The 56,728-nt window shown below is 41.2% G+C and carries 55 protein-coding genes and 5 tRNA genes; 49 read left to right on the plus strand and 11 right to left on the minus strand.

Annotation, left to right across the window (positions count from 1 at the left end):
- Window positions 1–174: 174 nt before the first annotated feature.
- On the minus strand, window positions 175–522 hold the full coding sequence (locus VIM89_RS22685) for a hypothetical protein (protein ID WP_488158480.1): 348 nt from the start codon (window positions 520–522) through the stop codon (window positions 175–177).
- A 38-nt stretch (window positions 523–560) separates the two neighbouring features.
- Window positions 561–1,373, minus strand: coding sequence for a cation:proton antiporter domain-containing protein (locus tag VIM89_RS22690; protein WP_488158481.1), 813 nt, complete (start codon window positions 1,371–1,373; stop codon window positions 561–563).
- A gap of 181 nt (window positions 1,374–1,554) precedes the next feature.
- Here VIM89_RS22690 and namA point away from each other — a divergent pair, with 181 nt between their 5' ends.
- The 4 genes from namA (at window position 1,555) to VIM89_RS22710 (ending at window position 6,026) form a co-directional block, all read left to right on the plus strand.
- Window positions 1,555–2,619, plus strand: a complete 1,065-nt coding sequence (gene namA / locus VIM89_RS22695; RefSeq protein ID WP_488158482.1) for an NADPH dehydrogenase NamA — start codon at window positions 1,555–1,557, stop codon at window positions 2,617–2,619.
- Window positions 2,620–2,736: 117 nt separating this feature from the next.
- Window positions 2,737–3,156 (plus strand): OsmC family protein, encoded by a 420-nt coding sequence (locus VIM89_RS22700; RefSeq protein WP_488158483.1) that lies wholly within the window; start codon window positions 2,737–2,739, stop codon window positions 3,154–3,156.
- 202 nt (window positions 3,157–3,358) lie between these two features.
- On the plus strand, window positions 3,359–4,672 hold the full coding sequence (locus tag VIM89_RS22705) for a M16 family metallopeptidase (RefSeq protein WP_488158484.1): 1,314 nt from the start codon (window positions 3,359–3,361) through the stop codon (window positions 4,670–4,672).
- 16 nt (window positions 4,673–4,688) lie between these two features.
- On the plus strand, window positions 4,689–6,026 hold the full coding sequence (locus tag VIM89_RS22710) for a M16 family metallopeptidase (protein ID WP_488158485.1): 1,338 nt from the start codon (window positions 4,689–4,691) through the stop codon (window positions 6,024–6,026).
- A gap of 188 nt (window positions 6,027–6,214) precedes the next feature.
- Here VIM89_RS22710 and VIM89_RS22715 read toward each other — a convergent pair whose 3' ends face one another.
- The 3 genes from VIM89_RS22715 to VIM89_RS22725 form a co-directional block, all read right to left on the minus strand.
- Window positions 6,215–8,488 carry a tetratricopeptide repeat-containing sensor histidine kinase gene (locus VIM89_RS22715; RefSeq protein WP_488158486.1) on the minus strand — a complete coding sequence of 758 codons (2,274 nt, stop codon included), beginning with the start codon at window positions 8,486–8,488 and terminating at the stop codon, window positions 6,215–6,217.
- 198 nt (window positions 8,489–8,686) lie between these two features.
- Window positions 8,687–10,930, minus strand: a complete 2,244-nt coding sequence (locus VIM89_RS22720) for a tetratricopeptide repeat-containing sensor histidine kinase (protein ID WP_488158487.1) — start codon at window positions 10,928–10,930, stop codon at window positions 8,687–8,689.
- 214 nt (window positions 10,931–11,144) lie between these two features.
- Window positions 11,145–12,602: a glycine--tRNA ligase gene (locus VIM89_RS22725; RefSeq protein ID WP_488158488.1), complete on the minus strand. Its 1,458-nt coding sequence runs from the start codon at window positions 12,600–12,602 to the stop codon at window positions 11,145–11,147.
- A 100-nt stretch (window positions 12,603–12,702) separates the two neighbouring features.
- Here VIM89_RS22725 and VIM89_RS22730 point away from each other — a divergent pair, with 100 nt between their 5' ends.
- The 11 genes from VIM89_RS22730 to VIM89_RS22780 all read left to right on the plus strand — a co-directional run bounded on the left by VIM89_RS22730 (window position 12,703) and on the right by VIM89_RS22780 (window position 22,606).
- The gene (locus VIM89_RS22730) at window positions 12,703–13,173 is read left to right on the plus strand and encodes a hypothetical protein (protein ID WP_488158489.1); all 471 of its coding nucleotides are present in this window, start codon (window positions 12,703–12,705) and stop codon (window positions 13,171–13,173) included.
- 348 nt (window positions 13,174–13,521) lie between these two features.
- The gene (locus VIM89_RS22735) at window positions 13,522–14,229 is read left to right on the plus strand and encodes an ATP-binding cassette domain-containing protein (RefSeq protein WP_488158490.1); all 708 of its coding nucleotides are present in this window, start codon (window positions 13,522–13,524) and stop codon (window positions 14,227–14,229) included.
- A gap of 86 nt (window positions 14,230–14,315) precedes the next feature.
- Window positions 14,316–14,675, plus strand: coding sequence for a four helix bundle protein (locus VIM89_RS22740; protein WP_488158491.1), 360 nt, complete (start codon window positions 14,316–14,318; stop codon window positions 14,673–14,675).
- A 168-nt stretch (window positions 14,676–14,843) separates the two neighbouring features.
- Window positions 14,844–15,365, plus strand: coding sequence for an outer membrane beta-barrel protein (locus tag VIM89_RS22745; RefSeq protein WP_488158492.1), 522 nt, complete (start codon window positions 14,844–14,846; stop codon window positions 15,363–15,365).
- A 142-nt stretch (window positions 15,366–15,507) separates the two neighbouring features.
- Window positions 15,508–16,008, plus strand: coding sequence for a hypothetical protein (locus VIM89_RS22750; RefSeq protein WP_488158493.1), 501 nt, complete (start codon window positions 15,508–15,510; stop codon window positions 16,006–16,008).
- Window positions 16,009–16,077: 69 nt separating this feature from the next.
- Complete coding sequence (locus tag VIM89_RS22755) at window positions 16,078–16,674, plus strand: hypothetical protein (RefSeq protein WP_488158494.1); 597 nt, start codon at window positions 16,078–16,080, stop codon at window positions 16,672–16,674.
- A 113-nt stretch (window positions 16,675–16,787) separates the two neighbouring features.
- Complete coding sequence (gene gldG, locus VIM89_RS22760; protein ID WP_488158495.1) at window positions 16,788–19,193, plus strand: gliding motility-associated ABC transporter substrate-binding protein GldG; 2,406 nt, start codon at window positions 16,788–16,790, stop codon at window positions 19,191–19,193.
- Between the two features lie 37 nt (window positions 19,194–19,230).
- Complete coding sequence (gene dnaN / locus VIM89_RS22765; RefSeq protein ID WP_488158496.1) at window positions 19,231–20,355, plus strand: DNA polymerase III subunit beta; 1,125 nt, start codon at window positions 19,231–19,233, stop codon at window positions 20,353–20,355.
- A gap of 103 nt (window positions 20,356–20,458) precedes the next feature.
- Window positions 20,459–21,166: a DUF4397 domain-containing protein gene (locus tag VIM89_RS22770; protein WP_488158497.1), complete on the plus strand. Its 708-nt coding sequence runs from the start codon at window positions 20,459–20,461 to the stop codon at window positions 21,164–21,166.
- A 9-nt stretch (window positions 21,167–21,175) separates the two neighbouring features.
- Entirely contained in the window at window positions 21,176–21,910 is a 735-nt protein-coding gene (locus VIM89_RS22775; protein ID WP_488158498.1) for a DUF4397 domain-containing protein, read from the plus strand.
- 39 nt (window positions 21,911–21,949) lie between these two features.
- Window positions 21,950–22,606: a DedA family protein gene (locus VIM89_RS22780; protein WP_488158499.1), complete on the plus strand. Its 657-nt coding sequence runs from the start codon at window positions 21,950–21,952 to the stop codon at window positions 22,604–22,606.
- Window positions 22,607–23,073: 467 nt separating this feature from the next.
- Here the strand turns inward: VIM89_RS22780 and VIM89_RS22785 are convergent, their stop codons facing one another.
- Window positions 23,074–23,919 carry a zinc dependent phospholipase C family protein gene (locus tag VIM89_RS22785; RefSeq protein WP_488158500.1) on the minus strand — a complete coding sequence of 282 codons (846 nt, stop codon included), beginning with the start codon at window positions 23,917–23,919 and terminating at the stop codon, window positions 23,074–23,076.
- 317 nt (window positions 23,920–24,236) lie between these two features.
- On the opposite strand from VIM89_RS22785, the gene rpsT reads away from it, so the two are divergent.
- From rpsT to VIM89_RS22820, 7 genes are all read left to right on the plus strand, one after another.
- Window positions 24,237–24,491, plus strand: a complete 255-nt coding sequence (gene rpsT, locus VIM89_RS22790; protein ID WP_488158501.1) for a 30S ribosomal protein S20 — start codon at window positions 24,237–24,239, stop codon at window positions 24,489–24,491.
- Between the two features lie 167 nt (window positions 24,492–24,658).
- Window positions 24,659–25,357, plus strand: coding sequence for a RadC family protein (gene radC / locus VIM89_RS22795; RefSeq protein WP_488158502.1), 699 nt, complete (start codon window positions 24,659–24,661; stop codon window positions 25,355–25,357).
- A 125-nt stretch (window positions 25,358–25,482) separates the two neighbouring features.
- Window positions 25,483–27,882: a phenylalanine--tRNA ligase subunit beta gene (gene pheT, locus VIM89_RS22800; RefSeq protein ID WP_488158503.1), complete on the plus strand. Its 2,400-nt coding sequence runs from the start codon at window positions 25,483–25,485 to the stop codon at window positions 27,880–27,882.
- A gap of 91 nt (window positions 27,883–27,973) precedes the next feature.
- A complete protein-coding gene (locus VIM89_RS22805; RefSeq protein WP_488158504.1) occupies window positions 27,974–28,261 on the plus strand; it encodes a hypothetical protein in 288 nt (95 codons plus the stop codon).
- A 21-nt stretch (window positions 28,262–28,282) separates the two neighbouring features.
- Window positions 28,283–28,573, plus strand: a complete 291-nt coding sequence (locus tag VIM89_RS22810; RefSeq protein ID WP_488158505.1) for a cell division protein ZapA — start codon at window positions 28,283–28,285, stop codon at window positions 28,571–28,573.
- A 221-nt stretch (window positions 28,574–28,794) separates the two neighbouring features.
- Window positions 28,795–30,360 (plus strand): ribonuclease Y, encoded by a 1,566-nt coding sequence (gene rny / locus VIM89_RS22815; RefSeq protein WP_488158506.1) that lies wholly within the window; start codon window positions 28,795–28,797, stop codon window positions 30,358–30,360.
- Between the two features lie 52 nt (window positions 30,361–30,412).
- The gene (locus VIM89_RS22820; RefSeq protein ID WP_488158507.1) at window positions 30,413–30,946 is read left to right on the plus strand and encodes an Mpo1 family 2-hydroxy fatty acid dioxygenase; all 534 of its coding nucleotides are present in this window, start codon (window positions 30,413–30,415) and stop codon (window positions 30,944–30,946) included.
- A 5-nt stretch (window positions 30,947–30,951) separates the two neighbouring features.
- Here the strand turns inward: VIM89_RS22820 and VIM89_RS22825 are convergent, their stop codons facing one another.
- Window positions 30,952–31,593 (minus strand): DUF47 domain-containing protein, encoded by a 642-nt coding sequence (locus VIM89_RS22825; protein ID WP_488158508.1) that lies wholly within the window; start codon window positions 31,591–31,593, stop codon window positions 30,952–30,954.
- Between the two features lie 302 nt (window positions 31,594–31,895).
- Here VIM89_RS22825 and VIM89_RS22830 point away from each other — a divergent pair, with 302 nt between their 5' ends.
- The 6 genes from VIM89_RS22830 to phoU all read left to right on the plus strand — a co-directional run bounded on the left by VIM89_RS22830 (window position 31,896) and on the right by phoU (window position 37,839).
- The gene (locus VIM89_RS22830) at window positions 31,896–33,281 is read left to right on the plus strand and encodes a hypothetical protein (protein ID WP_488158509.1); all 1,386 of its coding nucleotides are present in this window, start codon (window positions 31,896–31,898) and stop codon (window positions 33,279–33,281) included.
- Between the two features lie 34 nt (window positions 33,282–33,315).
- Complete coding sequence (gene pstS / locus VIM89_RS22835; protein ID WP_488158510.1) at window positions 33,316–34,356, plus strand: phosphate ABC transporter substrate-binding protein PstS; 1,041 nt, start codon at window positions 33,316–33,318, stop codon at window positions 34,354–34,356.
- Between the two features lie 164 nt (window positions 34,357–34,520).
- Complete coding sequence (gene pstC, locus VIM89_RS22840) at window positions 34,521–35,504, plus strand: phosphate ABC transporter permease subunit PstC (RefSeq protein ID WP_488158511.1); 984 nt, start codon at window positions 34,521–34,523, stop codon at window positions 35,502–35,504.
- Window positions 35,505–35,507: 3 nt separating this feature from the next.
- Entirely contained in the window at window positions 35,508–36,353 is an 846-nt protein-coding gene (gene pstA / locus VIM89_RS22845; protein WP_488158512.1) for a phosphate ABC transporter permease PstA, read from the plus strand.
- A complete protein-coding gene (gene pstB / locus VIM89_RS22850) occupies window positions 36,335–37,093 on the plus strand; it encodes a phosphate ABC transporter ATP-binding protein PstB (RefSeq protein WP_488158513.1) in 759 nt (252 codons plus the stop codon). The genes pstA and pstB overlap by 19 nt, the downstream gene beginning before the upstream one ends.
- 71 nt (window positions 37,094–37,164) lie before the next feature.
- Window positions 37,165–37,839 (plus strand): phosphate signaling complex protein PhoU, encoded by a 675-nt coding sequence (phoU, locus tag VIM89_RS22855; RefSeq protein ID WP_488158514.1) that lies wholly within the window; start codon window positions 37,165–37,167, stop codon window positions 37,837–37,839.
- Between the two features lie 85 nt (window positions 37,840–37,924).
- On the opposite strand, the gene VIM89_RS22860 is transcribed toward phoU, so the two are convergent.
- Entirely contained in the window at window positions 37,925–38,419 is a 495-nt protein-coding gene (locus VIM89_RS22860; RefSeq protein WP_488158515.1) for a hypothetical protein, read from the minus strand.
- 81 nt (window positions 38,420–38,500) lie between these two features.
- On the minus strand, window positions 38,501–40,255 hold the full coding sequence (locus tag VIM89_RS22865) for a bifunctional lysophospholipid acyltransferase family protein/GNAT family N-acetyltransferase (protein ID WP_488158516.1): 1,755 nt from the start codon (window positions 40,253–40,255) through the stop codon (window positions 38,501–38,503).
- An 88-nt stretch (window positions 40,256–40,343) separates the two neighbouring features.
- Between VIM89_RS22865 and VIM89_RS22870 the strand changes: the two genes are divergently transcribed.
- The 4 genes from VIM89_RS22870 to VIM89_RS22885 all read left to right on the plus strand — a co-directional run bounded on the left by VIM89_RS22870 (window position 40,344) and on the right by VIM89_RS22885 (window position 43,655).
- Window positions 40,344–40,988: a ComEA family DNA-binding protein gene (locus tag VIM89_RS22870; protein WP_488158517.1), complete on the plus strand. Its 645-nt coding sequence runs from the start codon at window positions 40,344–40,346 to the stop codon at window positions 40,986–40,988.
- Window positions 40,985–41,512, plus strand: a complete 528-nt coding sequence (locus VIM89_RS22875; protein WP_488158518.1) for an adenine phosphoribosyltransferase — start codon at window positions 40,985–40,987, stop codon at window positions 41,510–41,512. The genes VIM89_RS22870 and VIM89_RS22875 overlap by 4 nt, the downstream gene beginning before the upstream one ends.
- Window positions 41,513–41,767: 255 nt before the next feature.
- A complete protein-coding gene (locus tag VIM89_RS22880) occupies window positions 41,768–42,466 on the plus strand; it encodes a twin-arginine translocation signal domain-containing protein (protein ID WP_488158519.1) in 699 nt (232 codons plus the stop codon).
- A 208-nt stretch (window positions 42,467–42,674) separates the two neighbouring features.
- Window positions 42,675–43,655 carry a c-type cytochrome gene (locus tag VIM89_RS22885; RefSeq protein ID WP_488158520.1) on the plus strand — a complete coding sequence of 327 codons (981 nt, stop codon included), beginning with the start codon at window positions 42,675–42,677 and terminating at the stop codon, window positions 43,653–43,655.
- Window positions 43,656–43,932: 277 nt separating this feature from the next.
- Here VIM89_RS22885 and VIM89_RS22890 read toward each other — a convergent pair whose 3' ends face one another.
- Both VIM89_RS22890 and VIM89_RS22895 read right to left on the minus strand, forming a co-directional pair.
- A complete protein-coding gene (locus VIM89_RS22890) occupies window positions 43,933–44,739 on the minus strand; it encodes a DUF4249 domain-containing protein (protein WP_488158521.1) in 807 nt (268 codons plus the stop codon).
- Window positions 44,740–44,742: 3 nt separating this feature from the next.
- On the minus strand, window positions 44,743–47,067 hold the full coding sequence (locus VIM89_RS22895) for a TonB-dependent receptor (RefSeq protein ID WP_488158522.1): 2,325 nt from the start codon (window positions 47,065–47,067) through the stop codon (window positions 44,743–44,745).
- Between the two features lie 391 nt (window positions 47,068–47,458).
- Here VIM89_RS22895 and VIM89_RS22900 point away from each other — a divergent pair, with 391 nt between their 5' ends.
- The 17 genes from VIM89_RS22900 (at window position 47,459) to rplL (ending at window position 56,459) form a co-directional block, all read left to right on the plus strand.
- Window positions 47,459–48,631 (plus strand): acyl-CoA dehydrogenase, encoded by a 1,173-nt coding sequence (locus VIM89_RS22900; RefSeq protein WP_488158523.1) that lies wholly within the window; start codon window positions 47,459–47,461, stop codon window positions 48,629–48,631.
- Between the two features lie 85 nt (window positions 48,632–48,716).
- Window positions 48,717–49,319, plus strand: a complete 603-nt coding sequence (locus VIM89_RS22905; RefSeq protein WP_488158524.1) for a hypothetical protein — start codon at window positions 48,717–48,719, stop codon at window positions 49,317–49,319.
- A 191-nt stretch (window positions 49,320–49,510) separates the two neighbouring features.
- Complete coding sequence (gene rpsU / locus VIM89_RS22910) at window positions 49,511–49,702, plus strand: 30S ribosomal protein S21 (protein WP_488158525.1); 192 nt, start codon at window positions 49,511–49,513, stop codon at window positions 49,700–49,702.
- A gap of 85 nt (window positions 49,703–49,787) precedes the next feature.
- Window positions 49,788–50,675: a tyrosine-type recombinase/integrase gene (locus VIM89_RS22915; RefSeq protein ID WP_488158526.1), complete on the plus strand. Its 888-nt coding sequence runs from the start codon at window positions 49,788–49,790 to the stop codon at window positions 50,673–50,675.
- A gap of 13 nt (window positions 50,676–50,688) precedes the next feature.
- Window positions 50,689–51,039, plus strand: coding sequence for a ribosome hibernation-promoting factor, HPF/YfiA family (gene hpf / locus VIM89_RS22920; protein WP_488158527.1), 351 nt, complete (start codon window positions 50,689–50,691; stop codon window positions 51,037–51,039).
- 309 nt (window positions 51,040–51,348) lie between these two features.
- Window positions 51,349–51,421, plus strand: a tRNA-Thr gene (locus VIM89_RS22925).
- Between the two features lie 94 nt (window positions 51,422–51,515).
- A tRNA-Tyr gene (locus VIM89_RS22930) sits at window positions 51,516–51,596 on the plus strand.
- A 104-nt stretch (window positions 51,597–51,700) separates the two neighbouring features.
- Window positions 51,701–51,773: transfer RNA gene (locus tag VIM89_RS22935), tRNA-Gly, on the plus strand.
- A 101-nt stretch (window positions 51,774–51,874) separates the two neighbouring features.
- Window positions 51,875–51,946 (plus strand) — tRNA-Thr (locus tag VIM89_RS22940).
- Between the two features lie 55 nt (window positions 51,947–52,001).
- Window positions 52,002–53,189 carry an elongation factor Tu gene (tuf, locus tag VIM89_RS22945; protein ID WP_488158528.1) on the plus strand — a complete coding sequence of 396 codons (1,188 nt, stop codon included), beginning with the start codon at window positions 52,002–52,004 and terminating at the stop codon, window positions 53,187–53,189.
- Window positions 53,190–53,307: 118 nt separating this feature from the next.
- Window positions 53,308–53,378: transfer RNA gene (locus tag VIM89_RS22950), tRNA-Trp, on the plus strand.
- A gap of 18 nt (window positions 53,379–53,396) precedes the next feature.
- Window positions 53,397–53,591 carry a preprotein translocase subunit SecE gene (gene secE / locus VIM89_RS22955; protein WP_488158529.1) on the plus strand — a complete coding sequence of 65 codons (195 nt, stop codon included), beginning with the start codon at window positions 53,397–53,399 and terminating at the stop codon, window positions 53,589–53,591.
- Window positions 53,592–53,603: 12 nt separating this feature from the next.
- Window positions 53,604–54,146: a transcription termination/antitermination protein NusG gene (gene nusG, locus VIM89_RS22960; RefSeq protein ID WP_488158530.1), complete on the plus strand. Its 543-nt coding sequence runs from the start codon at window positions 53,604–53,606 to the stop codon at window positions 54,144–54,146.
- 180 nt (window positions 54,147–54,326) lie between these two features.
- Window positions 54,327–54,770, plus strand: coding sequence for a 50S ribosomal protein L11 (gene rplK, locus VIM89_RS22965; RefSeq protein ID WP_302900318.1), 444 nt, complete (start codon window positions 54,327–54,329; stop codon window positions 54,768–54,770).
- A 23-nt stretch (window positions 54,771–54,793) separates the two neighbouring features.
- Window positions 54,794–55,492: a 50S ribosomal protein L1 gene (gene rplA / locus VIM89_RS22970; protein WP_302900319.1), complete on the plus strand. Its 699-nt coding sequence runs from the start codon at window positions 54,794–54,796 to the stop codon at window positions 55,490–55,492.
- A gap of 2 nt (window positions 55,493–55,494) precedes the next feature.
- Window positions 55,495–56,013 (plus strand): 50S ribosomal protein L10, encoded by a 519-nt coding sequence (rplJ, locus tag VIM89_RS22975; RefSeq protein ID WP_488158531.1) that lies wholly within the window; start codon window positions 55,495–55,497, stop codon window positions 56,011–56,013.
- A 59-nt stretch (window positions 56,014–56,072) separates the two neighbouring features.
- Complete coding sequence (rplL, locus tag VIM89_RS22980; RefSeq protein ID WP_488158532.1) at window positions 56,073–56,459, plus strand: 50S ribosomal protein L7/L12; 387 nt, start codon at window positions 56,073–56,075, stop codon at window positions 56,457–56,459.
- Window positions 56,460–56,728 lie beyond the last annotated feature (269 nt).

Below are 56,728 nucleotides of genomic sequence, written 5' to 3' on the forward strand. Positions count from 1 at the left end.
TGGTAAAACCAAAACCACACAGAAAAAAATGGCCGCAAAAGGCTATAATTTTGAATACCATACCCGCACCTATCAAACTCAGAATGGTAAAACTTACCACTTCTGTTATGAGTATGGTTATTTGCCTTTGGATGGTGATGAAGTGCTATTGGTTAGACGGGAAGATAAATTTGATTAAGTAACATCAGGATGGGTTTCCACGTGCTTTTCCCTTTTGCTGATAAGCAGCCCCAGGCTCATGATAATACTCGTGCCCAGGATTACCACAAATAATAACCCGGTTTCAACACCTTTTATTTTTAATTCTTTAGGCAGATTATAGTAGAGCAGTACACTGATCAATCCGCGGGGTACCAACACTAACTCGGGCATCATCTCAATCTTAGATACCAGCTTAATGTATAAAAAACGGATAAGATATATCGCTAATAAAATCGCTCCGCCGATGATAAGGATGGAAATATTTTCCAACTGGTATACATCCATTGAATAGCCAAATAGTACGAAAAAGAAGGTTCGCATTACAAAAGCGCTTTCACCCGACAATTGCAATAGCTGCTTCAGCTCAAAGCATAAGTAGGATACAAAAAGAATTTCCGGAACCACGGAAGACGTATTTGTCCGGCATTATTCAGGAATAGTCCCAATGATAATACAACGATCAATGCTGATAAGTGATAAGATTGGCCTATCGCATATACTAAGGTGATCAGTGAGATAATAAGGAAGAATTTGATATGGTGTTTAATTCGACCGATCAGGTAAAGCAGGCAAACACATGACAACGCTGCAAATAATAGGATGATAAGCAGCTCAACTCCAAGTCCGGTAAAGGCTGAAACATCAAATTGCGTGTTACTGATGGCAAAGTTGAAAAGGATGATCGCAAGGATGTCCGAAAAAGAAGATTCATAAATAATAAATTCCCGTTTGGCTTTGCTAATACCCGCCGATGATGGGATTGCGATAGACGAGCTCACCACGCAAAAAGGGATAGAGTTTACAAAACACAGATAAAAACTCTGATGCGTCAGATAACTGATCATAAACGTGATGGAGGCACAGGTAAGCAGCAGTGTGATCAATGCCGAAAAGAAGGTCTTTTTAATAATAGCATTCTTTTCCTTGCTGTATTTAAGCTCAAGTGCGCCTTCAAAAACGATCAGTATCAGTCCGAGTGTTCCCAGTGCCGGCAATACCTTTGTAAAATCAAACGTTTTGAAATTGAAGTAGTCTACCAACTGCTTAATAAATATCCCCAGAAACAATAGCAGTAATACCGATGGTATTTTGGTTTTCCCGGCGAGGAGGTCAAACAGGTATGAAAAAATTACCAGTCCGCTTAAAATGATGAGAGTAGTGTACGTGGTCAAAGTCGAGTCGGCTTTAGTTAGGGGCTGTTTTAATTTAAAAATACGAATTTACTTAGCTATTTAAACTCTGAAATAGCATAAATGTTCAGGTGAATATCCATTTGATGCCGTCATTCTTATTTTACAAAACTATGAGGTTGCCTTCCGTGTTAGTTAACCTATATTTGCACAAAACACACCTATGTCTGACTTATTTTCTCCCCTTAAAATAAAAAACACAGAGTTCAGGAATCGTATTGCGGTATCACCCATGTGCGAATATTCGTCGGTTGACGGCTTTGCCAATGACTGGCATCTGGTGCATCTTGGAAGTCGTGCTGTTGGTGGCGCAGCGTTGGTTGTTACTGAGGCTACTGCTGTCTCTTCGGAAGGGCGTATTAGTTATGGCGATTTGGGGATATGGAAAGACGAACATATCGAGAAACTAAAGCAGATCACCGGTTTTATTCATGAGCATGGTGCGGTTGCCGGAGTACAGTTGGCACATGCAGGTCGCAAAGCCAGTCATGAAGTACCGTGGAAAGGTAATAAACAAATTCCATCAAGCGATGAAAATGGCTGGAAAGCAGTAGCACCAAGCCCGGTAGCATTTTCAGAAACTGAAGAAGCCCCGCTTAGACTCGATAAAGCAGGCATAGAAAAAATAAAAGCCGATTTTAAAGCTGCAGCGGTAAGAGCACTTAAAGCAGGTTTTAAGGTGATCGAGATACACGCCGCACATGGCTATCTCATCCATGAGTTCTACTCACCTTTGAGCAATCATCGTACTGATGAATACGGCGGTTCGTTTGAAAATCGTGTACGTTTGTTATTAGAGGTCGTAGCCGCAGTAAAAGAAAGCTGGCCAGCTGAGAATCCATTGTTTGTACGTATATCCTCAACTGATTGGACCGAAGGCGGTTGGAATGCCGATGATTCAGTCAACATTGCTAAGAAACTGAAAGAAGCCGGTGTAGATTTAGTAGATTGCTCATCAGGTGGAAATATATTGGCAAAGATACCCTTAAAGCCTGGCTACCAGGTTGAATTTGCTGAGCGGATTCGCAAAGAGTCCGGAATTATGACAGGTGCAGTTGGGCTGATCACAGAAGCGGAACAGGCTGATGAAATTATTAAAAGTGGTCAGGCTGATATGGTATTGCTGGCACGTGAGCTGTTGCGCGATCCATATTTCCCATTGCGTGCCGCACACAAACTCGGTTATGAAATCAAATGGCCGGTTCAATATGAAAGAGCAAAGTGGTAAGCCTCACCCCAACCCCTCTCCAATAGAGAGGGACTTAAATATGGAATAAGTTAACATGCACTTACAACTAATTTAATTCAATCAAATTACATTCACACTTTAAACAAAGAACCAACTATGAAAAGGACAGCAAAAGCCCATTGGAACGGCAACTTAATGGAAGGCAAAGGAGAAATAAGCACCCAAAGCACCATTTTAAATAACACACAGTACTCATTTAAAACTCGCTTCGCCGATGGCATCGGCACCAATCCTGAGGAATTAATAGCAGCAGCTCATGCAGGTTGCTTTACCATGGCAGTTAGCGCAGCTTTAGCCCAGGCCGGTTACACCGCAAATGATCTGCAAACCGAAGCCATCCTTGATCTGGATCTGCAAGCTTTAGTAATTAACGGTATTCATCTTGAAATCAAAGGCTCACCGATCGATGGCGTGTCAGAAGAAAAATTTAAACAGATAGCTGAAGGCGCTAAGTCAGGCTGTATAATTTCGAAAGCACTGAGCGTGCCAATTACTTTGAACGTTCAGTACGCTTAATAATAGACACTCAATTATTTAGAAAGGGAATCTCGTTTCGGGTTCCCTTTTTATTTGAAATAAAATGTGATATTGGCATATATCATTTCGTAACGTAAATAGTATATTTATAGTCTTATCATCTAAACTGCATCGTATGATATCAAATCGACTAAAATTTTTACTATTTGCGGCGTCCCTTTTCTTACTGGCATTTCAAACAATGGCACAGCCGCGGCTGCCAAAGGGATATTACTGGAAAAAGCTTCCAAATGGATTGGAAGTTGTCGTGATTGAAAACAGCAAGGTGCCATTGGCCACTATTGAGATCGCTGTCAAAAATGGAGCCTATACTGAAGGTCCGGAGTACAGCGGTCTGTCGCACCTGTTTGAGCACATGTTCTTTAAGGCAAACAGGGATTATCCTGACCAGGAAAAATTCCTGAAGCGCACACAGGAATTAGGCGCTATTTGGAACGGCACCACCAACGTAGAGCGTGTAAACTACTTTTTTACATTCGACCGTGACAGTCTGAAAGCAGGATTGAAATTCATGAATGCTGCTATCCGTTTCCCGATCTACCGTGAAGAAGATATGAAAAAAGAACGCCCGGTAGTTGACGGTGAGTTCCAGCGCGCAGAAAGCGATCCGGGTTTTCAATTGTGGTATAATGTGCAGCAGCATCTTTGGGGCGATCTGATTACCCGTAAAAATCCTATCGGTATCCACGAGGTAATCAATACAGCTACCCCTGAGAAGATGATGATCATCAAGAACAAATACTATTTCCCTAACAATAGCTTGCTGACAATTTGCGGCGATGTGAAACACGAAGAAGCTTTTGCACTGGCCGAAAAGATATTCGGCGATTGGGAAAACAGTGGCTTTGACCCGATCCAGAAATACCCGATACCACCGTTTAAGCCGCTTGAGAAAAATGACTATTTTGTAAAGGAAACCACGATTGCCCAAACACCGGAAATGCTGTTTTCATGGCAGGGACCGTCTTACCTGACGGATTCTGCTTCTACTATTTCTGCTGATGTATTTTCAACTATATTGGGTTTAAATTCATCAAAATTACAGCAGGCATTGGTTGATAAAGGTCTGGCGTCGGGCGTTTCGTTTAACTATAGTACCTGTAAGTATGTTGGACCTATCGATATGTTTGTGACACCTAATCCAAATAAACTGAAAGAGTGCTATGCGGAGATAATAAACCAGGTAAGCCAGTTTGCAAATCCCGATTATTTTACAGACGAACAGTTAAGCGATGCAAAAGCCATTTTGCTGCGTAACCGGATTCATAACATGGAGAAGCCATCGAGTTTACCAAGCCAGGTAAGTTATAACTGGTGCAGTACTTCGTTGGATTACTTTACCGATAACGACGATAACTACCAGAAAGTAACCCGCGAGGATATTGTAAAGTATATCAAGAAATATATTGCAGGTAAACCTATGGTTGCAGGTCTGATCATCAACCCTGAATTAAATAAACAGTTAAACGCCGGTTCATTCTTTGCAGCCAAATAACCTTAAACTGATCATCATGAAAAAGAAAATATTTATACTGCTTATCGGGGTTGCCGCATTTAACCTTCAAACAGTAAAAGCGCAACAGGCAAAACCCTATGACATGACCATTGACGGGGTGAAAGTTATCGTTCAGCCAAGCGGAAATGATATTGTTGAGATACAAACTGCCATAAAAGGCGGTGTACGCAACTATGCTGCTGATAAAACAGGTATCGAGTCGTTGGCATTAACTTCATTGGCCGAATGCGGTACAATGAAGCACGAAAAGAACAGCTTCAAAAACCAACTGGATAAAGTGGGGGCTGATGTGTATGGCTTCAGCGGCAAGGATTATTCTATTGTGAAAATGAACTGTATTAAAGGTGACTTTGAAACTGTTTGGCCGCTATACGCTGAAATGATGACCGTACCGGCTTTTGACGCAAAAGAGTTTGCCCGCGTTAAGCAGGATGCTATCAACCGCCTTAAACAAAGCGAAGGCCGACCGGATGCAGCTATCGATAAATATGCCAATAGGGTAGCATTTGCAGGTCGTGATTATGCTAAAGATCCCAATGGTACAGTAGATAATATCAATAAGATTACTGCTGACGAAGCGAAGGCTTATTATAAGTCGATCCTGACCAGGTCACGTATGCTGATCGTGATCGTGGCTGATCTGGACAGAACCATTATCGAGCAAAAAGTAAGTCAGCTGTTGAATGGTATAAAACAAGGCGCTCCTTTTGAATTGAAAAAGGAAGATTTTAGAATCTACAAAAATTCATTCTCCGCTGAGCAACGTGACCTGGCAACCAACTATGTAGAAGGTATTACCGGCGGACCCGAAGCCGGCACTCCGGATTTTGACGCTTTTAACGTGGCGATGCGTATATTTTACAACCGTCATTTCCTTGATGTGCGTACCAATAACGGATTATCATATGCGCCTCAGGCATGGTTTAATTATGGAGCTACTTCGGTTGCCAAGTTTTCAGTTTCAACCACACAGCCAAATAAATATATAGAGGTATTTGACAGACTGGTTGACAAGATCAAAACAGAAGGATTTAAGCCAGAAGAAGTGGCTGATATGAAGGTAACTTACCTTACTGGTTTCTATTATCGCCAGGAAACCAATTCAGCACAGGCTGCATCATTGGCAACCAATGAAATTATATTCAATAACTGGCGCCGGTCATATTCGCTGGTTGACGACGTGAAGAAGTTGACCGCCGAACAGGTAAGCGATGCTTTCCGTAAATATATCGGCAATATAGTTTGGGTATACCAGGGCGACCCTAAGAAGGTTGATCCGTTAAAATACACCAATGGCACCATTGATAAAGGTGTTGGCGGCGTAAATAATTAGTCACTTTGTCATTTCGATGAGCGGTGAGGGGAGTGTTTTGGGGCGAAGAGAAATCTTATACGCCATACATAGTTCGCTATCAAATTGTATAAGATTTCTCCTCACGGCGACCACACATTCCACAGCTAGTTCGTTCGAAATGACATGATTTTTTAAAAGATTAAGAAAAATTACTGCGAGGAGAGGAGTCAGGAAGCAAAAACCGGCTCCTCTTCTTTTATGGTGCCAACTATACCGATTGGCAGGGTGAAGAAGAATTCAGTGCCATGGCCCTGGGTGCTTTCAACCCATATCTTTCCGTTACACTTTTCGATCAGGTCTTTACAGAATAACAGCCCCATTCCAGTTCCGGATTCATTGTTTGTGCCGGTTCCGCTATCAACCTTGCTTTTGAATAGCTTATTCGCCTGTTTTTCAGTCATGCCCACGCCACTGTCTTTAACCGATATCAGGATGAAGTTATCATCTTTCTGATGGGCGCTTACCACAATAGTATCATCCTTGCGCGAGAACTTGATGGCATTGGTGATCAGGTTACGGGTAACAATGCGGATCGAATTAGGATCGGCTGCCACGGTAATATTTTCGGATACATTATCCATCAGTTTGATGCCTTTTTCTGCTGCCTGTTCAGTGTAGTTGCTTACTTCATATGAAATAACATCCTTAACCGGGAACATTTTCGCCGAACTGTCGAAGTTCTCCATCTGGCTATTGATCCAGAATAGCAGGGTATCCAAAAAGTCGGAAGTATATTCCAACTTTTTAAGGGCCTGTGGTATCATGGTCAGGAACTGATCGTGCGATATGGTATCATCTTCCAGCAAGCCAAACAGGCCACGTAATGTGCTAAGCGGAGCCCTCAGGTCATGCGCCAATACCGAAATTAATCTGTCCTTCAGATTATTCAGGTCGTTTAGTTTATGAGCCTGTTCATTCAGATCCGATTTTTGTTGAATTACCTCCGCGTTTTTATCTTCGAGTATTGTATTGATCTTTTGCTGTTTCAGCTTAGCCTTATAGTAAACGATCAGGATTGCAGCCATACCCAGGATGATAAGGAAGAAAATAGCGCTCAATAAACCCTGTCTTTGTATTTTTTGCTGATACAGATCATCCTGGCGCTGGTGTTGTTCTGCCAGTATACGCTGCTTCTCGTTAAAGGCTGATTCCAGGTTAAATGATGTCAGCTTGCGTACGCTTTCGTCACTTTTCAGGCTGTCTTTTAACTCTACATACATTTTTTGGGCTTTATAGGCTTCTTCAAATCTGCCTAAGCCTCCAAGTGCTTCGCTCAATTGCAACGAAGCGCTGGTCCTACTGGCAAGGCTTCCTAATTTATTCGACAAATCGTTTGCCATAACAGCGTATTTATAAGCTTTCTGATAATCTTTCAGAAGATTATAAACTATAGCGTAGTCTACGTAAGTAACAGCTTTGTTAATCTCGATTTTAAAATCTGTCGACATTTTTAAAGCCTGAGCAAGATAATTTAAAGCAACATCGTATTGGTTCTTATGAGCGTAACATAGGCCAAAGTCAGCATATAAAGAGCTCAGACCATTTTTGTCATCAAGTTGTTTGGTAAGTTTTAGCGATTTGTTTAAGTAGACGATGGCATCATCATATTTCTTTTCGGCTATCATGATCTCGCCCATGTTCTCATAAGCGGTACTCACACCCTGTACATTCTTCGATTCCTGCCATATCTTGATCGCACGCTTGTAATACTCCATTGATTTTGGATACAACTCCATGTTTTGCATAATTATGCCAATATCGTTGTAATCCTTTGCTGAGGAAAGCTTATCATTCAGCTTTAAATTGATAGCAAGTGACTTGAAGTAATTATCAAGTGCCAGCGACGATTTACCAATGTTATCAGAAAGCATCCCGATATTATGGTAACTGTATGCAATGCCATTTTCGTCTTTTAACTTCTTGTATATATCCAGGGCCTTCTGAAAGTAACCTGATGCAAGGTTATAATCAGCAATATTATTGTACATGCGGCCGGCTTCTATATAACAATTGGCAAGACCAGCCTCGTCTTTCATGTTGGTATATAGTAACCTTGCCCCATTAAAGTTCTTCTTGGCTGCATCGTAATTGCCTTTCAAAGCGTAAACCCTTGCTTCTGAAACCAAGCCGTCGGCAATCCCCATTTTATACTTCACTGTAAGCGACCTGTTGATGGCTAATTTGGCATAGTATAAGGTGCTATCAGGGTTTACATCGACAAACTCGGCAGCTAGTTTATTTATACGGTTAATGGTTAATGTATCAGTTGGATTTTCCTTTGAAGTAGCCAATAAATTACGCAGGCTGTCAACCTTAAGATTAGCAAGGTTGTAAGTCCCCGAGTTGTAAGGGACATACGTAGCAGCCGACAGATCTATCCCGGCTAATAGTAGAATGAAAATTAAAAAATATCTGAAACTTTTGATGACTGATAGTGACATTTAATGTATACTAACCTGTATAAACATGACAAAAAAGACGACAAGATTGCTGGTAATCGCCTAAAATGCATTTATTTACCTTTTATACGGAGGCACACTGTTAATTTGTTTTATTCTGGCTTAAAAAAATTAACTGCTTCTCGGTCTTATTGAATTGTACAGACAATAAGCATGAGCTGCAGCATCAGAAGCTCATTTTTACGGTACCATTACGGGTTCTGCATTAAGATTTCCCAATGGTAGTGTAAAAAAGAATTCTGTTCCATAACCGGGTTGACTTTCAACCCATATTTTGCCGTGGCATTTTTCAATCAGGTCCTTACAGAACAATAAGCCCATTCCTGTACCCGATTCGTTATTTGTACCATGTCCGCTATCCACTTTACTTTTAAATAATTTGTCAAGCTGTTGCTTCGGCATTCCTACGCCTGTATCTTTTATTGATATCACGATATGATCATCATCAGGATAGCGGGTACTGATGGTGATGGTATCATTTTCACGGGAAAACTTAATAGCATTGGTGATCAGGTTACGTACCACAATTCGGATAGAATTAGGATCAGCAGCGACCACAATATCATCCGAAACATTATCGATCAATCTGATACCTTTCAACGCAGCCTGTTCGCCATAATTAGTGGTTTCATTAGCAACTACATCTTTGATAAGAAAAGCCTTGTCGGTGCTGTCAAAATTATCCATCTGGCTGTTTATCCAGAATAACAGGGTATCCAGGAAGTCGGAAGTGTATTCCAGTTTCCTTAATGCCTGTGGGATTAGCTCCAGGAATTGTTCGTACGTCAGGGTATCATCTTCCAGCAAAGCAAAAAGTCCGCGTAAAGTGCTGAGCGGAGCCCTTAGATCGTGTGCCAAAACAGCGATCAGGCGATCTTTCAGATGGTTCAGATCATTCAGTTTAATGGCCTGCTCATCCAGGTCAGCCTTTTGACGGATAACTTCATTGTTTCTTTCTTTGAGAACGGCATTGATCTTTTGCTGGCGGCGTTTCCCCTTATAATAAACAACGGCTATCACAATCATCCCTAATAAAACAGTGCTAAGAAAGAATAAATTGATCCTTTCCTGCTTTAATCTCTGAGCATACAATTCATCCTTTTCCTTTTGCTGTTCAATGAGTTTATGCTGCTTATTTGCAAACTCGTATTCAAGGTTGTAAGAAGTGATTTTCTGAATATTTTCATCATTGTTTAAACTGTCCTGGAGCGCTATATACTCCATGGAAAACTTGTGCGCTTCTTCAAATTTTCCAAGACCAGCCAATGCTTTGTTCAACTCAAAAACAGCGTTTGCCCTAAACCAAATATTATTAATTTGCTCAGCTAGTTTATGGCCCGAAGATGCATAATCATAAGCCTTCTTGTAATCCTTTTGCAGGTTGTAAAGCGTGGCAAAACCTACTAATGCATAAGTTTTATCGTAAACGATATTGTATTTACTTGCAGTTTCTAATGCGGTATTGAAATAGCCTAATGCTAAGTCATACTGGCCTTTGTTGGCATAACACAGACCCAAATCCGCAGAGATATAGCTGATTCCATCCTTGTCATCCTGCTTTACGGCAATATGAAGCGCTTTGGATAGGTAGGTGATCGCTTTGTCATATTGTTTTTCCGCCAGCAGTACCTCGCCGATATTTTCCGTCGCTGTGCCGATTTCAAGCAGGTCGTGCGTATGCTGGGCTATTTCAAGAGCTTTGTTGTAATAATCGAGCGCTTTGGGGTACACCCGCATGTTTTGCAGAACGTCGCCAATGTTATTATAAATATCGGCAGTAGCTGATTGATTATGCTGCTCGATCTCAACAAAAAGTGCCTTGTAATAATAATCTAGTGCGGCTGAATGGCGCCCCTGTCCAAAATAAACCATGCCGATGTTTTTGTAACACACGGGCAGGTCATGCTTGTTATTCTGTTGTTCGTATATACTACGTGCCAGGTTTAGATAATAAAGCGCCTGTTTATAATCGGCCTGCATATTATACATTTGGCCGGTAACCATGTAGGCGTTGCTTAAACCATTCTTGTCATTTAAATTGGTGTAAATAGAAATGGCCTCGTTAAGCTCAGCCTTTGACTGATCAAAGCGCCCCTTAAAATAGTTGGCGTGCCCGGTTTGTATTAAGCCGTTGGCAATGCCTGCTTTGTAATTGGTTTTCTTTGATAAGGCAATTGCCTTGTAACCATAATATAGAGTACTATCCGGCTTTATTTCGATAAACTCGGCAGCCAGTCTATTGACCAGGTTGATAGTTGCAGTATCAACAGATAAGGTGTGACCGTTTAGGCCTGCCGTGGCTATTTTTCTCAGGCTGTCGGTTTTTTTATTGCCGGCATGCTGACAATTGCTTGAATTTGTCAGTGAACAGGAAAACCCGTTTAAGGCGGAAAATAAAAGAATAAAAACTATGGGGGCCTTCAATTTTTTTACTAATTACCAGAAGCATTAATTACTTCCCAACATCACAATTTATAAGAGGTAGTTTTCTCTCGACTACCCATCTGTTTTTAATTATTGATTAAACATTGTGCTTATACGGTAATAGCAAGGTAATGGGTTCACCTATTTATCAACAAAACAAAAGAGCCCGGTTGTTAATTACCGGGCTCGTTCACAGAAACTTATAGTTTTATGATTATAAGACGTTTTTCCAGCTTACCAGGTCGCCGATGATCCGTTGTAACTGATCAGCAGGAACACGTTCCTGCTGCATAGTGTCGCGGTAACGGATGGTTACAGTATTGTCTTCTAAAGTCTGATGATCGACCGTGATGCAAAAAGGCGTACCGATTGCATCCTGGCGACGATAACGCTTGCCGATGGCGTCTTTCTCTTCATAATACAGATTAAAATCAACCTTCAGCTTGTCCATGATCTCGCGGGCTTTTTCAGGGAGACCATCTTTCTTGGTCAGCGGGAATATAGCTGCTTTTACAGGCGCCAGGCAAGGATGAAGACGTAAAACCACGCGGCTATCTTGCTTTTCTGCTGTGCTTAGATCTTCTTCCTCATATGCATTGATAAGGGTAAGCAAGAACATACGATCTAAACCAATAGATGTTTCTATTACATAAGGCACATAGTTTTGATTGATCTCCGGATCGAAATACTGCAATTTCTTGCCAGAAAATTTCTGGTGCTGGCCCAAATCAAAATCAGTACGGCTATGGATACCTTCTACTTCTTTGAAGCCAAAAGGGAATTCAAATTCGATATCGAAAGCGGCATCGGCATAGTGTGCCAGCTTGGTATGTTCGTGGAAGCGGTATTTGGCAGGAGAGGTGCCCAAAGCCAAATGCCATTTCAAGCGGGTTTGTTTCCAATGTTCAAACCATTCCTTTTGTGAACCTGGACGAATAAAGAATTGCATCTCCATTTGCTCAAACTCGCGCATACGGATGATGAATTGACGTGCGATCACTTCATTACGGAAAGCCTTACCAATTTGCGCAATACCGAAAGGAATCTTCATCCTGCCTGATTTTTGTACATTCAGGTAATTAACAAAAATACCCTGTGCGGTTTCAGGACGAAGATAGATCACATCAGCATCATCTGCCACAGCGCCCATTTGTGTACTAAACATTAGATTAAACTGACGGACTTCGGTCCAGTTTGCAGTACCGCCGATAGGATCTGTAATATTATGCTCGATGATGAGTTCGCGCAGACGAGGCAGGTCGTCGCTTTTCAGCGCCTTGTCCATTTCTAACTGAAGCTCTTCAGCAAGATCGGTTTTATTTTCATTGTCATATTGCGCTATTCTGTCTTCAAGTAACTGGTCGGCACGGTAACGTTTTTTAGAGTCCTTATTGTCGATCATCGGATCGTTAAAGCCCGCAACATGACCGCTTGCTTCCCAGATTTTTGGATGCATAAAGATGGCTGAATCGATGCCAACGATATTCTCGTTCATCTGCACCATGGCTTTCCACCAGTAGGTTTTGATATTGTTTTTCAGCTCGGCACCATTCTGACCGTAGTCGTACACAGCGCTCAGACCGTCATATATTTCGCTTGACTGGAATACGAAGCCATATTCTTTGGCGTGAGATATTACATTCTTAAAAAGTTCGTCGGTTGGTATGCTCATAACAGCGCAAAGATATATTTTTTTGATTGCGGATGCCGGATTTTCGATTTCGGATTTATTTATGCTTTTTAAGTAACTTTATATTGCCAATTAACCGACTATGAGAAATTTAATCACAGCTATTCTTTTACTGTGCACTGTAATAGTCTTTGCCCAGGATAAATCATCCCCAAAAGAATACAATGCTTATGACCGGGATGGTAAAACTATAGTTGCCAGGGTATTAGTCAACGGCAATTTAAAGAGCCATTTATTCCTTGTTAAGTCACTACAAAGAGAAGATTCCTCAAATAATTATATAACTACACTTTACTTCGGTAATAAAGAAACCGGTCCACTAACAAACACACGTATCCTATTAAAGTTCAGCAAACCGGTAATTTCAGTAATGCCGCACTTTACAACAGCATTTAAAAGCATGAATGGCCTTGCAGAGGATCATAATATGTACACATTCAAAGCCGGTCGACTGGAGCGCGATGCAGGTAGTGCCATTGTTATTTACTTCACCATTAAAAGCAAGGATCGGATAATTACCGAAGTCTCAGGATTAGATGGCATTCTGCAGTAACCCCCACTTGTCATGCTGAGCGATAGCGAAGCATCTGTCGCGAGTCATATCTTTATTGAACGCATTTGTGTACTAGGATTCATTTTCTGTTAAAGGAACTTATCAAATCCCGTTTTTAGATTCTTCGCTCTCGCTACCCATGACATGTTTGGCATGGGTGTCACGCTGAGCCTGTCGAAGTGCGGTGCGGTATGGCCTTGCCCGCTTACCCTTCGACGGGCTCAGGGTGACAACGCTCTTATGTCATTTCACCTTTAGAGGCCGCGGATTTTATAACCCAGAATGACAACGTTAATTTCTCTCAAATCTCATATCTCATATCTCAAATCTATCTTCTACATTTGAAGCATGAGCATCAGCGTTGAATCATTGACTAAAGTTTACGGCTCGCAAAAGGCTGTTGATGGTATTTCATTTAGTGCGTCGCCCGGCGTGCTGGGTTTTCTTGGTCCGAATGGGGCCGGGAAGTCAACTACGATGAAAATACTGACCGGCTATATTCCGCAAACTTCGGGCAAAGCATCCATATGTGGCTTTGATGTAGAAACGCAGGCGGTAGAAGTGAAGCGTAATATCGGCTACCTTCCCGAAAGCAATCCGCTTTACCCGGATATGTATGTGCGCGAATCGCTGCAATTTATTGCCAATATTCATAAAATCCATCAGCCCGAAAAACGTATTGATGAGATCATTGAGCAAACGGGCTTAACTCCCGAACGGCATAAGAAAATAGGACAGTTATCCAAGGGCTATCGTCAGCGTGTGGGCCTGGCTCAGGCTATTCTACATGATCCGCAAGTATTGATATTGGATGAGCCAACCTCTGGTCTTGATCCTAATCAATTGATCGGCATACGTCAATTGATACGTGATTTGGGTAAAACCAAAACCATCGTTCTGTCAACCCATATCATGCAGGAAGTGGAGGCAGTATGCAGTCAGGTAATTATCATTAATAAAGGGACGATAGTGGCTAATGACTCGTTGGATGATTTGCGGAGTAAGAATAAAGGTAAGTCATTGGAGAATATATTTATAGAATTAACAAATCTATAGTGCAGTTGTAAAGGTTATAGGTGTTGTAGAAGTTGAAAAAGTTATAAAAGATTTTTAACTATGCACAAAAACTAAACCTTTAACATATGAATACCTTCGAGGATCTGGAAACATGGCAAAAATGCAGAGAGTTCAGAAAAGATATTTCTATTTTGATTAAAAACTTTCCGGCAGATGAAAAATATCGCTTGGTTGATCAGTTAAAACGGGCTTCTCGATCAATAACAGCTAACATAGCAGAAGGGCATGGGCGTTTTCATTATGAGGATAATCTTAAATTTTGCAAGAATGCCCGAGGTTCACTAAATGAAGTTCTTGATCATTTAATCTGTGCTCTTGATGAAGAGCTTATAACAGAGGAGCAACTGCTGGATTTGCGAAGAAAATACAACGAATGCTATCGTATGTTAAATGGATATATTGCTTTTTTGAGTAAAAAGAATTGATAAAAACTCTCATAAATATAGCTTACGACTCTTAAACATTTCCAACACTTACAACTTTTACAACTTCTCCAACAACTAAAATAATATTTTCATAGAATTAACCAATATTAAGTAATTGTAAATTATTCTTATATTAGATGTTATTAACCTTATTCAAAAACATCAATTATGAGGAAAATTCTACTATTAGCTGTACTAATAGTTAGCGCAGCTACGGCATCTTTTGCCCAAACATCCAAATCAAGTAGCGAAGGAAAATTCAGCATCGGCATTGACCCGGGATTGCCTGTCGGCAGTTCAAGTGACGGCTCCTCGTTTGCTATAGGCGGAGATATTAAATATGCTCTTCCTGTTGCAACCAACTTTGACGTCAGCCTTTCCGCAGGTTACTCGGTTTTTATTGGCAAAACTGTCGATTTTGGTGGTGTATCAGCAAAAGTTCCGGATATAAAAGCTATCCCGGTAAAGCTTGGCGGTCGTTATAACTTTAACGGAGCCACGGGGTTCTTTGGCGAGCTCGGAATAGGCGCTGCTTTCGTCCAGGATGGCGGAGGTACTGCATTTGTTTATGCACCGGGCGTAGGATATGTAGCTGATGGCGGCTTCGAGGTAGGTATACGCTATGAGGGCTGGTCGAAAAATGGCACCGAAGGTCAAATTGCCTTGCGCGTTGCTTACAGTTTCCAGTAAAGAATTTATTGATCTGAATCAAAGCCTTGTCCAATTTTGGCGGGGCTTTGTTGTTAAATAACATTTTTGTTATGCAGCAGGCGTTTGGTTTGCTTTTCGCACCGAATGTTTACTTTCGCCATTCTAAATCATTTTACCCCGGATGAAAAAACTAATAATTCTGCTGTTTCTGTTCTGCTGTTTTAAAGCATCTGCCCAAACTACTATTACCAAGGCTTTTAGCGCAGGTTTTGAATTAGGTATACCTGCAAATAGTATTTTTAATATTGGTACCGGTGCCTCAGCCAAGTTTGAGCTGCCTATCGCATCGCCCGTAAGCTTGAGCCTGACGGGTGGCATTACCAGTATGTTTTATAAAAGCAATTTGTTCAATTCATCACGGACACCGGGTGCTGCTGTATATGTGCCCTTAAAGGCAGGCGTAAAATATTTTTTCAACCGCAGTGTTTATGCAGAAGGTGAAGCCGGTACAGCCATTGAAACAAACTATGCCAAACAAAACGTATTTGCATGGTCAATAGGGCCGGGTTTTATTGCGCCTGTAGGTGAAAAAAACGGAATCGATATCAGTTTTCGTTATGAAGACTGGGCCAACCAGTTAAGGCAGACAGCCATTCATATTGCTTACCGCTTTGGTTTGTAACTAAAATTTTCTTTTTGCTGTTATATTTAGTTAATTATCTTCGTAAAGGACTACTAAACCTTACCTGTTATGAAGAAAATTATACTATCTGCTATTTTACTGTTTCTTATCAGCTCTTTTACAAAAGCACAATCGGGTAATAAAGTGATGCTGAGCCTTGGCCCCGAAGTTAATTTTCCTTTCAATACCGGGACAAACGATCTCGGCGATACGAGACAGCATTATAATGATGGGATAGGGGGAACTCTAAAGGCAGAATTTCCTGCTTTTTCAACTCTGCATATCATAGTGTCTGCAGGATATATGCACTACATAAGTAATGAACACTATTCGCTACTCGATCAGGCGGCGTATTATCTGGGTTATGTTCCGCCAGCCAGTTCACCAAAAACACCGCCATTCTTATACTTGCCGGTAAAAGCCGGATTACAATATTATTATTCCAGGTATATGTATATAAATGCCGAGGCGGGTGAGGCGTTTAAGCTCAATTCAGGCTCGAAAAACTCCTTTGTTTATTCAGGTGGATTGGGCGGAATATTTCCTATCAATGCCAAAAGCGGAATTGATCTCGTGTTTAAATATGAACGCGGATACGAAACGATAGCCTATCCTGTCCCCATAAGTCAGATCGGCATTGACGTAGCTTATAAGCGCAGTTTTTAAAGAAGTTTAGCCTAATTTTTCAACTTTCCAACATTTCAACCTTACAACACGGCGAACCTTTCTGCTTTACCGAATAATATTGTAATTTCGGCAGCCAACAGCCGCGTTTTATAGTGTATAGCATCTTAAAGAAAGAAATTACTTCTTACCTCAGTTCGCTGGTAGCTTATGTTACTATAGGGGTATTTTTACTGGTATTGGGTTTGTTTTTATGGGTATTCCCCGATTCGAGCATACTGGACTACGGTTATGCCGGGCTGGACAGCCTGTTCAATACCGCACCATACCTGTTTATGTTCCTGATACCGGCCATTACCATGCGCTCGCTGGCTGAGGAACGTAAAGAAGGCACTTTTGAGCTATTGCTCACCCGTCCTTTGACTGATGGGCAGATCGTGTTAGGTAAATTTCTCGCCTGTGTTCTATTGGTGCTTTTCGCCTTGATACCCACACTGATTTATTATTATTCAGTTTACAGCTTAGGCAACCCGCCGGGGAATGTCGATACCGGCGCTGTTATAGGGTCATACATTGGTTTATTTTTATTGGGATCAGGTTTTGCGGCGATCGGCTTGTTCGCTTCGTCTGTAAGCAAGAATCAGATCATTGCTTTTACAATCGCCGTTTTCCTCTCTTATTTCTTTTATGCCGGATTTGATTCATTAAGCTCACTGTTGTCGTTACAGAATCTGGGTTTACAAAACATCGGTATCACTGCGCATTACGAATCAGTAAGCAGGGGCGTTTTGGATACCCGAGATTTGGGATACTTTGTTTGCCTGAGTGCCTTCTTTATCTGGTGCACGTTGCTGGTGATTAAAATACAACGTCAAAAAACCGCCGATAAAAAAGGGTTGATTAGCGGGTTGGCTCTCATTGTTGCTATCGCGATTATTTCATCACTAGCTTTTACCCGTTTTGATTTTACCAAAGAAAAGAGATTTACCATATCAAAGATCAGTCGAGATGTTTTGAATAGCCTTCCAAAGGATGTAAAAGTGACCGTTTTCTTGAATAGTGATAATCTCCCTGGCGGGATGAAACGATTGCGCAGCGAAGTAAAGGATATGTTGAGCGATCTGAAATCGTACAGCCATCATCGCTTGCAGTATGATTTTGTTGATCCTTTAGAAAAAGCTAAGTCATTTTCAGCTGATCAGCAAAAAGCGTATTCCGACAGCTTGGAATCAATGGGAATAGAAGCTCAAAATTTAAGTGTTAAGACGGACAATGGATTATCGCAAAAGGTTATATTTCCAGAGGCATTGGTGGAATCGGAAGGTAAATCGATAGTAGTAAATCTGCTGATGCGTAGGATTGGCCTTTCAGATGAAGAGCAGCTTAACAATTCAATCCAAAATTTAGAATACGCTTTTTCTTCAGCCATCAAAAAAGTAACTACTGGTGGTAAACCGGAGATCGGTTTTACAGAAGGTCATAATGAATTGAGCGACGTGCAGTTGAACGATGCCATGAAATCATTGTCCGAAGGTTTTACTGTTGGTCGTGTCGATTTGAAAACAATACCGTTTGCTCAATTAGAGAAAGTAAAGCTATTGGTTATCCCAAAACCAGACAAACCATTTACCGAACTGGAAAAATTCAAGCTCGATCAATATATCATGCGTGGTGGCCGGGTGTTGTGGACGATTGACCAGGTAAGCGCCGAACTGGACAGCCTTCGCGGGCATGGCGGCGAGCAGCTGGCATTTAATAAGCAACTGAATTTGGACGACCAATTGTTCGTGTACGGTGTCCGCATTAATTATGATCTAATAGCCGATATCAGTTGTTCTCAAATCCCTGTGGCAACCGGTAACGTAGGCGGACAGGCGCAGATACAAAATGTGCCGTGGCTGTTTTATCCGCTCATTATGCCATTATCAAAGCATCCGATTGTAAAAAACCTGGATGCTATCCGGACTGAGTTTATCAGCACTATCGATACGCTGGCCATAAAGAATGTGAATAAAACGGTGTTGCTTTCATCATCGCCATATAATAAGAAATTCAACACGCCATACCTGCTGTCACTGCAAATGCTGGAGCAGGAACCACAGCCAAAGGATTTCCAAAGCACTACCAAACCGGTTGCCGTATTGCTGGAGGGTAAATTTAAATCTGACTTCCTGAACAGGCCCACACCGGAAGGTTTAACAGAAAAAGTAGAATCGCTGACCGAAAGCAAACCAACCAAAATGATCGTGATCAGCGATGGCGATGTATTTAAAAACCAGGTAGGTTCAGATGGTTCGCCATATCCTTTGGGATATGACCATTACACGCAGCAAAGCTTTGGCAACAAGAACCTTTTACTAAACATTGCCGACTATATGACCGACGATTCAGGCCTGATTGGTTTGCGTACCAAAGAGATACAATTACGCCTGCTCGACAGGGCACGTATACGCAGCGAAAAATTGTATTGGCAGGTGATAAATAATGTCGTTCCTTTGGGTTTTGTGTTAATATTTGCTATTTTTCAACATTATATTCGCAGGCGAAAGTATGCTCATTAAAATTTATACTTTTGGTTGCTAAATTCGATTCAGATATATGAGATTTATAGTTTCAACGTCCACGCTATTAAAGCAATTACAGTCGGTAAGCGGCGCTTTAAGCAATAGTACAGTTTTGCCGATCCTGGAAAACTTTTTGTTCGAGATAAAGGATGGAAACTTAACTATTTCGGCTACGGACCTGCAAACCAGTATGACCACTTCCCTAACAGTTGAGGCAAAGGAAAACGGCCGTATTGCCATCCCTTCTCGCATCCTGCTCGATACCTTAAAGTCGTTGCCGGAGCAACCTATTGCTTTCAATATTGACGATACCACATTCGCCATCGAAATCAATGCTGGTGATGGTAAATACAAACTGAGCGGTGAAAATGGCGAGGACTTCCCAAAGATCCCGGTAGTTGAAAACGCGTCATCTGTAAACCTGCCTGCTTCAGTATTGGCAGAGGCTATCAATAAAACCATTTTTGCGGTAAGTAACGACGAGTTACGCCCGGCTATGACAGGCGTTTACTGCCAGTTGTCAACCTCGTCATTGACGTTTGTTGCAACTGATGCACATAAGCTGGTACGCTATCGCAGAAAAGATGCAAAAGCAGCAAGCACCGCATCTTTTATTTTACCAAAAAAAGCCCTAAATTTGTTAAAATCGGCTCTTCCCTCAGAGGACATCAATGTGTCTGTTGAGTATAATAGCACGAGCGCGTTCTTTAAATTTAGCAATATCAACCTGGTGTGCCGCCTGATAGATGAGCGTTATCCAGATTATGAAGCGGTAATACCGAAAAATAATCCGAATAAGCTGACGATAGACAGGCAGGCATTTTTGAGTTCACTTAACCGTGTGGCCATTTATGCCAACAAAACAACCCACCAGGTAAGGCTGAAGATCAGCGGAAGCGAATTGAATATTTCATCAGAAGATATTGATTTTGCAAATGAGGCGCACGAGCGTTTAAGCTGTCAGTATGATGGTGAGGACATCGAGATCGGTTTTAATGCAAAATTTTTGATAGAAATGCTGAAAAACCTTGCCGGCGAAGAAGTGATGTTAGAAATGTCGACACCAAACCGCGCAGGACTGTTATTACCGCAAAACGGCGACGAAAACGAAGACGTGCTGATGCTGGTGATGCCGGTAATGCTTAATAGTTATGCTTAAGTTGTAAACTTAAATTATAAATCCAAATCCAGAGTCCGGTGCAAAAGCCGGACTTTTTTGTTCAACCCAATAACAAAACTGAGTATACGCAGTTATATACCAAATGAAAATCAGGTTACCGGCATTGTTTGTAATTGTTTTAATAGTAGGACTAGCCGCCTGTAAAAAGAATTATGATGATGCGCCAGCGGTTGTACGGCAGGTCGAATTAAACTTTATCAATGCATCAGCCGATACAATTAATATTTATCGTAACGGCAGCCGACTCAATACTACATCCGCCATTTTACCCGGATATTTTACCGCATATTATCCTGTTCCCGAAGGTCAGCAGATTTTTGAGGTTAAAAAGCCATTCAATGTGAACACGAATGTTGTACAGAATTTGTTTACTATAACCCTGCCCGCTGATACAAATTACGCTCGTACATTATTTATTACTGACGCAAAAGCCGATGATGCATTTGCGATAGATGATGTTTTTTACGTGGATAGTACCAAAGCCGCAGATAGTACATGTTTTATAAGGTTGGTAAATTCTTCACCGGGTTCAGGGGCACTTACTATGACCTTTGGAAGCACTACAGTATCCAGTAGCATCCCATTCAAAGGTCACTCTGATTTTGCTTTAGTAAGTTTATATAAAGATGCAAGTGTTACAGGACTGACTGCACTTAAAATATTCAATGCCGGATCAAGTACACCTTTTTATACAGATAGTGTAAGTTTAAATCCAGGTACAAACTATACGGTTTATACACTTGGTACGCCGGCCCCGACGGGTTTTAATATCGGATTTAAGCCAAATTAGGAGATTAAAATGTTTAGAAATAATAATAGAGGCATATCAATTTTTCTATCGCTTTTTGGGTTGGCCTTCCTGGTTGCACCATTTATTTCTTCATGTGGAAAAGGCCCCAGCACCAACGCTTCCGTATTGAATATACAATACCAGGTTGTAAATCTTAACCAGGGCCTGGGCTCGGTCGACTTGTATGTTCATTATATTAAAGTCAACACATCTTCTTACTTTTATCCTAACTCATCAGGATATTTTAATTTACCTTCTATCGATACGCCATTTCAACTCCGGCCCGGGACCTCTATAGTAGCAGGCACTGTTCCACCCAGTTATAATATTCTGGCGCGGAACGATAAGTTAGTCCCTAATACAAGGTATACATTGATGGTAATGGGTCTGGATTCAAGCTCAGTATACAATGTTTTTACTGTGGACACCAGTTCTGTACCCAGCCAGGGTAAAGGTAAAGTACGCTTTATTAATGCTTCACCTAATAATCTCGGACAGGTTACCGTAACCGCAAATGATACCACTGCATTTGCGGGGGTTCCATACAAAACAGTAACTAAATTTATTCAACTGACAGCAGGTACTTACGATTTTAAAATGTACCAGGCAGGCTCAACGAATGTTATTTTTGATAAACCGAACGTGACCATACAAGACGGCAGGATATACACCTTGTATTGTTATGGTTTAGCCAACCGTACCGACAGTTTGGCCTTTGGTTCAGGATTTATTACCAACAAGTAATCCCGGTTTTATTTATATTTTTGCCAAAAATTTAAGCTCTTGGAAATTATAAAGCACCTGATAGACTTTATCCTGCACATTGATAAGCACCTGGCCGATATCATCAGCCAGTATCATACCTTAACTTACCTGATATTATTCGTGATCATATTTGCCGAAACAGGCTTTGTGGTGACTCCATTTCTACCGGGTGATTCATTGCTGTTTGCTGCAGGTGCTTTGATAGCAGGAGGAAATACTGGTTTAAATATCTATTTGCTTACTATTATTTTGATCATCGCTGCCTTCACTGGCAATACGCTTAACTACCTGATAGGAAATTACCTCGGTCCAAAGGTGTTTAAAGAGAAAAATAAGATACTCAAACTGCAATATTACCTGGATACCAAAGCTTTTTTTGACAGGCATGGCGGCAAGGCAGTGATCATCAGCCGTTTTATGCCCATCATTCGTACCATTGCTCCGTTCGTAGCCGGAGTAGGGCGCATGCCTTTTTTAAGGTATAGTCTTTATAATATCATTGGAGGTGTATCATGGATCATCCTGTTCCTGTTTGCAGGCTTTTTGCTGGGTAATGTTCCTTTCTTTAAAGAACATTTCTCATTGATAGGTATAGCTATTATTTTGGTTTCTATACTACCGCCAATTATCGCCGGTATCAACAACCGTCGGAAGAAGAAAGCCGCTACGATGTAGTTTTGACCATTCGTAGATTATCGATCTTTTAAAACTACCAATTTTCCATTAACCCATTTGTGAGGTTTGTTAAAACCGGGATTTGAGCGCCAATGCCGCCATTGTGCTAAGGTGATCGATTTATCTCCGGATTCGTCGAAAAAATCTTCATAGTATACTTGAAGGTTTTTAGGGTTGATAGAAAGATGGTAGCTTGTTCGAAATTGATTGAGATTAGAGATGCCAACTTGTATCCTATAATTTTCTGATGGGGAATCAGGTATGTTTATTAGGAGGTCAGGATCGGATTTTTTTGTCGTTTTATACCATTCTTTTATTTCAGGAAGCGCCTTAATCTTTGCAATGATTGTCTTTTCAGTATTATTTTTCGGTCTATATGTTGACGCAAAATATTGAGCTGTGACGCGATGTGTCAACAAACAAAAAAAGGATAAGAGAATTAATCGGGCTAAATTCACGGATATGGTTCAATGGTTACCTAAAACTACTATTTTACCCGCTCTATACAAAGCCGCTTCCCGCTGTATCTTTTTCTTTTCGGTGACAGACAAGGGTTTGTCGATCAATTTGTTCAGGTCCGGCTGACCAGCATCCACCCATGCCGAATACCAGAAACTACCGATCTCTGAGATTGCTGAGCGCATACGCCTTTCTACCATGCCACTTAATAAAATATTATACTTCATGGCGTAAGCTTTCGAGTAATCATCTGTTTTTTTCCCGCTGCGTTTTATTAGCTCATATTTTTTATCCGCCGGGAAGGAATTGCCGACTATTCTTTCCAACCTCAACACCGAATCTACAGAGCTAAAAGAGGCGCGGCATATTTTGAATGCTTCATTTAATGGATTCTCAATATAGTGGGCCTTACCAGCATAATAATTATAACGATCACTGAATAATTCCGGTATGCGGCTTTCCCACAGATGATGAATACCTTCCTGGTGGGTTAACTGCCCATCATAATTGCGGGTGAGATGCAATGGTACATGCGCATCAGCAATATAGTGACCAAGATTTGCTGATGTTTTCAGAATATCAGTAGTATCGTGCTCTTTAAAATCATCCACCAGCCGATAATATTGATATTGAATTTCCCATGGAACGGTGCCATATTTTTTCAACGTATCTTCTGAGTATTTCTTAGCGGCTTCTTTCCACCTTACGGGCATCTTCATAAATGGTCGTTTACCATAATGATCAGCGTCAAAAAAATGTCGTGATCCCTCCAGGGAATCTACATATCGTTTCTTGTCAGGATCGACAGCGTGCTCGGTAATGTAATCGATATTTGTTTCGTAAAACCCTGCCATTGCTTTGGGTAAGGTAAATACTGCGACATGATTAATTCGCTTGTGTGCAAAGAAACCCCATGAGCAGCAGGAGAGTAGTATTATGATAACGATAAGGCTTCTCAGGATTAGTTTCACAATCAAATATGCTAAATTAAGTTGGATTGCTTGATTAGGTGAATGGTTGATTAAGTTGAATTGATGCGTTTTTAGATGCAACTTAATCAACTTATTCTAAGTCAATCAACTTAATTAACAAAAATTTAAAAAGGCATTTGATAATATAAAAATTCGTCATATATTTGCAGTCCTTAAATAAAAACGAATAATTAGCTAAAATGGCAAATCATAAATCATCAATAAAAAGGATCAGGGCAAATGCTGCGAAGCGTCTGCGTAACAGGTACCAGGCTAAAACTACCAGGAACGCCATCAAAAAATTAAGAGGCACTGCTACTAAAGCTGAAGCTACACCGCTTTTAGCAAAAGTGATCTCGATGCTTGACCGTTTAGCTAAAAAGAACGTGATCCACAAAAACAAAGCTTCGAACAATAAATCAAAGCTGACTAAATTCGTTAACGGCTTAAAATAATCTTAGGATTTAATCATACACAAGATAGCGATGGGTGAATAACTCATCGCTATTTTTTTGCTTGTCTGAATCAGAATTCTCTGAATTTTAAAATTTTCGGAATAAAGAGAACTGTTTATCTTAGCATTCTGTCAATTCATAAATTCAGAGAATTCTGATTCAGAAAAATGGAACCTTATCAAGAAAAGATCAGTATCAAAGCATGGGCTGAAGAAGACCGTCCGCGCGAGAAATTAAGTACGCAGGGACGCCGTGCTCTTACTGATGCTGAACTTATTGCTATTCTCATCAGCTCCGGCAGCCGCACCGAAACAGCCGTAGAACTAAGCAAACGCATCCTCCATCATTACGATAACGATCTGAACAGATTAGCCAAAGCATCTATACAGGAACTTTCCAATTTCAGGGGAATAGGAGAGGCTAAGGCAATCTCTATAATCGCCGCATTAGAAATTGGCCGAAGACGTAATGATACCGAAGTAAAAGCAGTAGAAAGTATAGTAAGCAGTAAAGATGCTTATAACCTAATGCGCCGTCACTTGGTTGATCTGAATCATGAGGAGTTCTGGATCATATTGTTAGGGCGTTCAAGCAAGGTATTAGGCAAAGAACTCATTAGTAAAGGCGGATTATCAGGCACCGTGGCTGATCCAAAAGTCATTTTCCATATTGCCCTGCAACATCAAGCGAGTGGCATCATCCTGATCCATAATCATCCATCCGGAAACTTAAAACCAAGTCAACTGGATATCAGTCTGACTAAAAGACTTTCTGAAGCCGGCCGCATGCTGGATATTCAAATTCTCGATCATCTTATTATAGGTGATACGGGCTATTATAGCTTTGGGGATGAAAGTTTGTTGTGATTTTAGATTTACGAGTTACGATTTTAGATTGATTTAAGAATTTTTGATTGAGCTATTAAATCGTAATTCGTAAATCCGAAATCGTAAATCAAAATCCTATCTTTGCCGATTATCATTTTGCTATAATGAAAATCTCTTATAATTGGCTTAAACAATTTATTGATACAGATAAAACTCCTGAGCAACTATCGCAGATACTGACCGGCATCGGGCTGGAAGTGGAAAGCCTGGAAAAAGTACAGGCTATCCCTGGCGGACTGGATGGTTTGGTGATTGGTTATGTAAAAGATACCCGTCAGCACCCGAATGCAGATAGATTGAAAATTACCCAGGTAGATGCGGGAACAGGTGCAGAATTGCAAATAGTATGCGGCGCGTCAAATGTGGCACCCGGACAGAAAGTAGTGGTGGCTACAGTTGGTACAACTGTTTATCCAACCAAAGGCGAACCATTTAAGATCAATAAATCTAAAATACGTGGTGAAGAATCCGAAGGGATGATCTGTGCTGAGGATGAGATCGGCCTGGGCGAATCTCACGAAGGCATCATGGTGCTGGATGCAGACGCTCCAATAGGTGACCTTGCTAAAGATTATTTCAAAATAACTGACGATTACCTGTACGAGATCGGCCTGACACCAAATCGTGCCGATGCCGCTTCTCATTTAGGAACCGCACGCGATATAGCCGCCTTCATCAAAACGCATATCAATAAGCCGGATCTTTCTGCATTCAAGGTAGACAACACCAACCGCCCGATAGAGGTAATAGTTGAAAACGCTGTGGCTTGTCCACGATATTCAAGTCTGACTATTTCAGGCGTCGAAGTAAAAGACTCACCAAAATGGTTGAAAGAGAAGTTGAGCGTAATCGGAGTTCGTTCCATCAATAATATCGTCGATATCACGAATTACGTACTGCACGGATTGGGGCAGCCTTTACATGCTTTTGATGCAGATGCGGTAAAAGGTAATAAGGTGATCGTTGGCACCTGTCCGGAAGGAACAATATTCAAAACATTGGATGAGGTAGACCGCAAGTTATCTGCCGATGATCTGATGATCAATAATGCCGAGTCGCCGATGTGTATTGCAGGTGTGTTTGGTGGTATTGGTTCGGGAGTAAAAGAATCTACCAAAAACATTTTCCTCGAAAGTGCCTACTTTAACCCGGTTTGGGTGCGTAAGACATCTAAAAGACATGGCCTGAAAACAGATGCCTCTTTCCGTTTTGAGCGTGGTACTGATCCGAATATTACGGTTACAGCATTGAAATATGCTGCCTTATTGATCAAAGAATTGGCAGGCGGAACAATATCTTCTGAGATATCTGATATCTATCCAAATCCTGTTGCGCCATTTGAAGTAGATATTATTTACAGAAATGTCGATAGGTTAATCGGTAAGTCAATCACTCATCAGGAGATCAAATCGATCATCAAAGCACTGGATATCGAGATCGTTAGCGAGTCAGAAGAAGGACTATCATTAAAAGTTCCTCCATATCGTGTAGATGTTACCCGCGAAGTAGATGTGATTGAAGAAATATTGCGTATTTACGGTTATAACAATATCGAAATTCCTACCCAGATACGTGCATCACTGAATAATTCAACCCGTCCTGAGAAGGATGATGTGCAGAACGTCATATCAGACATACTGAGTGCGAATGGCTTTAATGAGATTTTGTCAAACTCATTAACCAAATCGGCTTATTCAAATAACCTCGATACCGCAGTAAAAATTCTGAACCCTTTGAGCAGCGACTTAGATGTGATGCGCCAAAGCATGCTTTATTCAGGCTTGGAAGCTATTGCTTACAACCAAAATAGACGGAACGCCGACTTGAAATTATACGAGTTCGGTAAGGTTTACAGTGTAAAGGATGACAAGTATACCGAAACACAGCGTTTCTCTATATTCCTTACTGGCGCCGATAAAGAAGAGCAGTGGAATCAGAAACCGCAGCAATTCTCGTTCTATAGAATAAAAGCGGTTGTAGATAGCTTGGTGCAAAGGTTAAATATCCGCGATTACACAGTTGAAGATGCTACCTGTAGCAAGATGGCGTTTGGATTGCAATATATGCGTAATGGCAAACAACTGGTTAAGTTCGGCGCGGTTAATAAAGATGCGTTGAAGAAAGTTGACGTCGACAAAGAAGTTTTCTATGCCGACTTTAATTTCGATATGGTATTGTCTGCAGTAAAGAAGAATAAAATTGTTTACCAGGAGGTATCGAAATTTCCGGCAGTACGCCGCGATCTGTCAATGTTGGTAGATACACAGGTTACTTTTGGGCAATTGAAGCAGATTGCGCAAAAAACCGAGCGTAAGTTGCTGAAGGATGTAAACGTGTTTGATGTGTACCAGGGTGATAAATTGCCGGCAGGCAAAAAGTCATACGCTTTAAGTTTTACTTTACAAGACGAAGAAAAAACTTTGACAGACAAAACAATAGATAGTATAATCCAAAAATTAATTTATAATTTCGGAAAAGAAGCAGGAGCGGAGATACGGAAGTAATTAGTGAATGACTGAATTAGTGAATGAGTGATTTGCACAAATTCAAAACCATTCACTAATTCGCTAATTCACTAAATCACTCATTAAATAAATGACAACAGCCGACCAGTTAAATAATGTACTAGCAAAAACCGAACGCCTGATAGAGCTTTGCTCTGTGTTGCAGGAGGAAAATGATTTATTGAAACTGGAAAATCAGTCGCTTGATACCGCTTTAAAGGTGAGCAAAAATAAGGTCGACGAATTAGAGCAGAAGATGAAAGTGCTTAAGATGGCGAAGTCGTTTTCGGAGACCAACGAAAAAACTCTTGACATAAAGCAAAAAATTAACGAATTTGTGCAAGAAATTGATAAGTGTATTGTATTACTGAAAAAGTAGTGCAAAAAGTGAATCGCTCAAATGGGAGAAATCTCCATAAAAATAAATATTGCTGACAGAGTTTACCCCTTAAAGGTAAACATGGAAGAAGAAGAAATTATACGCAGGGCAGCTAAGCTGATCAACGACCGGATAAAGGAATACCAGGAAAATTATGCGGTCAGGGATAAACAGGATCTGCTTTCGATGTGTGTGCTGCATTACGCAACATCCTCATTAAAAGCGGAAAAGAAGGTGATGGTAGAAGACACGGAGGTGGCGGATAAGGTATATCACTTGGATCATCTGCTGTCTGAATTTTTCTCGAAGTAATAACGTTCTTTACACATAATGAGCAAAATAAGATTTAACCGCAGTTAAATTTTAGGTTTCACTATTAAAAACTTAACGCTTCAATATCCGCGGATCAAGAAGGTATACGTTACTTCCTCACGAGTATTTAACGAAGGCCCGGTCCCAACACCCGATTTGAGGTTTTCAATACATGACACTTAAAAATTAGTTGCGGTTTTTTATTTATATAAACTTAAAAGATGATCATAGTACTATACATCGTAATTGGGCTACTGGCCGGTGTCCCGACAGGGGTTGTCATAGGCCGGTACATGCTTAGAAAGCTCTTCAAAGACCAGGAGCAGGCAGCCCAGACCAAAGTGAAAAAGATATTGAAAGACGCCGAAAACGACGCTGAAATATTAAGGAAAAACAAATTGCTCGAGGCTAAGGAAAAATTCCTGCAAATGAAAGCCGAGCACGAGAATGAGATCAACTCCAAAAACAGCGCGATCAATCAGCGCGAAAATGGTGTAAAGCAGAAGGAACAATCGCTCAACCAGCGTCTTGAAAACACATCCCGCAAGGAAACTGAACTGGATAACCTACGCAAGAACCTGGAAAGACAAACCGAACTTGCTGTTAAAAAGCAGGAAGAAGTAGAGCATCTGAAACAGCAGCACGTAGAGCAATTGGAAACCATTGCCGGTATTTCTGCCGAAGAAGCCAAAAATCAGCTGGTAGACAACCTGCGTGAAGAGGCCCGCACCAAAGCCATGATGCAAATAAAAGATATCGTGGATGAGGCTAAGCTAACTGCTACCAAGGAAGCCAAAAAGATCGTTATTCAAACCATACAGCGTACGGCTACGGAGAGTGCCATTGAAAATACCGTTTCCATTTTCAATATCGAGAATGACGAGATCAAGGGCCGTATCATTGGTCGCGAGGGCAGAAACATACGTGCACTGGAAGCAGCTACCGGTATTGAAATTATTGTAGACGATACTCCGGAAGCAATTATCCTTTCTGGTTTTGATCCGGTTCGTCGTGAGATAGCCCGTTTGGCCATGCACCGTTTGGTGACTGACGGTCGTATTCACCCGGCGCGTATCGAAGAGGTGGTTGCCAAAACCAAAAAGCAGATAGAAGAAGAAATCGTAGAAATAGGGGAGCGCACCGTGATCGACTTAGGTATACATGGCTTGCATCCTGAGCTGATCCGTATGGTTGGCCGTATGCGTTACCGCTCTTCTTACGGACAAAACCTATTGCAGCACTCACGCGAGGTGGCTAACTTCTGCGCTACCATGGCTGCTGAATTAGGCCTGAATGTGAAACTGGCAAAACGCGCAGGTTTATTACATGACATCGGCAAAGTGCCCGATGATAATCCCGAATTGCCTCACGCAATCTTGGGTATGCAACTGGCCGAGAAATTCAAAGAACATCCGGAAGTATGCAATGCTATCGGTGCTCACCATGACGAAATAGAGATGACTTCTATGCTGTCGCCAATCGTTCAGGCTTGTGATGCTATTTCAGGTGCTCGTCCTGGCGCTCGCCGTGAAGTGGTTGAAAGCTACATCAAACGTTTGAAAGAACTGGAAGAACTGGCTTTGTCCTATCCTGGCGTAGAAAAAACCTTTGCGATACAGGCTGGTCGCGAACTGCGCGTTGTGGTTGAAAGCGAAAAGATATCTGATGCACAATCAGAAATTTTAGCTGCTGATATCTCCAACCGTATCCAGACCGAAATGACCTATCCTGGCCAGATCAAAGTAACCGTGATCAGGGAAACCAGGTCGGTTGCTTTTGCAAAATAAGAGCCTCACACCAAACCCCTCTCCAAAAAGGAGAGGGGCTTATATTTTTATTGTGGCGAATAACAAATCTTCAAGTAAAGCTGCTCCCGTTAAGGCCATTACCCGGCCAATTGATCGGTATTTTGATCAGTATGCTGAGCATCACCAAAATCCGACCAATAAGCTGATCCATTGGATATGCGTGCCGCTGATCGTGTTCAGTATATTCGGTTTGGTTTGGGCTATTCCGTTTCCTCATCTAAAGTTTTTAGGTTCTTATAATGGGTATTTTAATTGGGCATCGTTCCTTATTGCAGCCGTTATCTATTACTATTATAAACTGTCGCCTACGCTATCCTATTTTATGCTGTTTGTGCTGATGGGCTTTAGCTATGGAGTTATTAAACTGGACGATTGGCAAAAGGCAGGCGGCCCCGCCATGTGGCTGGTATGCCTTATTATATTTGTAGTAGCCTGGGTTGGACAGTTTATCGGTCATAAAATAGAAGGTAAGAAGCCTTCTTTTATAGATGATCTGAAATTTCTGCTAATCGGGCCGATATGGCTGCTGCACTTTATCCTCAAAAAGCTTTCGATCAGATATTAATCAGATCAAATGCTATTCAGCACGATTATCTCGATTGCATCTGTTACATTTTTGCATTTATTGGCCGATGCTTCCAATGAAAACAGGATATCCCGGTGTTTGATAAGCTTAATGGCGTCTTTTTCCTTCGCAAAAAGATCCGCTAAGGCATGAGAGTAAATTAAATCGGTACGATGCTCATAGTCCTTCGTCAGGCGGCATGAGGCCAGCATACCTTCGGTATCAACTATTTTGCTTAGTCCGCTAATCAGCTTTTGCAGTTCGATGCATGATAGCTTGATATATTTCACAATCTCCCGAATTGCGGGTATAAATACATCAATTTCATATAGGTTAATCCTGCCGGCCGCTTCGTGAATATTATCGGCTACATCATCGATGGCCGATGCCAGTATGTGGATGTCCTTGCGATTAAGAGGAGTAAAGAATACCTTATCTAATCCAAGGTAAACCTTGTGTGTAATGTCGTCACCGTTTTCTTCTAAAGTGTTGATTTGCTTAAATAGTGGCTCGCGCTCAGCAACAGATTCCGTTTCCACAACAGCCGAAAGCAACTCAGACATCTGCACAATATTCTTCCCCGCCTGATTAAAAAGTCCATAAAATAAGGCCCGGTGCGAGAAAAAATCAAAAAACAGGTTACGCATATTAGGTATATAATTCTAAATACGAAATTACCTGCTGAGTATTAAGGCATCATTAATCTAAGTCAATCTAATGTTAAGTAATTGTTATTTTATAATAAAGACGCTTTTTTATATAAATTATTGATTTAAAGTTATTTATGATTTGATTAACTAATAATTTAATCGATTTCATTTCTAATGAATTGTTTAGTTAGATTAAACTTAATGTTGGCATAATATTACCAAATGTTAATCATGTGTTAACATTAAGGTAATGCAGGCAATGCAATTTTGACCCGAAATTTAATTTAACCTCACCAGACATGGAAAGAAAGTTTACAAAATTTACGGGTTCAATCTTAATGTTGATCCTTTTATTGGTTGGCTTTAATGCAAAAGCGCAAACCAATTTCGCTTCAAATGAGAAGCTTAAAAAAGAAACTGCAAAGAAAGATTCTGCAGCTACTACACTGACTGAAACAAAAGCAACTGCAAAAGCACAGGAAGACACTTCATGGAAACCTCAAAGAAGAATCTGGGGTTATACATTTGGTGATTTCTATTATGATGCACACGCTGATCAGAAAACTGGTGTACGTGGTCCGGAAACCAACTACGCAGGTGTTCCAACTTACAGAAATGCATTCCAGTTCCGTCGTATTTATTTAGGTTACGATTACGATATCACCAAGAAATTCAAAGCAGAATTCTTGTTAGCATCTGAGCCAAGCGCAAATACCGGTGTTGCTAACGCTAACACTGCTACCGTTCAAAATGGTGATAACCTGGTTGACGGTAAAATGGCTTTCTGGATTAAGAATGCTAACTTACGTGTAAGAGATCTTTGGAATGGTACTGACTTCGTGATCGGTGAAATGAGCACCCCAGGTTTCGCATTAAACGAACCAGGAACTAACGGTCCTAACTCACTTTCTGAAAGTACCTGGTCTTACCGTTCAATCGAAAAGACTATCACCGACTTCCATAAAAACAACTCTTATGACGTTGGTGCAGCTTTACAAGGTACATTCGATCCTAAAACCAAAAACTTTGGTTACGTGTTAATGGTTGGTAACAACAGTACTTCAAGCTTATTATCAGCTTCTAACGCCAATACCGGTTTCTACAAAATATTCTACGGTGATATCTGGGGTAAATTCCTGAACCAAAAATTGTATATCGATATCTACGCTGACTATGCAAGAACGCAATCAGCTACTGCTTCAGTACCTGGTCAGGAACACAACATGTTCAAGATATTTGCTTCTTACACCACAAAACCAATCACTTTAGGTGTTGAAGCTTATACCCAAAAAATCGGTGCTGGTGTAAACAGTGTTACTACTGCTACTCCTCCGGTTACAACTCCAGAAGATGCAACTGTACAAGGTCTGTCAGTATGGGTAAGAGGTCCAATTGTTAAAACTCTGAACTACTTCGCTCGTTTTGACACTTACAACCCTGATACTAAGTTTACTGCTCTTAATAACTATACAGTAAATACCAACTACGGTTCATACACTCCGCTTTATAAAGAAACATTCTATACTGCAGGTTTAGATTATAACCCAACCAAGAACGTTCACTTTGAGCCAAACTTCTGGTTAACTAATTTCAAAGATCAGAGAGACCCAAGTTTGACTACCCGTGTAGCTGATGACCACACTTTAGTGTTCCGTCTAACCTTCTTCTATACTTTCGGTAAATAAGAAATAAGCATTTAAAAGAGCAAAAACGCAAACCATGAAAATAATTAAAAGTCTCAAATTAGCAGTTGTTGCAGTAGCAGCATCATCCTTCGCACTATCAGCTGCGGCACAGGATAACACACTATTGGGCGCAGGTAGTACATTCGTGTACCCGCTGTTCTCAAAAATATTTTCAAAATACACTGCTTCAAAAGTAAACTACCAATCAATTGGTTCAGGTGGCGGTATATTACAGCTGACTAACAAAACTGTTGATTTTGGTGATTCTGATGCTCCTTTGAATGAGGATCAAACTAAAAAGATGAGCGCTCCTGTTCTGCACATCCCAATGACTTCGGGTGCTGTTGTTGTTACTTACAACGTACCAGGTGTTAAAGGTGGTTTGAACTTAAGCGGTAAAGATCTTGCTGATATTTTCCTGGGTAAAATTACCAAATGGAACAGCCCTGAGATCGCTGATGCTAACAAAGGTGTAGCTCTTCCCGATCTTCCGATCGTAGTTGTTCACCGTTCAGACGGTAGCGGTACCTCGTTCATCTTTACTGATTATTTAACTAAAGTAAATGCAGATTGGGCTAAAAAAGTAGGTAAAGCAAGCGCCGTTAACTGGCCGGCTGGTTTAGGTGGTAAAGGTAGCGAAGGCGTTGCAGGTTTAGTAAAACAAACTCCGGGTGGTATCACTTATGTTGAGTTGGCTTATGCTAAACAAAACGGTATGGCTTTCGCAAACATCCAAAACAAAAGCGGTAAATACATCGCTCCAACTATCGAAGCTACTACTTTAGCTAGTAATGTAACTATCCCTGCCGATTCAAAAGTGTCTATCACTAACACTGACAATCCTAAAGGTTATCCAATTGCCAGCTTTACCTGGGCTTTGATCTACAAAGAACAGAATTACAATGGCCGTTCAAAGGCCCGTGCTACTGAACTGTTGAAATTATTGTGGTACAATGTTCACCAGGGACAAGCTGAGTGCGCTCCTTTGAACTATGCACCGCTTTCAAAATCAGCTGTTAAAGCTGCTGAGGCAATTTTGAAATCAGCTACTTACGACGGTAAACCAATTTTATAATTAAAAAACAGAATCAGGAACCAAGAACCAAGAATCAGGATAAGGTGTTCCATCCAAAACAAATCTTGACTCTTGAATCTTGGCTCTTGACTCTTAAGTATACCAATTACCAGCCCCTGCAATAGGGTGCTGGTAATTGTTTTGTAAAGCATAACCAACATTTTATGAAACCATCCTTCGCAAACGCCGACAATGCGGCCGGCACCAATATCCAGGATAGCTTCGTTTCCCAAAAGCAGGTTAAAGTGAAAAATTCAAGATTAAGTTTATCCGATAAGCAATTGAAATGGGAAATCTCATTCAAGAAGCTGCTGATCATTATGAGCGCCGTTTTACTGGTGCTTGTACTGGGTGTAATGGTAACGCTGATTGTTGAGTCGTTGCCTTCAATAAAAGCATTAGGTATCGGGTATCTGTGGGGGAAAGTATGGGATCCGGTAAGTAATGTCTATGGAGCTTATCCATTTTTGATCGGTACGCTGTTAACTTCATTCATCGCGCTGATCATTTCAATACCTTTTTCATACGCCATTGCTATTTACCTGGGCGAATACAACCCGAAAGGATGGCTTTCTGACTTGTTAAAAAATACGATCGAACTGATCGCAGCAGTGCCCTCTATTATTTATGGTTTCTGGGGTTTATTTGTGTTGGTTCCGATTGTACGTGCTCTCGAGATCAAGTTCCATGTGCTGCCTTACGGTATCGGTATCTTCACTTCATCACTGATACTTGCTGTAATGATCATTCCTTATGGTGCATCATTGGGTATCACACTGATTAGAATGGTACCAACTCCATTAAAGGAGGCCGCTTATGGATTAGGCGCAACACGTTTTGAAGTGATACGCAAGGTGATTATGCCGTTTACCCGTTCTGGTTTATTTGCAGGTATATTGTTGTCATTGGGTAGAGCTTTGGGTGAAACCATGGCTGTGACCATGCTTATCGGTAATACCAGCGCTGTACCAACCAGCATTTTTGCGCCGGGTAACACTATGGCCAGCGTTATAGCCAATGAGTTTACTGAGGCTGATCATACTGAATATTTATCCGCGCTTATCGAGCTCGGTTTGGTACTGTTCCTGGTAACAGTAGTAATTAACCTGATAGGTAAAAGAATTATCTCACGCGTTACAAATAACTAAGGCATGGAAGCAAAAATTGGATTCAGAAACGTAAAGAGTTTGGCCTTCAAAGGGGTTATTATCTTTTTTGCATTTGTAATTACCGTGCCTCTGATTATCATATTGCTTTATATCATTAAGCAAGGCGCGGCACAAGTTAATTGGCATTTCTTAACAAATGTGCCTGCACCTGTTGGAGAGAAGGGGGGCGGTATTATCAATGCCCTTGTCGGTAGTTTTTTGATGGTAGTTATGTCGTCCGTTATCGCTATTCCAATCGGGATGATGGCAGGTATTTACCTGAGTGAAAACCCACGCACCAAACTGGCATATTATACAGGTTTGTGCGTTGATATATTACAGGGCGTTCCATCTATTGTAGTGGGTATCGTGGCTTACTTCTGGCTGGTAAAGCCTTTGGGAACTTTCTCAGCGCTATCTGGTAGTATCGCTTTAGCCATCATGATGCTTCCGATAGTGATCAGGGCCACAGAGCAAACATTGCTGATGTTGCCGCCGTCATTAAAAGAAGCAGCATTATCATTAGGTGTACCTTATCACCGTGTAATCTTAAAGGTGATTGTACCTTGCGGTTTTGCAGGCATCTTGTCTGGTATCACTTTATCAATAGCCCGTGTGATCGGTGAAACAGCGCCATTGTTGTTTACCGCCTTTGGTAGCCCTTTCCTGTCGGCTTCTTTGAAGAAACCTATGGAAAGTTTGCCTCACTTAATATATACCTATGCCACCAGTCCGTATGACGACTGGCACGACCTGGCCTGGGGTGCATCGTTCATATTGTTAGTATTTGTTTTAACCCTAAACATAATCACGAAAGTGATGACAAGAAAATGGAAAGTACAATTGTAAGCGCTGAAAATATCAATGCATATTATGGTGATAGTCACGCCATAAAGAATGTAAACATCAAGATCAACAAGAATGAGGTTGTTGCGATGATGGGCCCATCAGGCTGTGGAAAAACAACCTTCCTGCGTTGCATTAACCGCATGCACGAGCTGATCCCTAATGCAAGGGCTGAAGGAGTGATGAAATTGGATGGTGAAGACGTTTATAAAATGAACGTAATTTATGTTCGCTACAAGATCGGGATGGTATTTCAACGTCCTAACCCATTCCCGAACCTAAGCATTTATGAAAACGTGATAGCCGGTTATTTGTTAAACGGTATTAAAATGTCAAAAGCTGATAAAGATGTTATCGTTGAGAAATCATTGACCAGTTCTGCACTTTGGAATGAGGTAAAAGACTCTCTGCACAAAAAAGGTACTTTCCTTTCAGGTGGTCAGCAACAGCGTTTGTGTATTGCACGCGCCATTGCCATGCAGCCTGAAGTGATCCTGTTTGATGAGCCAACTTCGGCGCTTGACCCTATTTCGACCTCGAGCGTTGAGAACCTGTTCCACGAATTGAAACAGAATTACACCCTGATCATCGTAACACACAACATGCAGCAGGCAGCCCGTGTAAGTGACAGAACAGCGTTCTTCTATTTGGGCGAACTGGTGGAATTTGATGATACCAAGATCATGTTCACCAATCCGAAGGATCAGCGTACACAGAACTATATTACCGGAAGGTTCAGTTAATAGATTGGCCTTTTAGGTTTTGAATTAGAGAATTAGAAATTAGCGTTTAATTTATTTAGAGTTTTAAAAGCATGACACCCATAGAAACCGAAATTGTCGCTCTTAAAAAAGAATTGGCTAACATGTGGATCCTTGTTCAATCACAATTGAGCAAAGCACGTGAAGCTATGGTAAATTTCGATAAGGACCTTGCGCGCGAAGTATTGGTGAAAGAGAAAAGGGTTAACTCATTCGAATTAAAGATCGACCGCGATTGCGAAAACATATTTGCACTGCATTGCCCCGTAGCCATCGACCTGCGCTTTTTATTAGCTGCATTGAAGATCAACACCAACCTGGAGCGTATCGGCGATATCGCTGCCGGCGTGGCAAAGTATGTGATCGATTCCACTGCAGGATTCGATAAAAAAGTATTGGAAGCTACCGACGTAATACGTATGTACGACGAGGCCATCAATATCGTTATTGACACCCGCACGGCCTTTGAAAACGAAGATACCGCCCTGGCAAGAAGCGTATTTAAGCACGATGAAATGCTGGATGCTGTAAACCGCAGCGCAAATGCTAATGTTGGCGCTGTGATTAAAGAGGATATTACTATGCTGAATGAAGCATTATTTATGCTTTCGATCATCCGCAAGCTGGAGCGTATCGGCGATCAGTCTAAAAACATTGCTGAAGAAATTATCTTCTACGTAGAGGCCAAGATCCTGAAACACTCAGGCGCCTCAAGAGCAAAACAATAAAATTTGATATTGTGATTTTTGAAAAAGGTGCCAGTTGGGCGCCTTTTTTGCTTTTCTTAATGTATCGTCCTGAAATAAAATGGAATTAATTTATTTGAATAGGCAAGAATGTCATTTCCGGGGTTTTAACAGTATCGTTTCCTATGCAACGTACAACCTTGAATCTGGCGACTTTATTAGCTGGACACATCACCCATTTTATTTCATCTAATGGGCCTATGCCTTTAAATTTCCAAAGAGCCATAGTGCAGGATGAATCAAGCCAGCGTACGTTGACAAGAAGATTGTGATCTTTTCCTTTGCAAGTAAAAACAGTCCTTCCATTCTTCTCATTGCTCACGCGGACTATTTTAAAAGCCTCGGGATCTTCAAAATGGTCAGCCCAAGTAAGTTTGTTCCCCGAAACGACCACATAAGGTATCCTTTCTTCACATGGGTCATAAAATACGTATCCACTGGAGTCTCTTTCTAAAGAGTACCATTTGTTTGTAATAGGATTATTATGAACTGCGTGTTTTTGAGCTTTACTGGTTAGAGAACAAGCTACGAGCGCTAAAGTAATTGTAAATTTATAGTTCATGATCTTAAGGCTTAAGCATTTTATTGATTGACCACATAACCACTACAACTAATGCAACTTCTACAACCAATTATAACCAACTCACAAGTTTTTCCCTAGCTTCTCTAAAATATCCTGGGGTACTTTCTGCAGGTCAAGTACAAGGAAACCATCCAGGCAATCAGCAAATTTTGGATCGATATTAAAGCAGATGATCTTTGCGTTGAGCGAGATATACTGGCGTAACAACACTGGCACTTTCATACTGCGCGTTTCCACTTCTGATATTAAATTGTCGAGCCCTTTGAAGCTGTCTTCGCCAGCCATCAGCAGATCAGTATCGATACTCGAGAAATCAACCCTGAACTTTTTACGCGGACGCACATATTGCGCCAACTCTTCGTCGAAATGGTTACGATTGATGTAATCAACTATTAACGACTTGGAGAATTTTGAGAAACTATTGCTGATACTCACCGGACCGATGAGGTAGCGGTAACGTGGGTTATCAATAAGGTATTTTAAAATGCCTTTCCACAACAGGAACAAAGGCAATGGTTTTTGCTGATATTCTTTGCGGATGAATGAACGGCCCAACTCAAGACTTTTCCTAAGTACCGGCATAAATTGTTCCTTGATCTTGAACAATTCATTGATATAAAAGCCCTTTTTGCCGTAGCTGTAAAATATTTCATCACCCAAGCCAATTCTGTAAGCTCCGACAATAACTTTTGCATCGATATCCCAGATAAACAGGTGATTGTAATAAATATCATATTCGTCCAGGTCGATGCTTTTATTGGTGCCTTCGCCTATCTCTCTGAAAGTCAGCTCGCGCAAACGACCTATTTCCCGGATCACATTCGGGATGGACGCTGTAGGAACGATAAATACTTCATAATTCTTTTCAATCCAAACCCGGTAATTCTCCCTTAGCGGCTCAACTTCTTTTTCAAGTACAGACGATGGTATTTCCGGAACAATATCCTCTACCTCTTTCTTGATCTTGAAAAGATTACGCGGATTCAATATTTTTTTATCCTCTTCCAACCCAGTACCTAAAGCATAGGTACGAGCCCGTAAAAAGTTGAGTAGTTTAGTAGGGTTGTTACTATCCGGAATATCCTCGATATTAATAGGCTTGCCTATGCGTAGCTTAATGGTATGCCCCTGTTTGTTAAATAATTCAGAAGGCAGCTTGGCTGTCCGCAACGCCGGATGGATCATACTTAGCAGGTTGAAAAGCAAACCATTGTTGCCATGAAAATAGATGGGCACTACAGGTACTTTTGCTTTGGCAATGATCTTACCCACAACCGGGTGCCACATACGGTCGGTTACCTGTTGTTTATCTACCTTAAAAGTTGAGACCTCACCAGCCGGAAAAATGCCTATTGGTGTACCGTTACCCAGCATCTCCAAAGTGGTTTTTAAACCGCTGATGCTCGATGAATGATCGATATTTTCAAAAGGGTTTACGGCTACAAAGTAATCGGCGAGGTTAGGAATCTTTTTAAGCAGGAAGTTGGCCATTACTTTAGCATCAGGCCGCACCATACAAAGCATTTTCAGCAGCACCATACCTTCAATGCCGCCATAAGGGTGGTTGGCGATGGCAATAAAGCTACCTTCTTTGGGGATATTCTTCAGCTCACGTTCGTCAAACTCAATACTTACGCCGCATCCTTCCAGTATAGCGTCCACAAAATCAGGTCCTTGCTTGGGTTGGGCTTGTGCAAACAGCTTGTTTACCTGGTTTATTTTCATCACCTCCATCAGCAAAGCTGCCAGTCCGGGCATTTTCAGCTTATCCAGTTTGGTAGCCTTTGCAAACTCTTCAGTGCTTATAATCTTCATTTAGTTCTACAAAAAGTATCGATGGATTTTAATCCATTAAATATGCTAAAAATTTCTTTAATTTACAGTCGTATCGAGCTAAACCTTAATGAGATCAACTCTGAAAAAATACTTCTCCATTACTAAAAAAGAATGGAACGGAATGGTGGTATTGGTTATTTTGATCGCGCTTGTTCTGGCTGCACCTTACCTTCTCCAACTGTTCCGCAAAGATACAACAATTAACCCTGCCGAATTTAATAAAGCTGTTGCTATACTTAACAAAGCCCAAAAGTCGCAAGGCGATGATGACCAAACAAATGCTGTACCAGTCTATAAAAAAGTAGCAGATAATGTAATAATTGAGTTAAACTCAGCCGATTCTGCAAAGCTTACCGGACTAAAGGGCATTGGCTCATCCTTCGCTAGGCGTATAGTAAATTACCGCAACCGTTTAGGGGGATTTATAAATAAAGAGCAGCTTAAAGAAGTGTTTGGTATGGATGATGACCGTTATGCCGAAATGCAAGCGCAGGTATCGGTTGATCCGTCGCATATTAAAAAGATCCACATCAATAAAGTTGACTTTGACGGACTGAAGCATTTTCCTTATCTTACTTTTAAGCAAATGAATGCCGTTATCCAATTTCGTGAGCAGCATGGTGATTATACCTCTTTGAATGACATGCGCAACATTGCGATATTGAATGACGAAATTTTGCGTAAAATTGAGCCTTATATTGATTTTAAATGATAGAGCAGCAGATAAAAGACGCCATACGCGATATCCATGATTTCCCGAAACCCGGTATCGTATTTAAGGACATCACACCGATACTGAAAGACCCCGTGCTTTGCGAAAACATAGTCGATGCCTTTATTGAAAAGCTGAAAGGCATCCGAATAGATGTGATTGCCGGAGTAGAGAGCCGCGGATTTTTATTTGGGTTGACTTTGGCAACACGTCTTGGTGTACCTTTTATCCCGGTTCGTAAAGCAGGTAAGCTGCCCTATACCATCAAACAAAAAGCTTATAAACTCGAGTACGGTACGGCTATTATCGAAATGCATGTTGATGCCTTTGAACCGGGCCAACATATTTTGATACATGACGACTTACTGGCAACAGGCGGCACCGTAACCGCAGCTAGTGAGCTCATTACTGAGATGGGCGGCATCATAGCAGGCTTTGCTTTTGTAGTTGGCTTAGGTTTCCTGAATGGCAAAGAGCGCATCCAACCCTGGAGCGATAATATTATTGTACTGGCGGACTACTAATTGTCTGAACCATGATTCACAGGATTAAAGGATTGTCTTGATTTATCTTTCCTAATCCATGCATCGCGTCTCTACGAGCATTCTGCAAATTCTCAAATCCTGTAAATTCTGATTCAGACAATATTTTTCATTTTTCTGTCTTAAAATCAGTTTGTTATACATAACTTTAATTAAGGTTTTTCAGTCGGACCCACCGAAACCTTATTCTTCGAATATGCCCAGTAAACTCAATAATTAACCTAATTTTTTACTGTTATGAAAACCAATTATCAATCTCAGTCAGACCAGCGCCGCAATTTCCTGAAACAGGTTGCAACAGGTGCCGCCGTATTAGGTACTGGAATATTAGCCAGCCCACTCTCATTAGCTGCCGAAACTGTTCCGGCCACCAGTGCATCAGATGCCGACGAGTGGTTTAAGCAGGTAAAAGGTGTGCACAAAATTGTATTTGACGTTACCGGCCCAAATGGCCTGATGCCTTTTGCCTGGCCAAGAGTGTTTACACTTACCAACGCGGCTACCGGAACACCCGAAAAGGATTGCGGTGTGGTTGTTATCCTGCGTCACAATGCCATTCCCTATGCTCTAAATAATGATCTATGGGCCAAGTATAAATTTGGCGAAATGTTTAAGATTATGGAAGAGGATGGCAAAACGCCCGCCACCAAAAATCCTTTCTGGCAACCTGCGCCTGGTACGTATAAAGTGCCGGGAATAGGCCCTGTGCAGATCGGTATAAATGAGCTGCAGGATACCGGCATTAAATTCTGTGCATGCGGAATGGCAATTACTGTATTTTCCGCTGTGACTGCAATGCAAAGCAACGGCGATGCAAACACCATTAAAAACGAATGGATTGCAGGATTACTGCCTGGTGTTCAATTGATGCCATCCGGTGTTTGGGCGGTTGGCCGTGCGCAGGAACATGGGTGTGCTTATTGCTTTGCAGGATAAGCTAGCTATTAAAATTCGTGTCATTGCGAGGCGTAAGGCGGATTGTGTGTGCCGCGCAACAGCCTGTCCCGAATTTATTTCGGGAAAGCAATCGCATGCTATACAGGGCCAATATGCATAGTCTGTGATTGCTTTTTCACCCCTCAGGCCGTTCATTGCAATGACATAAAGTTTATTTGCCTTTAAAATCTATACTTATAGACATCTCATGCCCCGTACCTTAAGTTTAATACTATTGATAGCTGCCATTACCGTTGCAGTAAGCATGATTGCCTGCGAAAAGCATGACAAGAATGTCGCGACTACAAAGGAAGTCAAACCGGTAAAACCAAAATGGATCATTCCTGATACCAGTGAAATAACTGATCCTGAAGAAGCCAAACTGATCAAATACGGGCGCTCGCTTATTATAAATACCTCTTACTATTTTGGTCCAAGGGGCGTAATCGCCCATAAAAGCAATGGTTTAAATTGCCAGAACTGCCATTTGAATGCAGGAACTAAACTGGATGGCAATAATTTCTCGCTCACAGCAGTTGGTTATCCGCGTTTCAAAGAACGGAGCGGTTCGGTAGAGACGATAGTAAAAAAAGTGGAGGACTGTTTTGAGCGTAGTCTCAGTGGCAGTCGCATAGATAGTAACAGCCGCGAAATGAAGGCTTTTGTGACCTACTTAACCTGGATAGGAAAGAACGTGAAGAAAGGCACTAAACCGGTAGGTTCGGGCATTGAGGAACTGGCTTTTCTGGACCGTCCGGCAGATACGGCGATAGGCAGGGCAGTGTATGTATCCAAATGCCGGGTCTGTCATGGTAAAAATGGTGAAGGATTGTTAAATGCATCGGGGACAGCTTACACTTATCCGCCATTATGGGGTGAACATAGCTATAACATCGGCGCCAGTATTTACCGGTTATCCAAATTTGCAGGATTTGTAAAGCATAACATGCCTTACAATGCTGATAAAAATGCCCAGCTTACAACTGATCAGGCATGGGACGTGGCGGCATTTGTGAACTCTCAACCCCATCCTTATAAAAATATGAATACCGACTGGCCAAAACTGGCTACCAAGCCGTATGATTATCCCTTTGGTCCTTATGCTGATAGTCAATTCAGTAAAGATCAGCGTAAGTACGGGCCTTTTGGGCCTATAAAGAAGTATTATCCGGGGTTGGGGAAGAGGTAGTCGGAGTAATCTGCACGGCGTTTTGACTCACCCGGTCATTGCTACGCTCGACCACCCTCTCTATGGCAAGCCATAAAGAGGGGATTTATTTTTCTTTTAAACCCCTCTTTGCGTAGCAGAGAGGGGCAGGGGTGAGTCAACTATATAAGCGATATAAGACGCTATCCCGGAAGCGCCATCCTCACAAAATGAGACAGTAAGACAATCACGATAAGTCACACCAATTCTTATATTCACTAATTCACTCACTCACTAATTCACTAATTAAAGACTGATATCACCTCGCCACCACCGTTATACTCTGTGTAGTATGCGCGCTAAAATACCCTAAAGTTGCAGGTGTGATATTAGTAGGTGGATTAGAGGGGGCTACCGCGCCGCCCGGATTATCTCCTTGCTGTTGCTCCAGCGTAAACCAATAGGTGTATATAGGGCGGTCGATATTTTGCATTTCTACTCTTACCGTATCGCCGGGATAAATGTCTGTCTCGGTTTGCTGCAGATCGAGCGTTACATGTTTGCCATCAATAAACTGATCGTCGAAAGCAAAAACGGTATTTACCTGCACATCGTTTACATACATCACAAACCGGTATTGGTTTTTTATGCCCGCCGGATCGTTAAAGTAAACGGTCATCATCCTTTTGTTGTCATGTTTATCAAGGATATTGTTTGAAGTCGCTATCGAGTCCATCGCCACGTATTGCGGCATTACTGAGCGGCCCTTATAAGTTTGCCCACCTGTATTAACAGTTAACAAGTAAGTGTGCCCGTATATCCCTAATCCTTTTTGAACGGAATAGGTCCCTGCCGGGCCTTCTGTCATATCGAAATAACGATTGGCAGTACTGTCGTAAATAGTAACGGTAGCCCCGGTTACAGGCGGATAAGTATTGGTGCCGGTAAAAGGTACATTGCGGCTCAGCTTTACATATTGTGGGTCGGGTTCATCCGTAATATTACCCTCGATCACCAGTTTGCCGCTATCATTTCCCAAATCAAGCTTGATCACCTTTTTGCATGATATCGCCACTATTGCTATAAGCAATAAACCTGTGTAATATTTAAGTCTCGTCAATCTCATGCCTCAAAATTTAAAGTTCCAGGTTACAGATGGTATCATGGTTGCAAAAATGCTGGTCTCCACAGCTTCGGTTGTGTTTGGTATGGTTTTGCTATCGCGGAAGGTAATCGTGTATGGATTGCGGTGAGCATATACATTATATATGCCAAATGTCCAGCTCGAATGATATTTCTTATGTTCTTTGCCTTCTAAAGTAGCGCCGATATCGAGCCTGTTGTTGGATGGCATGCGATAGCCATTGCGTTGTGAATAAGAGTAGGTGGTTAAACCGCCAACATTATACTTGCCGGTAGGATAGGTAACCGCATTGCCGGTACCATAAACAAAATCAGCCGAGAATGACCAGCGTTTGCTATATTGATAAATACCGACAACAGAAATATCGTGGGTGCGATCTTGCGTTGCGGGATAATATTGATCATTATTAATTCCGGGGAATTTGCGTTCGGTGCGGGAAAGCGTATAACCTATCCAGCCATTAAACTTTCCATATTTCTTTTTCAGGAAAAGCTCCAGACCGTACGAACGGCCCGTGCCATAAACCAATTGCGATTCTACACCTTGATTTACCAGCAATTGTGCGCCGTCCTTATAGTCGATCTGGTTTTGCAGCCATTTATAATACACCTCGGCTGAGAGCTCATAATTATTATCCTGAAAGTTTTTAAACCATCCGGTAGAAAGTTGATCAGCAATTTCAGGCTTAATGTTATTGCTGCTCATTACGTACAAGTCGGTAGGGGTGTTGCTGGTTGAATTGGTGAGCAAGTGAATATTCTGCGTATTACGGTTATAAGAAAACTTGAGCGAATTGGCATCATCCAAAGTATAACTTGCCGAAAAGCGCGGCTCAAGATTAGTATAGCTCCTCACTAATTGGCCGGATGTATAGGTTTTAGAACTGGTAACATTTCCATCTGCATCGTAAGTACTAAAAGTACCCGGCCCCAACAGGAAGAAGCTGCTCAGGCGTAAACCATAAAGGAAAGTCAGGTGATTATTGGCTTTCCATTCATCGCTGATATAAGCGGCGGTTTCATAACCATAGCGGTCTTCCACATGGATATTATTAAAGCTGGACGATGGTGGTGCGGTAATATCTCCCGGAGCGATGGTGTGGTGTAAAATGTTCACCCCAAATTTGACAGTGTGGTTATCACCCATTGAATAGGAAAGATCCTCTTTCAGGTTAACATCAGTAATTTTAGATGTCGCCTTAAATCCTTCGTTATTCAAAAAGCTTTGAACCACATAATTATAGTTGCTGAAAACGAGCGAAGTATTAGAAAACAACCTGCTATTGAATAAATGATTAAAACGGATTGTACCTGTAGAGTTACCCCAGTTAGTGCCGAATGTATTTTTAAGAGACAGCACATCCTTGCCAAAATATCCCGACAGGTAAATAGCGTTCTTATCATCAAAATGATAATTGGCCTTAGTGTTTACATCATAAAAATAGATAGAACTACCCCGGATAACTGAATCGGATGAGGCCTTTAGAAAGAAATCGATATACGTACGACGCGCGCTCACCATAAAAGAGCCTTTGTCTTTAACTAATGGTCCCTCTACTTTAATACGTGAGGAAATCAGCCCCAACCCACCTTGCACTGTGTAATCCTGGTTATTGCCTTCATTCATTTTAATGTCGAGAACAGATGAAAGTCGGCCACCAAATTCTGCAGGCATGCCACCTTTATAAAGACTCACATCCTTAATTGCATCAGAATTAAAAGTAGAGAAGAATCCAAAAAAGTGTGAAGCATTATATACAGTAGCCTCGTCCAGCAGGATCAAATTCTGATCAGCTCCACCACCACGAACATAGAATCCTGTGTTACCCTCACCGGATGACTTAACACCCGGTAATAATGAAAGTGTTTTCAAAATATCTTTCTCTCCAAGCAATACAGGCACCTGGTTGATCTGCGCCATATTCAGCTTTTCGACGCCCATTTGGGGCGAGGCGATATTATCATTATTAGGCCCGTTGGCACGGATGACTACTTCCTTCAGATCACTTTTGACTTGCAACGGTACGTTTACTTCCTGGTTTTGGTGCAGGGATACTTTTTGCTCTACAGGTTCATAGCCGGTGTAAGTATATAATAAAGTATAGTCACCCTCAGGCGCGTAGATCGAATAAAATCCGTAGCTATTGGTGACTGTGCCGCTTTGTGGTAATTCCTTAATGCGGACGGTAGCGCCGATAAGTTGCTCGCCGGTAGCGCCATCCTTAATTGTACCACTGATGGAGTATTTCTTTTGGCCGAAACAAGTAAGAGATAGACTAAGAAATAGAAGAAATAGTAACGTTTTGGCCATTAAGGTAGATTTGCCGCTAAAATAATTGTAATAGTGATACCATTCACTAAAAATTTAGATGATAAATGTTAAATAATGTTACGAGGGCATTAAAAAACTGGGATAGTGGGATAAAATAGTAGCAAAGTTGACTCACCCGGTCATTGCTATGCTCGACCATCCTCTCTATGGCAAGCCATAAAGAGGGGATTTATTTTTCTTTTAAAAACCCCTCTTTGCGCAGCAGAGAGGGGCAGGGGTGAGTCAACTATGCGAGCGATATGTAACCACCATGCAAGTCGCCCTTTATGCCGCCTGCCTTGCACCGTACACTAGTAAATTATAAAAGGTTGTTGCTATGCATGCATAGTAAATGTTTTTGTTTAAATTGCGGCATATATTATATACCTCTATGGATAGTACCTATAAAATTGATACCGGCTTTGATTTTTCTGTTTCTGAAAACCAGCAGATGGTGGGACAAATGGCTAAGGATTTTGCTGAAAAACATATCAAGCCGCACGTAATGGAATGGGACGAAGAACAGCATTTTCCGCGTGAACTATTTAACCAGTTGGGCGAACTGGGCATGCTCAGTGTGTTTGTTCCTGAAGAATATGGTGGCTCGGGCTTTGGTTATTTTGAATATGTAACCGTTATTCAGGAGATCGCCAAAGTATGTGGTTCGATAGGGTTGTCGGTTGCAGCGCATAATTCATTGTGTACAGGGCATATCCTCAACTTTGCTAATGAAAAGCAAAAGAAAAAATGGCTGCCCAGACTCGCTACCGGCGAATGGCTGGGTGCCTGGGGACTCACGGAAGCTAACACTGGCTCGGATGCTATGCGGATGAGTACAACTGCGGTATTGGAGGGCGATCATTATATTATTAATGGTGCAAAAAACTGGATCACGCATGGGAAGTCGAGTGGTGTAGCAGTAGTAATGGCGAGAACAGGCGAGAAGGGCGACTCAAAAGGTATATCTGCATTTGTGGTGGAGCGTGGAACACCAGGTTTCAATGCAGGCAAAAAGGAAAACAAACTGGGCATGCGTGCTTCGGAAACTACCGAAATGATATTCGATAATTGCCGCGTCTCAAAGGAAAACTTGTTAGGGAATGAAGGCGAAGGCTTTAAGCAAGCGATGAAAGTATTGGATGGAGGCCGCATATCTATCGCTGCTTTATCATTGGGCATAGCAAAAGGTGCTTTTGAGGCAGCAGTGGCTTATTCAAAAGAGCGTCATCAATTCGGTCAGCCGATAAGTAACTTCCAGGGGATATCATTCAAGCTTGCTGATATGGCTACACAGATAGAAGCAGCTGAAATGCTATTAATGCAGGCCGCTGATCTGAAAAATCGCCATCAACCTGTAACCAAGCTGGCTGCGATGGCTAAATACTATGCGTCGGAAGTTGCGGTTAAAGTAGCGACTGAAGCTGTGCAGATATTCGGAGGCTATGGCTATACCAAAGATTTTCCTGTTGAGAAATACTACCGCGATGCCAAGCTATGCACCATAGGCGAGGGAACATCGGAGATACAGAAGATTGTGATTGCGAGGGAAGCGTTGAGAGGGTAGTTGATTGGTTAGGTGGTTGCTTAGGTTTAAGCATATTGAGATTGACAAAGAAAAGTTATATTGTCAAACCTAAAAAATCACAAATATGATGCGATTGACGATACTCATATTAGCAATGGTCACATCCCATTTAGCTAAAGCTGAATACATAAATAAATTAGACACAGCTAATAGGGGTAATAGTATAAAAAAGTTTAATATTGACAGCTTTAAAAAAAACAAACAACTTAAAATTCATACTCATAGCCTTGCTGACGGTACAAAAATATACGCCGACACCGAGTATTATGAAAATTTAAGTAAGTCCCGAAGCCCATATCGTATATTCAATGAGTATTATTCAAACTTAGTCTTAAAGTCCACTGAAAAAACTTTCTATGACATCCGATATGGTAAGTATTATGAATATGATGAAAATGGAAAACTTATAAAGGAAATTGATGAGGATCTTCCTTATAAATTTACTATTGAGGACTTAGTTCATAAAATGTTAATGGATTTCAAAATTGATCTTAGAATTGTTAAATCAGGCGTCCGTATCCGCCGTTATGTTCATCGCGATACGAAATTGCCCAAGTATGAGATTAATCAACATCTGTCAGGTACTTCGAAATATCGCATAATAACTCTGGACGGCAAAACAGGAAAGGTTTTATCAGATCACATCGTGGAAAGTGTAGACGATTAAATAATATTAGTTTGTCGTTGGTGTTAGCCCCACGTCACTCCAGTATAGTCCTTAGAATAGTGATAAACTCAATAATAACCCAATCAACCACTTAACTCAATCAACCAATCAACTATTTAACAAATTCATTTTCAAATTAAAAACAAATCCCTTACCTTTGTCGTCCCACGAAAGGAGGTATATAAGGGAATATGATCATTATCAATGTTAAAGAAGGCGAATCATTAGATAAAGCGCTTAAACGTTTTAAGAAGAAATTTGAAAAGACCGGTGTTTTAAGAGAACTTCGTAGTCGCCAGGCTTTCGAAAAGAAATCTGTTACCCGCAGGCACGTTGTTAAACATGCCATATACAAACAAGGCTTGAACCAGGAAACTGTGTAATTCTTGTCAAAAGAATTTTCAGTTTTTTTGAATATATATTAAAACTATTTGTACATTCAATTCTCCGTGTGTACAGATAGTTTTTATGTTTTTAGAGCGGTTTATACAATATATTAAGTTTGAAAAACGGTATTCTCCGCATACAGTCTCCGCTTACCAGTCAGACCTCGATCAATTTTTTAAATTCCTCAACGAGCCTGAGCAAACTGTAAATCATCCTGCCGAAATTACTTATCAGCATATCCGCAATTGGATGGTGCATCTGATGGGCGAGATGACCGCAAGGTCCGTTAATCGCAAAATAGCGACACTTAGGAAATACTTTAAATTCCTGCTTCGTGAGGGATTGATCACTGATAACCCTACTTCCAAAATTCAATCGCCAAAAAATGTAAAACATCTGCCCGTTGTGGTGGAAGACGAAAAGCTGAACGCCATGCTAAACAGTGATGAAGTGTTTAGCGACGACTTTGAAGGCACCCGCGATAAATTGGTGCTCGAAATACTTTTTGGCACCGGTATCCGTCTTGCCGAACTGGTGGGTTTAAAGGAACAGAACATCAATATTTACGATGGTACTATAAAGGTGTTAGGCAAGCGCAATAAGGAACGTATTGTGCCAATCAATCACGAGTTGAAAGTGCTGTTGGAACGGTATACCGAGTTAAAGAAAAATCAAAATTTCCATAACAATTCTCTAACTTTAATCGTTACAAACAAAGGATCGGATGTGTATCCAAAGTTTATCTATTTAATAGTGCATAAATACCTCTCATACATATCAACTCAGAATAAAAGAAGTCCACACGTGCTGAGGCACACATTTGCAACGAGCCTGCTAAACCGGGGAGCCGATTTAAATGCTATAAAGGAGCTCCTGGGCCATGCAAATCTCAGCGCCACCCAGGTTTATACACACAACTCAGTTGAGCGATTAAAATCTATTTACAAACTAGCCCATCCAAAGGCATAACCAAGGAGGAAAAATGAAAATTACAGTGCAGTCTATCCGTTTTGATGCAGACAAGAAATTGTTAGATTTTATTCAGAAGAAAGCCAACAAGTTAGATCAGTTTTTTGACAGGATCATTAATGGCGAAGTTTATTTAAGATTAGAAAACACCGAAGATGTAGCAAATAAAATAACGGAGATAAAACTGACGTTACCGGGCACGCAGTTATTCGCAAAAGAGCAGTGTAAGTCATTTGAAGAAGGCACAGACCTGGCGGTTGAATGCCTCAAGAAACAAATAGAAAAACATAAACAAAAGAAATCCATAGCAGCCGACGCAACAAAAAAGGCTGTTTTACAAGCCTCGGAAGAGGAATATGATTGAAACTCAGCATTAAAAAAATGCAGAAATCGGCGGGTTTTAAGCCCGCCGATTTTTTTTTGTAAAATTATTTTGCCCGGGTTAAAAAATGTGTAAATTTGCAATCCCTTTCGGAGAGGTGTGCATCGCGCAAAATCTTAATGAAAAGGATGGTTCTTTAAAATGTAAATTTGAAGTCTTTAATTTAAGCAGGTGGCTTTCAATGTTATTTGAAAGTTTACAGCAGCGATTAAGACAACACCATCACTTTAACTCAGCTGACGGATCCTTTAAAAAGGGAACGCCGGGGGCGAAAAAAAAGTAGATACAAAAGCCTCCTTAGCTCAGCTGGTAGAGCAACTGACTTGTAATCAGTAGGTCATTGGTTCGATCCCGATAGGAGGCTCTGTTTATTCAATGAATGAATTATTGAATTAGTGAATGTGTGAGTATAAAAATTCACTCATTCGCTAACTCGCTCATTCACTAAATAAACAAATGGGGAGATACCAGAGCGGTCAAATGGGACGGACTGTAAATCCGTTGCTTCGGCTACGAAGGTTCGAATCCTTCTCTCCCCACTTTTTTTGAATGAGTGAATTTTTGAATTAGTGAATGAGTGATTGACATAAAGTTGATTGCAAAATTCAATGATTCACTAACTCACTCATTCACTAATTAAAACGCGGAAGTAGCTCAGTTGGTAGAGCGATAGCCTTCCAAGCTATAGGTCGCGAGTTCGAACCTCGTCTTCCGCTCAGATTGGTTCATTAGTTGATTTGTTCAATTGTTTATTAGTAACCAAAGCGCTAAGACAAATGAACTGATGAACAAGTGAACTAATGAGCTAAAAAAATAAGCCGACGTAGCTCAGGGGTAGAGCACTTCCTTGGTAAGGAAGAGGTCATGGGTTCAAATCCCATTGTTGGCTCGGCGTATAAATACGACAATTAAAAATAAAATTAACCTACAAAAGTTTATAAATCATGGCAAAAGAAAAATTTGACCGCAGTAAGCCGCACTTAAACATCGGTACAATCGGTCACGTTGACCACGGTAAAACAACCCTCACCGCAGCTATTACCAAAGTATTGGCTGATAAAGGTTTATCTGAGGCTCGTTCTTTCGATTCAATCGACTCAGCTCCTGAAGAAAAAGAGCGTGGTATCACTATCAACACTGCGCACGTTGAGTATTCAACTGCAAATCGTCACTATGCTCACGTTGACTGCCCGGGACACGCTGACTATGTAAAGAACATGGTTACTGGTGCTGCTCAGATGGACGGTGCGATTATAGTGGTTGCTGCTACTGATGGTCCTATGCCTCAAACCCGTGAACACATCCTGTTAGCTCGTCAGGTAGGTGTACCTGCGCTTGTTGTTTTCATGAACAAAGTTGACATGGTTGATGATCCGGAACTGTTAGAATTAGTTGAAATGGAAGTTCGTGAATTATTATCATTCTACGAATTCCCTGGCGATGATATTCCTGTAATCCAGGGTTCAGCTTTAGGTGGCTTGAACGGTGACCCTAAATGGGTTGAAAAGATCATGGAATTGATGGAAGCTGTAGATAGCTACATTCCAATCCCTCCACGTCTGACCGATCTTCCATTCCTGATGCCGGTTGAAGACGTATTCTCAATCACTGGTCGTGGTACTGTTGCTACCGGTCGTATTGAGCGTGGTGTAATTAACTCTGGTGATGCTGTAGACATCCTGGGTATGGGTGCTGAGAACTTGAAATCAACTGTAACCGGTGTTGAAATGTTCCGCAAGATCCTTGATCGCGGTGAAGCTGGTGACAACGTAGGTTTATTGTTACGTGGTATTGAAAAAACTGATATCCGTCGTGGTATGGTTATTTGCAAACCTGGTTCAGTAACTCCTCACACCGATTTCAAAGCAGAAGTTTACGTATTGTCAAAAGCTGAAGGTGGCCGTCACACTCCATTCTTCAATAAATACCGTCCTCAATTCTATTTCCGTACTACTGACGTAACAGGCGAGATCGCTTTGGAACCAGGAGTAGAAATGGTTATGCCAGGTGATAACGTTACCATCACTGTAAAGCTGATCAACGCTATCGCAATGGAAAAAGGCTTACGTTTCGCTATCCGTGAAGGTGGTCGTACCGTAGGTGCAGGTCAGGTAACTGAAATCTTAAAATAATCTACCCTGACCGTCCTTAATTGGGCACAAGGAATAGGTTAATTTCTTTCAAAGTACTTAGCCAGATTTGGCTAAGTACTTTGTTCACAAAAGAGGGGAATAAGAAATTTAAGTATAAACGGGAATAGTTCAATGGTAGAATAGAGGTCTCCAAAACCTTTGATCAGGGTTCGAATCCTTGTTCCCGTGCGTAATAAGTAACAAAAAATGGCTGCAATAACAGAGTATATAAAAGAGTCTTATATAGAGTTAACCGAGAAGGTTACCTGGCCTACCTGGCGCGAGCTTTCAAACAGCGCTATGGTGGTATTAGTGGCCGCGATCCTTATTGCGCTGTTAATATTTGGTATGGACCAACTGATCAATTTTATATTAACTAAGGTTTATACATCACTAGCCTAATTTGTATACGAGATGAGTGAACAATTGAAATGGTATGTGGTAAGGGCTATCAGTGGTAAGGAAAAAAAGGTTAAACAATATATTGATGCCGAAATTAATCGTTTGGGCATCTCGCATTTAGTTCCGCAGGTATTAATACCTACCGAAAAGTATTACCAGATGCGCGACGGTAAGAAGATTGCAAAAGAACGCAATATTCTTCCCGGTTATGTGCTGATGGAAGCTGCCCTTGATGGTGAGCTGGAGCATATTATAAAGAATATCAACAGTGTGATCGGTTTCTTAGGCGATAAGGCCGGTAATGCTATCCCTATGCGTCCGTCTGAAGTGAGCAGGATATTGGGCAAGGTTGACGAGATGACCGCGCAGGGCGAAACAATGAGCGTTCCTTACTATGTAGGCGAAAGCGTGAAGGTGATGGATGGTCCGTTCAACGGTTTCAGCGGTGTGATCGAAGAAGTGAACGAGGAAAAGAAGAAACTGAAAGTAATGGTAAAGATATTCGGGCGCCGTACGCCGCTTGAATTGAATTACATGCAGGTCGAGAAAGAATAATTAGTGAATGACTGATTGAGTGAATTAGTGAATGATCAGTCGGAAACTTTAAAAATATAAATGATGATTATAAAATGGGTGAAATCACTAATTCACTCATTCACTAAATCAATCATTAAACAAGCTTAAATGTTACTTAGCTTCCACTTATAACATTGAGTACTAATTAAAATTAATAAAATGGCAAAAGAAATCGGTGCTATGGTTAAGCTTCAGGTGAAGGGCGGCGCTGCAAATCCATCGCCTCCAATTGGACCTGCTTTAGGTGCAAAAGGGGTGAACATTATGGAATTTTGCAAGCAGTTCAACGCACGTACCCAGGATAAGCCTGGTAAAGTGTTACCTGTAGTGATCACTGTATACGTCGACAAGTCATTTGATTTTATCATCAAAACCCCTCCTGTAGCAATCCAGTTGATGGAAGCATCAGGTATCAAAAGTGGGTCGGCTGAGCCAAACCGTAAAAAGGTAGCCAGTGTAAACTGGAACCAGGTTGAGGCGATAGCCAAAGATAAAATGCCTGATTTGAACGCATTTACAGTAGAATCAGCCATGAAAATGGTGGCAGGTACTGCCAGAAGTATGGGAATTACCGTTACCGGTACAGCTCCCTGGAACAATTAATTTATACAAATCAGTTTAAGACAGTGGCAAGATTAACAAAAAATCAAAAAGCGGCACAGTCCAAAATTGAGGCTAACAAAGCGTATTCATTACAGGATGCGTCATCTTTGGTAAAGGAAATTAACTATACCAAGTTTGATTCATCAGTAGATATTGATGTTCGTTTAGGTGTTGACCCGCGTAAAGCCAATCAAATGGTGCGTGGTATAGCAACCTTACCTCATGGAACTGGTAAAACTGTACGTGTATTAGTGCTTTGCACACCTGACAAAGAGCAGGAAGCAAAGGACGCAGGTGCAGATTTTGTTGGTTTGGACGACTATATTGCCAAGATTGAAGGCGGATGGACTGATGTTGATATTATCATCACTATGCCAAGTGTGATGGCTAAAGTGGGACGTTTGGGCCGTATTTTAGGTCCGCGTAACCTGATGCCAAACCCTAAATCAGGTACTGTAACTACCGAAGTTGGTAAAGCAGTTACTGAGGTTAAAGGTGGTAAGATCGACTTCAAGGTTGACAAAACCGGTATCATCCATGCTTCAATAGGAAAAGTATCTTTCCCTGCTGATAAAATTTATGAGAATGCTTTAGAAGTATTGCAAACTATCTCAAAATTAAAACCGTCAGCAGCTAAAGGAACATATTTCAAGAGTATCCATCTCTCTTCAACTATGTCGCCCGGAATCGAAATTGAAACTAAAACAGTAGCGGGGATCTAATCATGAATAAAGAAGAAAAACACGAGCTTGTTCTTGCCCTTACTGAACAGATGAAAGAGTACGGTAATTTTTATATCACCGATACTTCAAATCTGACGGTTGCAAAAGTAAACGATATCCGTCGCAAATTTTTCGAAAGCGATATCACCATGCAGGTAGCTAAAAATAGCTTGATTAAAAAAGCTATGGAAGCTGTAGGCGGTGATTTCAGCCCGATGTATGACGCATTAAAAGGTTCATCATCAATCCTTTTCTCAAAATCAGCAACTGCTCCGGCAAAGCTGATCAAACAGCTGAGAAAAACTGGTGAAAAACCAATTTTGAAAGCTGCTTATATCGATTCGTCTGTATTTATCGGCGACAAACAGTTGGATACCCTGATCAACCTGAAATCTAAAGAACAGTTGATCGGCGAGATCATCGGATTACTGCAATCACCAGCTAAAAACGTTATTTCTGGTCTGCAATCAGGCGGAAATAAACTGGCAGGAATTGTTAAAACATTACAGGAAAGAGGTTAACGGACGCCCAGAAGTTCCGCATTAAACAACAAAGTATTTAAAGAAAAAGTAAAAATAAAATGGCAGATTTAAAATCATTTGCTGAACAGTTGGTAAACTTAACAGTAAAAGAAGTTAACGAATTAGCTCAGATATTGAAAGACGAGTACGGCATTGAGCCTGCTGCTGCAGCTGTTGCTGTAGCTGCTCCTGCTGCTGGCGGTGGCGATGCTGCTCCTGCTGCTGAGGCTGCTCAAACTGCATTCGACGTTATCCTGAAAGAAGCAGGAGGCGCTAAATTAGCAGTTGTTAAATTAGTAAAAGATCTAACCGGCCTTGGTTTGAAAGAAGCGAAAGATCTTGTTGACGGTGCACCTAAAGAAGTAAAAACTGGTGTATCTAAAGAAGAAGCTGAATCTCTGAAAAAACAATTAGAAGAAGCTGGAGCTGTTGTTGAAGTTAAATAACTTCAACCGGCATAATTAACATAAGACTCCGACCTTTTCGGTCGGGGTCTATTGTCGTTTATATAGTTTAGATATGAGATATTAGATTTGAGATATGAGACAAATAGCACGATGAATATTACTTTATCAGGCAGCAAAATCTCAAATCTCGCATCCCAAATCTCAAATCTGTTAGAACATCTACCGAAAAGTTTGTTATTAAACTAAAATCAAAGTCCCTTGGCAAACAAAAATAATCAAAGAGTAAATTTTGCAACCAGCAGAAAAGT

It is taken from the genome of Mucilaginibacter sp. (assembly GCF_036568825.1).
In the GTDB taxonomy this organism is placed as follows: domain Bacteria; phylum Bacteroidota; class Bacteroidia; order Sphingobacteriales; family Sphingobacteriaceae; genus Mucilaginibacter.

Excerpts from the sequence above, each read along its gene's own strand:
- VIM89_RS22685 (WP_488158480.1), bottom strand. The coding sequence starts at position 522 with ATGCGAACCTTCTTTTTCGTACTATTTGGCTATTCAATGGATGTATAC.
- namA (WP_488158482.1), top strand. The coding sequence starts at position 1,555 with ATGTCTGACTTATTTTCTCCCCTTAAAATAAAAAACACAGAGTTCAGG.
- VIM89_RS22700 (WP_488158483.1), top strand. The coding sequence starts at position 2,737 with ATGAAAAGGACAGCAAAAGCCCATTGGAACGGCAACTTAATGGAAGGC.
- VIM89_RS22705 (WP_488158484.1), top strand. The coding sequence starts at position 3,359 with ATGGCACAGCCGCGGCTGCCAAAGGGATATTACTGGAAAAAGCTTCCA.
- VIM89_RS22710 (WP_488158485.1), top strand. The coding sequence starts at position 4,689 with ATGAAAAAGAAAATATTTATACTGCTTATCGGGGTTGCCGCATTTAAC.
- VIM89_RS22715 (WP_488158486.1), bottom strand. The coding sequence starts at position 8,488 with ATGTCACTATCAGTCATCAAAAGTTTCAGATATTTTTTAATTTTCATT.
- VIM89_RS22725 (WP_488158488.1), bottom strand. The coding sequence starts at position 12,602 with ATGAGCATACCAACCGACGAACTTTTTAAGAATGTAATATCTCACGCC.
- VIM89_RS22730 (WP_488158489.1), top strand. The coding sequence starts at position 12,703 with ATGAGAAATTTAATCACAGCTATTCTTTTACTGTGCACTGTAATAGTC.
- VIM89_RS22735 (WP_488158490.1), top strand. The coding sequence starts at position 13,522 with ATGAGCATCAGCGTTGAATCATTGACTAAAGTTTACGGCTCGCAAAAG.
- VIM89_RS22740 (WP_488158491.1), top strand. The coding sequence starts at position 14,316 with ATGAATACCTTCGAGGATCTGGAAACATGGCAAAAATGCAGAGAGTTC.
- VIM89_RS22745 (WP_488158492.1), top strand. The coding sequence starts at position 14,844 with ATGAGGAAAATTCTACTATTAGCTGTACTAATAGTTAGCGCAGCTACG.
- VIM89_RS22750 (WP_488158493.1), top strand. The coding sequence starts at position 15,508 with ATGAAAAAACTAATAATTCTGCTGTTTCTGTTCTGCTGTTTTAAAGCA.
- VIM89_RS22755 (WP_488158494.1), top strand. The coding sequence starts at position 16,078 with ATGAAGAAAATTATACTATCTGCTATTTTACTGTTTCTTATCAGCTCT.
- dnaN (WP_488158496.1), top strand. The coding sequence starts at position 19,231 with ATGAGATTTATAGTTTCAACGTCCACGCTATTAAAGCAATTACAGTCG.
- VIM89_RS22770 (WP_488158497.1), top strand. The coding sequence starts at position 20,459 with ATGAAAATCAGGTTACCGGCATTGTTTGTAATTGTTTTAATAGTAGGA.
- VIM89_RS22775 (WP_488158498.1), top strand. The coding sequence starts at position 21,176 with ATGTTTAGAAATAATAATAGAGGCATATCAATTTTTCTATCGCTTTTT.
- VIM89_RS22785 (WP_488158500.1), bottom strand. The coding sequence starts at position 23,919 with ATGGCAGGGTTTTACGAAACAAATATCGATTACATTACCGAGCACGCT.
- rpsT (WP_488158501.1), top strand. The coding sequence starts at position 24,237 with ATGGCAAATCATAAATCATCAATAAAAAGGATCAGGGCAAATGCTGCG.
- radC (WP_488158502.1), top strand. The coding sequence starts at position 24,659 with ATGGAACCTTATCAAGAAAAGATCAGTATCAAAGCATGGGCTGAAGAA.
- pheT (WP_488158503.1), top strand. The coding sequence starts at position 25,483 with ATGAAAATCTCTTATAATTGGCTTAAACAATTTATTGATACAGATAAA.
- VIM89_RS22805 (WP_488158504.1), top strand. The coding sequence starts at position 27,974 with ATGACAACAGCCGACCAGTTAAATAATGTACTAGCAAAAACCGAACGC.
- VIM89_RS22810 (WP_488158505.1), top strand. The coding sequence starts at position 28,283 with ATGGGAGAAATCTCCATAAAAATAAATATTGCTGACAGAGTTTACCCC.
- rny (WP_488158506.1), top strand. The coding sequence starts at position 28,795 with ATGATCATAGTACTATACATCGTAATTGGGCTACTGGCCGGTGTCCCG.
- VIM89_RS22825 (WP_488158508.1), bottom strand. The coding sequence starts at position 31,593 with ATGCGTAACCTGTTTTTTGATTTTTTCTCGCACCGGGCCTTATTTTAT.
- VIM89_RS22830 (WP_488158509.1), top strand. The coding sequence starts at position 31,896 with ATGGAAAGAAAGTTTACAAAATTTACGGGTTCAATCTTAATGTTGATC.
- pstS (WP_488158510.1), top strand. The coding sequence starts at position 33,316 with ATGAAAATAATTAAAAGTCTCAAATTAGCAGTTGTTGCAGTAGCAGCA.
- pstC (WP_488158511.1), top strand. The coding sequence starts at position 34,521 with ATGAAACCATCCTTCGCAAACGCCGACAATGCGGCCGGCACCAATATC.
- pstA (WP_488158512.1), top strand. The coding sequence starts at position 35,508 with ATGGAAGCAAAAATTGGATTCAGAAACGTAAAGAGTTTGGCCTTCAAA.
- pstB (WP_488158513.1), top strand. The coding sequence starts at position 36,335 with ATGGAAAGTACAATTGTAAGCGCTGAAAATATCAATGCATATTATGGT.
- phoU (WP_488158514.1), top strand. The coding sequence starts at position 37,165 with ATGACACCCATAGAAACCGAAATTGTCGCTCTTAAAAAAGAATTGGCT.
- VIM89_RS22860 (WP_488158515.1), bottom strand. The coding sequence starts at position 38,419 with ATGAACTATAAATTTACAATTACTTTAGCGCTCGTAGCTTGTTCTCTA.
- VIM89_RS22865 (WP_488158516.1), bottom strand. The coding sequence starts at position 40,255 with ATGAAGATTATAAGCACTGAAGAGTTTGCAAAGGCTACCAAACTGGAT.
- VIM89_RS22870 (WP_488158517.1), top strand. The coding sequence starts at position 40,344 with ATGAGATCAACTCTGAAAAAATACTTCTCCATTACTAAAAAAGAATGG.
- VIM89_RS22875 (WP_488158518.1), top strand. The coding sequence starts at position 40,985 with ATGATAGAGCAGCAGATAAAAGACGCCATACGCGATATCCATGATTTC.
- VIM89_RS22880 (WP_488158519.1), top strand. The coding sequence starts at position 41,768 with ATGAAAACCAATTATCAATCTCAGTCAGACCAGCGCCGCAATTTCCTG.
- VIM89_RS22885 (WP_488158520.1), top strand. The coding sequence starts at position 42,675 with ATGCCCCGTACCTTAAGTTTAATACTATTGATAGCTGCCATTACCGTT.
- VIM89_RS22890 (WP_488158521.1), bottom strand. The coding sequence starts at position 44,739 with ATGAGATTGACGAGACTTAAATATTACACAGGTTTATTGCTTATAGCA.
- VIM89_RS22895 (WP_488158522.1), bottom strand. The coding sequence starts at position 47,067 with ATGGCCAAAACGTTACTATTTCTTCTATTTCTTAGTCTATCTCTTACT.
- VIM89_RS22900 (WP_488158523.1), top strand. The coding sequence starts at position 47,459 with ATGGATAGTACCTATAAAATTGATACCGGCTTTGATTTTTCTGTTTCT.
- VIM89_RS22905 (WP_488158524.1), top strand. The coding sequence starts at position 48,717 with ATGATGCGATTGACGATACTCATATTAGCAATGGTCACATCCCATTTA.
- rpsU (WP_488158525.1), top strand. The coding sequence starts at position 49,511 with ATGATCATTATCAATGTTAAAGAAGGCGAATCATTAGATAAAGCGCTT.
- VIM89_RS22915 (WP_488158526.1), top strand. The coding sequence starts at position 49,788 with ATGTTTTTAGAGCGGTTTATACAATATATTAAGTTTGAAAAACGGTAT.
- hpf (WP_488158527.1), top strand. The coding sequence starts at position 50,689 with ATGAAAATTACAGTGCAGTCTATCCGTTTTGATGCAGACAAGAAATTG.
- tuf (WP_488158528.1), top strand. The coding sequence starts at position 52,002 with ATGGCAAAAGAAAAATTTGACCGCAGTAAGCCGCACTTAAACATCGGT.
- secE (WP_488158529.1), top strand. The coding sequence starts at position 53,397 with ATGGCTGCAATAACAGAGTATATAAAAGAGTCTTATATAGAGTTAACC.
- nusG (WP_488158530.1), top strand. The coding sequence starts at position 53,604 with ATGAGTGAACAATTGAAATGGTATGTGGTAAGGGCTATCAGTGGTAAG.
- rplK (WP_302900318.1), top strand. The coding sequence starts at position 54,327 with ATGGCAAAAGAAATCGGTGCTATGGTTAAGCTTCAGGTGAAGGGCGGC.
- rplJ (WP_488158531.1), top strand. The coding sequence starts at position 55,495 with ATGAATAAAGAAGAAAAACACGAGCTTGTTCTTGCCCTTACTGAACAG.
- rplL (WP_488158532.1), top strand. The coding sequence starts at position 56,073 with ATGGCAGATTTAAAATCATTTGCTGAACAGTTGGTAAACTTAACAGTA.